The sequence below is a fragment of the Acinetobacter lwoffii genome (assembly GCF_024129435.1).
Taxonomy (GTDB): Bacteria; Pseudomonadota; Gammaproteobacteria; order Pseudomonadales; family Moraxellaceae; genus Acinetobacter; species Acinetobacter lwoffii_F.
In genome coordinates this window covers 1-57,671 of record NZ_JAMXXN010000007.1, presented here as the reverse complement: position 1 = coordinate 57,671, position 57,671 = coordinate 1, and the positions used below count along the sequence as shown (strand labels likewise).

The 57,671-nt window shown below is 43.5% G+C and carries 44 protein-coding genes (1 of these 44 running past the window's edge); 21 read left to right on the top strand and 23 right to left on the bottom strand.

Annotation, left to right across the window (positions count from 1 at the left end; all coding sequences use genetic code 11):
* The 5 genes from metX to NI455_RS06500 all read right to left on the bottom strand — a co-directional run.
* Positions 1–674, bottom strand: the 5' portion of a protein-coding gene (metX, locus tag NI455_RS06520; RefSeq protein ID WP_253113165.1) for a homoserine O-succinyltransferase MetX. It extends 487 nt beyond the left edge of the window; 674 of the gene's 1,161 nt are visible here — the first part of the coding sequence; its start codon is at positions 672–674; the stop codon falls past the left edge of the window.
* 112 nt (positions 675–786) lie between these two features.
* Positions 787–2,484 carry a 2-isopropylmalate synthase gene (gene leuA, locus NI455_RS06515; RefSeq protein WP_253113163.1) on the bottom strand — a complete coding sequence of 566 codons (1,698 nt, stop codon included), beginning with the start codon at positions 2,482–2,484 and terminating at the stop codon, positions 787–789.
* Between the two features lie 418 nt (positions 2,485–2,902).
* Positions 2,903–3,586 (bottom strand): Fe2+-dependent dioxygenase, encoded by a 684-nt coding sequence (locus tag NI455_RS06510; protein ID WP_243474255.1) that lies wholly within the window; start codon positions 3,584–3,586, stop codon positions 2,903–2,905.
* Between the two features lie 71 nt (positions 3,587–3,657).
* Positions 3,658–5,943 carry a TonB-dependent receptor gene (locus tag NI455_RS06505; protein WP_253113161.1) on the bottom strand — a complete coding sequence of 762 codons (2,286 nt, stop codon included), beginning with the start codon at positions 5,941–5,943 and terminating at the stop codon, positions 3,658–3,660.
* Between the two features lie 314 nt (positions 5,944–6,257).
* Positions 6,258–8,513, bottom strand: coding sequence for a TonB-dependent receptor domain-containing protein (locus tag NI455_RS06500; RefSeq protein ID WP_253113160.1), 2,256 nt, complete (start codon positions 8,511–8,513; stop codon positions 6,258–6,260).
* Positions 8,514–8,782: 269 nt separating this feature from the next.
* On the opposite strand from NI455_RS06500, the gene tig reads away from it, so the two are divergent.
* From tig to NI455_RS06480, 4 genes are all read left to right on the top strand, one after another.
* A complete protein-coding gene (gene tig / locus NI455_RS06495) occupies positions 8,783–10,114 on the top strand; it encodes a trigger factor (protein ID WP_253113157.1) in 1,332 nt (443 codons plus the stop codon).
* Positions 10,115–10,308: 194 nt separating this feature from the next.
* Entirely contained in the window at positions 10,309–10,914 is a 606-nt protein-coding gene (gene clpP, locus NI455_RS06490; RefSeq protein WP_004647427.1) for an ATP-dependent Clp endopeptidase proteolytic subunit ClpP, read from the top strand.
* 29 nt (positions 10,915–10,943) lie between these two features.
* Positions 10,944–12,254, top strand: coding sequence for an ATP-dependent protease ATP-binding subunit ClpX (gene clpX, locus NI455_RS06485; protein ID WP_004278407.1), 1,311 nt, complete (start codon positions 10,944–10,946; stop codon positions 12,252–12,254).
* Between the two features lie 170 nt (positions 12,255–12,424).
* On the top strand, positions 12,425–13,141 hold the full coding sequence (locus NI455_RS06480; protein ID WP_004278406.1) for a DUF2846 domain-containing protein: 717 nt from the start codon (positions 12,425–12,427) through the stop codon (positions 13,139–13,141).
* Positions 13,142–13,208: 67 nt separating this feature from the next.
* Here NI455_RS06480 and NI455_RS06475 read toward each other — a convergent pair whose 3' ends face one another.
* On the bottom strand, positions 13,209–14,735 hold the full coding sequence (locus tag NI455_RS06475) for a fumarate hydratase (protein ID WP_253113154.1): 1,527 nt from the start codon (positions 14,733–14,735) through the stop codon (positions 13,209–13,211).
* Positions 14,736–15,462: 727 nt separating this feature from the next.
* Between NI455_RS06475 and NI455_RS06470 the strand changes: the two genes are divergently transcribed.
* Positions 15,463–15,702: a DUF2171 domain-containing protein gene (locus NI455_RS06470; RefSeq protein WP_004729548.1), complete on the top strand. Its 240-nt coding sequence runs from the start codon at positions 15,463–15,465 to the stop codon at positions 15,700–15,702.
* A 231-nt stretch (positions 15,703–15,933) separates the two neighbouring features.
* Here NI455_RS06470 and pta read toward each other — a convergent pair whose 3' ends face one another.
* The 3 genes from pta to NI455_RS06455 form a co-directional block, all read right to left on the bottom strand.
* A complete protein-coding gene (pta, locus tag NI455_RS06465) occupies positions 15,934–18,072 on the bottom strand; it encodes a phosphate acetyltransferase (protein ID WP_253113151.1) in 2,139 nt (712 codons plus the stop codon).
* A 54-nt stretch (positions 18,073–18,126) separates the two neighbouring features.
* A complete protein-coding gene (locus NI455_RS06460; RefSeq protein WP_114542258.1) occupies positions 18,127–19,347 on the bottom strand; it encodes an acetate/propionate family kinase in 1,221 nt (406 codons plus the stop codon).
* Between the two features lie 450 nt (positions 19,348–19,797).
* Positions 19,798–21,063 (bottom strand): glutamate-5-semialdehyde dehydrogenase, encoded by a 1,266-nt coding sequence (locus NI455_RS06455; RefSeq protein ID WP_253113283.1) that lies wholly within the window; start codon positions 21,061–21,063, stop codon positions 19,798–19,800.
* A 322-nt stretch (positions 21,064–21,385) separates the two neighbouring features.
* On the opposite strand from NI455_RS06455, the gene NI455_RS06450 reads away from it, so the two are divergent.
* Positions 21,386–22,723: an alpha/beta fold hydrolase gene (locus tag NI455_RS06450; RefSeq protein WP_005103184.1), complete on the top strand. Its 1,338-nt coding sequence runs from the start codon at positions 21,386–21,388 to the stop codon at positions 22,721–22,723.
* Between the two features lie 28 nt (positions 22,724–22,751).
* Here the strand turns inward: NI455_RS06450 and NI455_RS06445 are convergent, their stop codons facing one another.
* Together NI455_RS06445 and nagZ are read right to left on the bottom strand one after the other, a co-directional pair.
* Positions 22,752–23,615, bottom strand: a complete 864-nt coding sequence (locus tag NI455_RS06445; protein ID WP_005103190.1) for a class I SAM-dependent methyltransferase — start codon at positions 23,613–23,615, stop codon at positions 22,752–22,754.
* A gap of 123 nt (positions 23,616–23,738) precedes the next feature.
* Positions 23,739–24,761 carry a beta-N-acetylhexosaminidase gene (nagZ, locus tag NI455_RS06440; protein ID WP_005245961.1) on the bottom strand — a complete coding sequence of 341 codons (1,023 nt, stop codon included), beginning with the start codon at positions 24,759–24,761 and terminating at the stop codon, positions 23,739–23,741.
* 199 nt (positions 24,762–24,960) lie between these two features.
* On the opposite strand from nagZ, the gene NI455_RS06435 reads away from it, so the two are divergent.
* The 7 genes from NI455_RS06435 (at position 24,961) to NI455_RS06405 (ending at position 34,867) form a co-directional block, all read left to right on the top strand.
* Positions 24,961–27,147: a carboxy terminal-processing peptidase gene (locus NI455_RS06435; RefSeq protein WP_253113148.1), complete on the top strand. Its 2,187-nt coding sequence runs from the start codon at positions 24,961–24,963 to the stop codon at positions 27,145–27,147.
* Positions 27,148–27,582: 435 nt separating this feature from the next.
* Positions 27,583–29,436 (top strand): putative bifunctional diguanylate cyclase/phosphodiesterase, encoded by a 1,854-nt coding sequence (locus NI455_RS06430; protein WP_253113144.1) that lies wholly within the window; start codon positions 27,583–27,585, stop codon positions 29,434–29,436.
* Positions 29,437–29,579: 143 nt separating this feature from the next.
* The gene (locus tag NI455_RS06425; RefSeq protein WP_004647433.1) at positions 29,580–31,172 is read left to right on the top strand and encodes a peptide chain release factor 3; all 1,593 of its coding nucleotides are present in this window, start codon (positions 29,580–29,582) and stop codon (positions 31,170–31,172) included.
* Between the two features lie 111 nt (positions 31,173–31,283).
* Positions 31,284–32,108 carry a hypothetical protein gene (locus NI455_RS06420; RefSeq protein WP_005103197.1) on the top strand — a complete coding sequence of 275 codons (825 nt, stop codon included), beginning with the start codon at positions 31,284–31,286 and terminating at the stop codon, positions 32,106–32,108.
* 44 nt (positions 32,109–32,152) lie between these two features.
* Positions 32,153–33,115 carry an RsiV family protein gene (locus NI455_RS06415; protein WP_253113141.1) on the top strand — a complete coding sequence of 321 codons (963 nt, stop codon included), beginning with the start codon at positions 32,153–32,155 and terminating at the stop codon, positions 33,113–33,115.
* Positions 33,112–33,933 (top strand): TatD family hydrolase, encoded by an 822-nt coding sequence (locus NI455_RS06410; protein WP_253113138.1) that lies wholly within the window; start codon positions 33,112–33,114, stop codon positions 33,931–33,933. Before NI455_RS06415 ends, NI455_RS06410 begins: the two co-directional genes overlap by 4 nt.
* A 127-nt stretch (positions 33,934–34,060) precedes the next feature.
* A complete protein-coding gene (locus NI455_RS06405; RefSeq protein ID WP_253113135.1) occupies positions 34,061–34,867 on the top strand; it encodes an enoyl-ACP reductase FabI in 807 nt (268 codons plus the stop codon).
* A gap of 175 nt (positions 34,868–35,042) precedes the next feature.
* Here the strand turns inward: NI455_RS06405 and secB are convergent, their stop codons facing one another.
* The 4 genes from secB to rsgA all read right to left on the bottom strand — a co-directional run bounded on the left by secB (position 35,043) and on the right by rsgA (position 37,375).
* Positions 35,043–35,501, bottom strand: a complete 459-nt coding sequence (secB, locus tag NI455_RS06400) for a protein-export chaperone SecB (RefSeq protein ID WP_004647439.1) — start codon at positions 35,499–35,501, stop codon at positions 35,043–35,045.
* 38 nt (positions 35,502–35,539) lie between these two features.
* Positions 35,540–35,794, bottom strand: coding sequence for a glutaredoxin 3 (grxC, locus tag NI455_RS06395; RefSeq protein ID WP_004278388.1), 255 nt, complete (start codon positions 35,792–35,794; stop codon positions 35,540–35,542).
* Positions 35,795–35,815: 21 nt separating this feature from the next.
* Complete coding sequence (locus NI455_RS06390) at positions 35,816–36,223, bottom strand: rhodanese-like domain-containing protein (protein ID WP_004278386.1); 408 nt, start codon at positions 36,221–36,223, stop codon at positions 35,816–35,818.
* Positions 36,224–36,316: 93 nt separating this feature from the next.
* Positions 36,317–37,375, bottom strand: a complete 1,059-nt coding sequence (gene rsgA, locus NI455_RS06385; RefSeq protein WP_005103207.1) for a ribosome small subunit-dependent GTPase A — start codon at positions 37,373–37,375, stop codon at positions 36,317–36,319.
* A gap of 125 nt (positions 37,376–37,500) precedes the next feature.
* Between rsgA and orn the strand changes: the two genes are divergently transcribed.
* On the top strand, positions 37,501–38,058 hold the full coding sequence (orn, locus tag NI455_RS06380; RefSeq protein ID WP_004278381.1) for an oligoribonuclease: 558 nt from the start codon (positions 37,501–37,503) through the stop codon (positions 38,056–38,058).
* A 41-nt stretch (positions 38,059–38,099) separates the two neighbouring features.
* Here the strand turns inward: orn and NI455_RS06375 are convergent, their stop codons facing one another.
* Positions 38,100–38,345, bottom strand: a complete 246-nt coding sequence (locus NI455_RS06375) for a hypothetical protein (RefSeq protein WP_253113132.1) — start codon at positions 38,343–38,345, stop codon at positions 38,100–38,102.
* A gap of 182 nt (positions 38,346–38,527) precedes the next feature.
* On the opposite strand from NI455_RS06375, the gene NI455_RS06370 reads away from it, so the two are divergent.
* Both NI455_RS06370 and NI455_RS06365 read left to right on the top strand, forming a co-directional pair.
* On the top strand, positions 38,528–39,298 hold the full coding sequence (locus NI455_RS06370) for a tRNA threonylcarbamoyladenosine dehydratase (protein WP_114542006.1): 771 nt from the start codon (positions 38,528–38,530) through the stop codon (positions 39,296–39,298).
* A gap of 98 nt (positions 39,299–39,396) precedes the next feature.
* Positions 39,397–41,232, top strand: a complete 1,836-nt coding sequence (locus tag NI455_RS06365) for a tetratricopeptide repeat protein (protein WP_253113130.1) — start codon at positions 39,397–39,399, stop codon at positions 41,230–41,232.
* Between the two features lie 68 nt (positions 41,233–41,300).
* Here NI455_RS06365 and NI455_RS06360 read toward each other — a convergent pair whose 3' ends face one another.
* The 7 genes from NI455_RS06360 to NI455_RS06330 form a co-directional block, all read right to left on the bottom strand.
* Positions 41,301–42,716 (bottom strand): efflux transporter outer membrane subunit, encoded by a 1,416-nt coding sequence (locus tag NI455_RS06360; protein WP_253113128.1) that lies wholly within the window; start codon positions 42,714–42,716, stop codon positions 41,301–41,303.
* Positions 42,717–42,726: 10 nt separating this feature from the next.
* Complete coding sequence (locus NI455_RS06355) at positions 42,727–44,703, bottom strand: MacB family efflux pump subunit (RefSeq protein ID WP_005250738.1); 1,977 nt, start codon at positions 44,701–44,703, stop codon at positions 42,727–42,729.
* A 2-nt stretch (positions 44,704–44,705) separates the two neighbouring features.
* A complete protein-coding gene (locus tag NI455_RS06350; RefSeq protein ID WP_253113126.1) occupies positions 44,706–46,067 on the bottom strand; it encodes a MacA family efflux pump subunit in 1,362 nt (453 codons plus the stop codon).
* A gap of 124 nt (positions 46,068–46,191) precedes the next feature.
* Entirely contained in the window at positions 46,192–47,178 is a 987-nt protein-coding gene (holA, locus tag NI455_RS06345) for a DNA polymerase III subunit delta (protein WP_253113122.1), read from the bottom strand.
* Between the two features lie 9 nt (positions 47,179–47,187).
* Positions 47,188–47,721 (bottom strand): LPS-assembly lipoprotein LptE, encoded by a 534-nt coding sequence (locus NI455_RS06340; protein ID WP_243474240.1) that lies wholly within the window; start codon positions 47,719–47,721, stop codon positions 47,188–47,190.
* 207 nt (positions 47,722–47,928) lie between these two features.
* Positions 47,929–50,550, bottom strand: coding sequence for a leucine--tRNA ligase (gene leuS / locus NI455_RS06335; RefSeq protein ID WP_253113119.1), 2,622 nt, complete (start codon positions 50,548–50,550; stop codon positions 47,929–47,931).
* A 123-nt stretch (positions 50,551–50,673) separates the two neighbouring features.
* Positions 50,674–51,027, bottom strand: coding sequence for a DUF4124 domain-containing protein (locus NI455_RS06330; RefSeq protein WP_253113118.1), 354 nt, complete (start codon positions 51,025–51,027; stop codon positions 50,674–50,676).
* A gap of 686 nt (positions 51,028–51,713) precedes the next feature.
* Here NI455_RS06330 and NI455_RS06325 point away from each other — a divergent pair.
* The 5 genes from NI455_RS06325 to NI455_RS06305 all read left to right on the top strand — a co-directional run bounded on the left by NI455_RS06325 (position 51,714) and on the right by NI455_RS06305 (position 57,533).
* Positions 51,714–53,441 (top strand): acetolactate synthase 3 large subunit, encoded by a 1,728-nt coding sequence (locus NI455_RS06325; protein WP_253113115.1) that lies wholly within the window; start codon positions 51,714–51,716, stop codon positions 53,439–53,441.
* The gene (gene ilvN, locus NI455_RS06320; protein WP_004278369.1) at positions 53,438–53,929 is read left to right on the top strand and encodes an acetolactate synthase small subunit; all 492 of its coding nucleotides are present in this window, start codon (positions 53,438–53,440) and stop codon (positions 53,927–53,929) included. Before NI455_RS06325 ends, ilvN begins: the two co-directional genes overlap by 4 nt.
* 106 nt (positions 53,930–54,035) lie before the next feature.
* A complete protein-coding gene (ilvC, locus tag NI455_RS06315; RefSeq protein WP_004278368.1) occupies positions 54,036–55,052 on the top strand; it encodes a ketol-acid reductoisomerase in 1,017 nt (338 codons plus the stop codon).
* Between the two features lie 229 nt (positions 55,053–55,281).
* A complete protein-coding gene (locus NI455_RS06310) occupies positions 55,282–56,112 on the top strand; it encodes a DUF2971 domain-containing protein (protein WP_253113113.1) in 831 nt (276 codons plus the stop codon).
* An 899-nt stretch (positions 56,113–57,011) separates the two neighbouring features.
* A complete protein-coding gene (locus NI455_RS06305; RefSeq protein ID WP_005107882.1) occupies positions 57,012–57,533 on the top strand; it encodes a hypothetical protein in 522 nt (173 codons plus the stop codon).
* The last annotated feature ends 138 nt before the right edge of the window (positions 57,534–57,671 follow it).

Sequence of the window (57,671 nt, the reverse complement as noted above, 5' to 3'; positions counted from 1 at the left end):
GCCAGAATCAGGCCACGTTTGGGATAGCTGTCATTTTCCAGATAACGGCCATTATGGAAATCTGGGTCTGACAAAATCGACTGACGTGCTACTTCGTTAAAGGCAATATTCTGTGCAGAAAGTTTCGGAGCGCTGGCAATAATCACGCATTTTCTTAAACGGTTTGGATAATCCACTGACCATTGCAATGCCTGCATGCCACCTAGTGAACCGCCAATGATGGCATCCCAGATATCAATCCCTAAACGGTCAGAGAGCAGGGCTTGGGTTTTGACCCAGTCGCGGACCGTAACCAGTGGAAAATCAGGGCCATAAGGACGGTTATCATTTTCAGGGTTTGGCGAGATCGGGCCGGTAGAACCGCTACAGCCACCAATATTATTCAGTGAAACCACAAAGAATTTTGAAGTATCAATGGCTTTGCCGGGGCCAATACATGAATCCCACCAGCCGGCTTTTTTATCATCTGCATGATGATAGCCTGCGGCATGGTGATGACCGGAAAGGGCATGACAAATCAGAATGGCATTGGACTTATCGGCATTGAGTTCGCCATAAGTTTCAACCATCAGTTCAAAACGTGGGAGGATGCGACCGCATTCAAGCTCTAACGGCTCTTCAAATTGGAACTTTTGTGGGACAACAATGCCCACTGAGTCAGCTGGAAAAGACACGGGGAGGATTCGCCTTAAATCTTTAGTATGAATAATAAAAGGATACCATTTGCCGGTATCCTTCTAAAGTCATTTTAGTGCTATGAATTATCGCAAATTCTAATACCGCCGTTTAGACCGCAGCAGCAATCACCTGATCAGTGCTTAAAACACCCTGATCAATCAGACGGTTGGTCGAGGCAATAATTGCTTCGATGGAAGAGGTCACGATGTTGTCATGTACCCCTGCACCAAAGGCAGATTTACCGGTACCTTTCACTTGGAGTTCGATCAAGGCCAATGCTTTGGCATGGGCACCTGAACTGATGCTGCGTTCTTCATAGTTGACGACATCAATCGGTAACTGAAGTGCATCCAGAATTGCAGAAATTGGGCCATTGCCTTCACCGCGGATACGACGGGACTGACCGTCAATTTCAAGGTCAAGCTCAATCACCTGATTGCCGTTATCATCTGACAATTTGTAGTTTTTCGCAGAATAGTGAACGTTTTTAGCATCCACATAGGTTTCCTTGAACAACTTCCAGATTTCGGTCGCGCTGATTTCAGTGCCTTGTTCATCGGTACGTTTTTGTACGATCTGAGAGAATTCAATCTGTAAACGACGCGGCAAGATCACGTTGTAGTTCGATTCTAACAAGTAAGCAATACCACCTTTACCTGACTGTGAATTGACACGGATCACGGCATCATAGTCACGGCCCAAATCTTTCGGGTCGATTGGCAAGTACGGCATATCCCAGATTTCTTCGTTTTTCTGGAACTCGAAACCTTTTTTGATCGCATCCTGATGCGAACCCGAGAATGCTGTGAAGACCAAATCACCGGCATATGGATGACGCGGGTGCACAGGTAAACCGGTACATTCTTCCACAGTCGCAATGATTTCATTGATGTTGGAGAAGTCCAAGTTTGGTGCTACACCTTGGGTATACATGTTCAACGCAATCGCAGCTACGTCAACGTTACCGGTACGTTCGCCATTACCAAATACACAACCTTCGACCCGGTCAGCACCAGCCATAATTGCTAATTCAGAAGCGGCAATGCCACAGCCACGGTCGTTATGGCAGTGAACTGAAATGATCACACCGTCACGACGCTGAATGTTACGGTGCATCCATTCGATTTGATCGGCATAGATGTGTGGACCTGAAACTTCTACCGTTGCAGGCAAGTTTAAGATCACTTTATTGGTCGGCGATGCTTCCCAAATTTCAGTGACTGCATCACAGACATCTTTTGCAACTTCTAATTCGGTTGCAGTAAAACATTCCGGGCTGTACTGGAAGATAAATTCAGTTTCCGGCTGTTTTGCGGCGTATTCTTTTACTTTCTGTGCAGCATTAATGGCTAACTGTTTTGCACCTTCTACATCAACATTTAAGACTTTGTTGCGGAATGTCGGCGAGTTGGAATTATAGATATGTACAATGGCACGTTTTGCGCCTTGTAAAGATTCAAAGGTACGTTGAATCAAATGATCACGTGCCTGAACCAATACCTCGATATAAACGTCATCTGGAATATGACCTTCTTCAATCAATTTACGGGTGAAATCGAAGTCAATTTGCGATGCAGACGGGAAGCCGATTTCAATATGCTTGAAACCGATTTTGACCAACATCTGGAACATCTTGAATTTTTGCTCCATGTTCATTGGCTCAAAGATCGCTTGGTTACCGTCACGCAGGTCGGTACTCATCCAGATTGGCGCTTTGTTGATTTCATTGTTCGGCCATTGACGGTCTGGTAAGTCCACACGTTGATACATGCGACGGTATTTTTTACTTGGATCAGCCAACATCATGAGAGAGCTCCTTATGCTGACTTGGGTACCGTAATCTTGGTTAAAGCGGTGCGTGGGTCAGCGGCATAGATTTTGTCTATTCATTGGGTTTTAGTGACAGTCTGGTTCAAACCTAAAATATGGTCTAAATATTGGTGGTTTAGCTTCACCAAATGCCTTACTTATAATTTAAAGTTTAATCCACTTATCCCGAAAAGTTTTTGCTATTTTTATGGATTTTAGTCGTATGGTAATAAAGATTTTCTTATAAAGTTTAATTGGTGAGAAATATTTTCACTTATTTTAAATATCGTATTTTATATTTTCTCGATTTGGACATAATTCGTTATTTATTACGTTCAATAGTGCCATAAAGCAATATATTTTGATAAACAATAGATCCAGTTGTTCTTAAAGATCATTGAAGACAGAGCCTCTTTTAAAGTTCAGCCCATTTACGCATTAAATTATGATACAGGTTGGTCAGTTTCATAACTTCTGCATGCTGATCACCCAGCTGCATTCTCAAGTTTTGAATACTCTGATCCAGATTAAACAGCATATGCCGCTCTGCATCATCACGGATCATGCTTTGTACCCAAAAAAATGAAGCAATTCGACAACCGGCAGTGATTGGCGTGACTTCATGCAAGCTGGTCGATGGATACAAAATCATATCGCCGGCAGGCAATTTTACTTCGTGATAACCGTAAGTGTCTTCGACCACCAGTTCACCACCGACGTATTCTTCAGGTTCACTCAAGAAAACCGTACAGGATAAATCCGTTCTAAGGCGTTCATTGCTGCCGCGAATCCGGCGAATCGAATTGTCGACATGAAAGCCGAAAGCTTCATTATTTTCATAGCGGTTAAAAAGCGGGGGAATGATATCCAGCGGAATCGCTGCCGATAAAAACAGAGCATGCTGTCCCAGCGATTCAAGAATGATCGTACTTAAATGCTGGGTCAGGGGATGATCTTCAGGTAATTGCTGATTCTGTTTCACGCTGGCAGAGAGTGTACCCGCGGTGACTTTGCCATTGACCCACTCAATCTTCTTCATCTCCTCACGGAAATATTGCACCTGTTCTTTGTTCAGTACATTTGGAATATGATGCAGCACGAGAAACCCCTGAATAATCGTCTTTTAAAAATAACATAGCCCCCATCAGGAGGCTATGCGGTTGCATTGAATTAATATTTAAAGTTGACTGCTAACACTGCACTACGACCTTCTGCTTCGGTCGCATAGTGAGATGAATAGGCTTTTGTGAAGTAACGTTCATCAGACAGGTTGTTGACGTTCAATTGTAAATCAACGTTTTTATTCACGTTATAACGTGCCATGGCATCATAGCGAACATAGCCTGGTACAAACTTGGTATTAGTAGCATTACCATAGACTTTATCCATTGCGACGGCACCAGCACCTAGGGTTAAAGCAGGAGTTACTGCATAAGTAGTCCAAAGGGTTGCACTGTTTTTCGCGACGTTTTGAACCTGATTACCATTACTTCTATTGGAAATGTAGATTGGAGCTGCTGTAGTGCCAATATTTTCATAACCACCATCAACTAACTCACTGTCTAAATAAGTATAACCAGCAGAAACTGCCCATTTATCCGTGATATTACCGTTTACGCCTAGCTCAATACCATCGACACGAGTTTCACCAATATTACTTGTGGTGCCATCATCTCCGGTCGCACGAGTATTGGTTTTTTCCGTGCGGAAAATAGCTGCAGTCAGGTTGAGCTTATCATTCAAGACATCCCATTTGGTTCCTAACTCCATGTTCCGGACTTCTTCAGGCTTTAGGTTGTTAATTGCAGCTGTAATCCCTTCAGAACCATCGCCACCATCTACACCGACTGGATTAGACGAAGTCGCATAACTTGCATAGATACTGCCATTTTCAACAGGTTTAAAGGTCAGGCCAGCTTGATAGTTGATAAAGTCTTTATCATTTTCAAGTTTAACAATTGTTCCTGCTGGAGTCGTAGTATTAAAACGACCTGCAAGCATGGTTTGCTCAGTTGAGTAGTCATCCCAACGTACGCCTAAATCTAAAAGCCACTGAGGGGTGAATTCAATACTATCCAGGAAATAAACAGACTTTGATTTGCTTTGAATATTGTACTGGTCGGCACCATTGGTACTTAATGTACCTGTCCATGGCCCACGGTTTGGGTTTTGTACCGAAGTACACCAGCCCGAAGTAATATCACCAGCGTTACAGGCATTGTGTACGTTACCTGTAGCGTTAACCCCATCAATAATGTATTGGGTACGGTCAGTTTCTTGGTCTGAATATTCGGCCCCCAGGTTAAAACTATGTTTAAGCATGCCTGTATTAAATTTACCGGTTAAAGCAAGTTGGTCGGTAAAAGCATCAGTATCTGCTACACGTGAGTTGGCACGTGCCCAGACATTGCCATTCAGTAAGAAATTGCCTCTTGAGTCATCTGGATTGGTCCAAAGGTAATCATTTTTAGACGTGTTATACACTGCCGTATTGCTAATGGTTAAGTTGTCCGTCAGATCATGTTCTAATTTAAGCGTTCCTGACTGATTTTCCTGTTTCTGGAAGTCACGATCTTTCCAGCCATAGTATTGACCTTGTTTAATATCAATTGGCTTGCCGTTGCCATTCAATCCTACATTTGCATTTGTGAGCGCAAATGGATTGTTATAAGGAATACCTGAATCAGGTGTGTCATCGGTTTTTAAATAGTAATAACTTAAAGTCGCGCGAGTAGGGGTGTCCAGACCAAAACTAATACTCGGTGCAATACCGGCACGTTTATATTCTGCACCGTCTTTCTGGCCTGCTTTTTCATTTTGATGCCCCATGACTGCAACACGTGCAGCAATACCATTACCAAAGTCTTTGTTGCCATCTAAAGTAATACGTTGATAATTGTCTGTGCCGCCAGCGACCGAACCTTCTAGAAAATCGCCTGCTTTAGCGACTTTAGAAATCATGTTAATGCTACCGCCAGTGGTGCCTGCACCGCCCATGGCAGAAGCAGAACCTTTGGTCACTTCAACTTGTTCTACCGCAAACATTTCACGGTTTTGTGAGGTGGCATTACGAACGCCGTCTACATACATCGAACTTTCAGAGTTATAACCGCGAATAAATGGGCGGTCACCGTTCGGGTTGCCACCTTCACCTGCACCCAAGGTAATCCCCGGAACTGTACGTAGTGCATCAGCTAAAGTCGTCACTTGTGTATCTGCAATCAGCTGTTTTGAAATCACTGAAACTGACTTGGGGGTGTCGAGTAAAGGCGCAACAAATTTGCTATTCGCAGATTGATCTACTTTTAAGCTGGGTGCTTGTTCAGCTTTGACTTCTTGATGAATCGTCTCTAACTGGATCACCTGTTCTTCCGCCATCGCAGATGCAGCTACCATTGATAAAGATGAAACAATTGCAGAGGAAACGATTTTTTTACGTGTTTTAATGAAGGTCATGTTAAACCTAATAAATGAATGCTAAAAATGTATGCGAATAATAATGATTCTTGTTTTTATTTTTATCTTTTTATCATGGGAATTCATGATCTTTAAGAAAATATTAAATGAGTTTTTAAATGTAATGATATAACAATATCTACTTAAGTTTTTGATTTTAATAAATATTGAAAAATTAATCTGATTATTAAATTTTTATTGAGAATAATGATGTCTATAAAGGGACATAAATTAGGGATTTTTCGTGGAGTACTAATCTAGCGATAATAAAAAACCCTGCCAGGGCAGGGTTTTAAATAACTTTCACTTAAATATTAGAAGTCATATGAAACAGATAGCCAGTAGTTACGGTCTGGAATATAAGTACCCGCTAAACCACTCGTTGTTTTAGTGTATAGGAAAGCATTTTCAACTTCGTTATCACTATTAATAAATGACTTATAGTCGCTAAAGTCTTTGTTCAATAAGTTATTCACACGACCTGAAACAGTAACTTGATTGTTGACTTTATAAGATGCACCTAAATTAAATAGCTCATAGGCTTTTAACTTATTGCCGACAGCATCAATTTCACGACTTACATTGACATCGCTTAAATCAGGATCTATGAAGCGTACACGATCAGATTTATATTCAGCTTCTAACCATGTAGTGAGCTTATCATTCACATACCAAGTTCCTGTGAAGTTCAAAGCATGACGAGGTGTATTTTCAATAGGATTACCTTTATTTTCACCTTCGGTAATTTCAGACTCTAGCCAAGTATAGTTTGCTTTTACATCAACGCTTGGAGAAATGTCATATTTAGCACTAAGTTCAACACCGTAGCTTTCAGCTTCACCTGCATTGCCTTTAAAGCTAAAGTTTTGCTGATTATCAAAACTGCCTACAGTCATGCAGTTGTTTGCAGGTGCTTGTCCTGTTGGACGACCTGCCCATAAACAGTTTTCAACGATGCGTGCATCACTGATAATAATATCTTTAAACTGAGTAAAGAACGCAGTGGTAGTTAAAGAGAAATTAGATAAGTTGTCGTAAACGAAACCAAGTTCATAGTTTGTGGTTTCTTCAGGCTTAAGATCTGGGTTGCCCAAAGTCACGTTTCGGCCTTGTGAGCTAAAACCATTAATTCCATTATGAAGGTCATTCGCTGTTGGAACTTTATAGCCAGTACTTACACCACCTTTTAAAATCCACTGATCATTGGTGTTCCAAACTAAATATGCGCGAGGTGTAAAGTGACCACCAAAAGCACTATGGTCTTCGTAGCGACCACCGAAAGTGAATGCAAGAGAATCCGTTAGATTCCACTCATCCTCAGCGAACACAGACCAAGAATCCTGTTCAAAAGCAACTCCATTACCTGCTGAGTTATCGATGGTTTCACCATCTTTATATTCAACACCAGTCGTAAGTTTATGGTTGCCAAGTGTTGAAATAATACGAGAATCAACGGTTAGGTCTTTATTTTCTAAAATACGATCTTGTGTACCATCTGAATAATAATTGTATTCAGGTACATTTCCTTTTGGAAGACGACGGCCTTCTTGTTCAGAAGAAACATAGCTTGCAAATGTTTTCCATTGACCTAAGTTAAGCTCAGCATCTACACCTGCAGAAATACGATCTCTTAAGAATTTGATCTCGTCTTTATATGAACCAATCCCTGATGGTAAACCTGTCGTACGGTTGAATTCGTAAAGTTCACCTAAACGGGCATCACTATTATCAAAACGTTGTTTAGCATGATCAAAGTCTACCCAAGTAGAGACGTTATCATTTATATTTAGCGTAAGTTTTGTACCCACAGCATAATTATTTGCTTCTACTGTACGTGGGTCACGACCTTGGCTACCTTCATCAATAGTTTTTGCGGGTGTAACAAGTCGATCTGATTGATCGCGGTGGAAAAACTCGCCACGTACTTGTATACCAAGTTTATCTTGAATCACTGGACCATTAACAACTGCACTGGTTTTCCAGTTATTACCAATATCAGAATTTTCTTGAATATTCTGTTCAACAGAAACGTTACCATTCCATTCTGATGCAACTTTCTTGGTAATAATATTAATGATACCGCCCATGGCATCAGAACCATAAAGGGTAGACATAGGACCACGAATGACTTCAATACGTTCAATAGAAGCTAATGGTGGCATAAAGCTTGTACTAAATTCACCAAAACCATTTGGACCAATTGAACCAGAAGTATTCTGACGCTGACCATCGATCAAAATAAGAGTGTAAGATTGATTCAGACCACGCATTTGGATATTTAAACCACCAGTTTTGCCTTGGCCATTTCGTACGTCGACACCTGGTACTTCACTGAGCGCATCTGCAATACTGGTAATACCTTTTTTCTTTAATTCTTCTGCGGTTACTACACTAATTGAAGCAGGCGCATTTTTAATATCTTGTTCAAAACCCGCCGCTGAAACCACAATCGTAGACATTTGATGTGTTGTTGTAGGAGTCGCTGTCTCGTTCACAGTCTCTGCAAAAGTAGATGTTGCTGTAACCCCAAGAATTGCCAATGTAAGTGGACGAAGACTAAAATTATGCATGACCAGATTCCCGAACCGAAGAATAAATTAGTATTGTTGCTCAAATAAGAAACTGGATATTAATGATAGTACTTATCATTTGCAATAAAAAATATACATTTTCTGCATTTAAGTGGGGTTGACTGAATATTTGAAAGGGTAGCAATTCGAATAAAAAAGACTTAAAAACTGGAACTCGCGCGTATTTTTTGTATATCCTTAAATGTTGTCATATAATGTGGCACATTTTTATAAACCTGTTATTACCAAATATATAGATAGAGGAAGCCATGCAAGTAACTTCTGAAGCGGTTTCGGGCGTTGCCCGTCGTTTAAATGTTTCTGTACCGACGAGCCGTATTAATGAGCAATTTGAAGCTCGTTTAAAACGCACTGCTAAAACTGCGAAGATCAACGGCTTCCGTCCAGGTAAAGTGCCTGTAAACGTCGTTCGTCGTGAATACGGCGCTGGTATCTACCAAGAAGTTGTCAACGACATCATTCGTGATACAGTTTTCGAAGCGATCCAGCAAGAAAAAATCAATGCCGTAGGCATGCCGAACATTGAAAAAACTGAAATGAAAGACGACGCTTTAGTTTATGAAGCGACTGTTGAAGTTTATCCAGAAGTTGACGTGAAATTCGAAGGCTTGGAAGTTGAACGCAAAGCTTCAGAAGTGAATGACAAAGACGTTGAGAAGATGATTGAAAATCTTCAAAAACAACGTGCTGCTTGGGCTGAAACAAAAGGCATGGCTAAAAAAGACATGCAAGTAACTTTTGATTTTGAAGGTTCAATCGACGGCGAAAAATTTGAAGGCGGTTCTGCAGAAGACTTCAAACTAGTACTTGGTTCTGGTCGTATGATCCCTGGCTTCGAAGACGGTATCGTTGGTATGAAGAAAGGCGAAGAGAAAGTGATTGATGTAACTTTCCCTGAAGACTACCAAGCTGAAAACCTTGCTGGTAAACAAGCTCAATTCAAAATCACTGTGAAGCTTGTTGAAAAGCAAAAACTTCCAGAAATCGATGCTGAATTCCTGAAAATCTTCGGTGTATCTGAAGAAGAAGGCGTTGAGAAGTTAAAAGCTGACGTTCGTAAAAACATGGAACGTGAAGTGAAGAATGGCCTTCGCAACCAGGTTAAAGGCGCGACTTTCGATGCACTTGTAGCTGCAAACGAAGTTGAACTTCCAGCTGCTATGCTTGCTCAAGAAATTGACCGTCAACGTCAACAAATGATCCAGCAGTTCACACAGCAGTTTGGTGCTCAAGGTGCGAAAGCATTTGATTCAAGCATGCTTCCAGACGAATTGTTCAAAGAACAAGCTGAAAAATCTGTAAAACTTGGCGTACTTGTAAGCCGTGTTTTAGCTGATGCGAAAATTGAAGTAGATGCTGCACGCGTTGAAGCGTACATCGAAGACATGGCTTCTTCTTATGAAGATCCAAACGAAGTAATTGAATACTTCAAAAACGATGCGCAACAACGTGCTCAAATCGAAGCAGTTGTACTAGAAGACCAAGTTGTTGATTACATTTTGGCTTCTGCTAAAGTAACTGATGCGACTGTAAGCTATGAAGACTTATTGAAAGAGCAGCAAGCTCGTCAACAAGGCTAATTTAGCTTTCGATAAAAAAGGCGCTTAATGCGCCTTTTTTTCATATTGATGCCTGAAAAAAGCATTTCTGTTTTTCACAAAACTAATGCAAAAAATATAATGGATTTGTTGGCGAATTTTTTGCAATTTCAGTGATTATCCCTCATATTGTGATTATGGGTTAGGTCACAAAAAATTTAGGAATAAATAAACGTATGTATGTTCCAACGATTGAAAACGCTTTAGTGCCAATGGTGGTAGAACAATCCTCTCGTGGTGAGCGTTCTTTTGATATTTATTCACGCCTTTTGCGTGAACGTGTAATTTTTATGACGGGCGAAGTTGAAGACAACATGGCGAACCTGATCGTTGCGCAAATGTTGTTTTTAGAGGCGGAAAATCCAGATAAAGATATTCATCTATATATCAATTCACCAGGCGGTTCGGTAACTGCGGGTATGGCGATTTATGACACCATGCAGTTTATCAAACCTGATGTCGTAACGTACTGCATGGGTCAGGCAGCATCAATGGGTGCGTTCCTGCTGAATGCTGGCACCAAAGGCAAGCGTTATTGCCTTGAAAATGCCCGTGTCATGATTCACCAGCCATTGGGTGGTTTCCGTGGTCAGGCTTCAGATATTGAAATTCATGCACGTGAAATCCTGTTTATTAAAGAACGTTTAAACCGTTTAATGGCTGAACACAGCGGTCAGGATTACGAGAAAGTTGCACGTGATACAGATCGTGACAACTTTATGACTGCGCAGCAAGCGAAAGAATACGGTCTTGTGGACGAAGTTTTAACTAAACGTCCATAAGTTTTAAAGATTGAGATAGTGGAGTAAATATGTCCGAACATCCTCAAGGACAAAAGCATTGTTCATTTTGCGGTAAAACGCAGTCTGAAGTCGGGAAGCTGATTGCAGGCGAGGACGCATACATTTGTAACGAATGTGTGGACGTATGCTTAGATTTGGTTCAAACCAGTCAGCAGGTGGAAACGAATGACTGGGCCAATCGTCCTTTGCCGAAACCGCATGAAATTCGTGCGGCCTTAGATCAATATGTGATTGGTCAGGACGTCGCGAAAAAAACCTTGTCAGTTGCGGTTTATAACCATTACAAGCGCTTGAAAGTGCAAAATAATGGCAAGAAAGCTGATGATTCAGTCGAGCTTTCAAAAAGTAATATTATGTTGGTTGGTCCGACAGGATCGGGCAAAACCTTGCTTGCACAAACGCTGGCACGTCTTCTTGATGTTCCATTTGCCATGGCAGATGCAACGACACTGACCGAAGCCGGTTATGTGGGTGAAGATGTAGAAAACATCGTACAGAAGCTACTGCAAAAAGCCGATTACGATGTCGAAAAAGCGCAAAAGGGCATTATCTATATCGACGAGATCGACAAGATTACCCGCAAGTCTGAAAACCCATCCATCACGCGTGATGTATCGGGTGAAGGTGTTCAGCAAGCATTATTGAAAATGATTGAAGGTACGGTTGCATCAATTCCGCCACAAGGTGGACGTAAGCATCCGCAGCAAGAATTCATTCAGATTGATACCTCGAACATCCTGTTTATCTGTGGTGGTGCATTCTCAGGACTTGAGAAAATTGTACAGCAACGTCAGGAAAAAGGTGGCATCGGCTTTACTGCAGAAGTGCGTAAAAAAGATGAAACCAAGAAGCTGTCTGACTTGTTCCGTCAAGTTGAAGCAACTGACCTGGTAAAATTTGGTTTGATTCCAGAATTTATTGGTCGTTTGCCAGTAATTGCCACTTTGGACGAGTTGGATGAAGAAGCATTGATGCAGATTCTGACTGAGCCGAAGAATGCGTTAACCCGTCAGTATCAACATCTGTTTGATATGGAAGATGTGGATCTGGTTTTTGAAGAATCGGCATTACGTGCAGTGGCTAAGAAAGCAGTTGAGCGTAATACAGGTGCACGCGGTCTACGTTCGATCCTAGAAAATTCATTGCTGGAAACCATGTATGACTTGCCAAGCCGTAGCGATGTCGGCACTGTCGTCATCAATGAAGCCGTGATTAAAGGTGAAGCAGAGCCGGAATACCGTGCCGAGCGTCAGCCACATGATCAGCAAGAGACAGCAACAAAAATAGATTTAAAGGTGGTAAATAGCAAATCTGCTTAATTGCTATTCGTCCGAAACGTGCGAAAACTCCGTGTTTTCGCACGTTTTTTATTTCCAAAAATAAAGCTCGGTGTTAATCTGATTCACTAGGCGTGGATGCCTAAAACTTATAAAAAACAAATCGCAAAGCACTTGCATACAAAAGAATAAAGACGCAGTGAGGGATAAGCATGCGTGGAGTCGCAATTGTACTCATCAGCAGTTTGGCATTGCTGGGGTGTCATGGTAAGAAAGCCGTCGTTGAGCCTACACAGCCACTCAGCACTTTAAAAAATATCGATCTTGAAAAAAAACCGGGCTTCGTCGAGCAGCATCGTATTGGCATGTTCACCATTGGTGGTTGGGTCAATCAAAAGCAGGGAAACCAGTTTCAGACGGTGAAACCGCAGCATGATGAAGCCGCCATCGTGTATTTATACCGGCCCGATTCTAAATGGAATCGTCAGGAAATTGTCGCTGCCAGCCTGTTTATCAATCAAGAACATATTCCAAGCTTATTGCACAACCATTATTACTGGATTGAAGTGCCTGCAGGGACCTATCGTTTGAGTACCAGTCGACCGCTAGGCGCGCTGCATTTCCAGAAACCTAAATATCTGGATTTTACTGTCGAAGCGGGACAGTCTTATTTTATTAAATATGATGAAGAGAATATCAGTACACGCCGGAGTGTTTCAGGGCCACTCATGCTGATGCCGGAAAAAGTTGGTCTCAATGAAATTGCTTTTACTCAGCTAAAATCAGACAGTTTTAACTTCGTAGCACAAGATCAGGAAACTGGCCAGATTCGTAAAAAAGCCCAAAAAATTGAACCGACTGCTTATGATCCATCATTGGATGTACAGCTAAAAGCACCTTTTAAAATTTGGGATCCACGGACTTGGTAATTGACATTTTTTTGAGCAAACATCATAAAAAAGCACCCTGAATGGGTGCTTTTTTATACAGATTTAATTAGCCCGCAGCAGCGTCAACTACTGGAATCTTACCAATTTTTGCTTGCCAGATTTTAGGTGCAGTCGCGTGAATAGAAGTACCATTCACATCAACCGCTACAGATACCGGCATATCTTTTACCACAAACTTGTAAATTGCTTCCATACCCAGGTCAGCAAAGGCAACCACTTCAGCTTCGCGAATAGCTTTAGACACGAGGTAAGCAGCACCACCGACAGCCATCAGGTAAGTTGCCTGGTTGTCTTTAATGGCTTCAACGGCAGCAGGACCACGGTCTGCTTTACCGATCATGCCGAACATGCCAGTTGCTTCAAGAACTTGACGCGTAAATTTATCCATACGCGTAGCCGTTGTTGGGCCAGCAGGGCCTACAACTTCGTCGCCGACTGGATCAACAGGGCCAACGTAGTAGATAAACTTGCCTTTCAGATCAACAGGAAGTTCTTCACCGTTGTTCAGCATGTCGACCATACGTTTGTGTGCAGCATCACGACCTGTATAGATTGTACCGTTAAGAAGAAGTGTATCGCCTGGTTTCCAGCTATTCATTTCTTCTTGGGTAATCGTGTCAAGGTCAACACGTTTAGAAGTTGAAGAATCCCATGTTACTTCAGGGTAGTCTTCAAGTTTTGGTGCGATGATGTTGGCAACACCCGTACCATCAAGTGTGAAGTGTGCATGACGAGTCGCAGCACAGTTCGGGATCATACCGACTGGCTTACCAGCAGCGTGACAAGGGTAATCCTTGATCTTAATATCTAGAACAGTGGTTAAACCGCCAAGACCTTGTGCACCAATACCCAGAGCATTTACTTTTTCGAAGATTTCGATACGAAGCTCTTCCATTTTGCTTTGTGGACCACGACGAAGCAATTCGTCCATGTTGATCTCTTCCATCAATGCTTCTTTGGCAAGCATCATGGCTTTTTCAGCAGTACCACCGATCCCGATTCCCAGCATACCTGGTGGACACCAGCCTGCACCCATGGTTGGAACAGTTTTCAGTACCCAATCCACGATTGAATCAGATGGGTTTAACATTGCTAGTTTAGATTTGTTTTCTGAACCGCCACCTTTGGCTGCCACAGTGATATCTACTTTATTACCAGGCACAAGCTTGTGGTAAATCACGGCAGGAGTGTTGTCTTTGGTATTTTTACGACCAAATGCAGGATCGGCCAGAACTGATGCGCGAAGCACGTTCGAGTTTTCTAAATAACCCTGACGTACGCCTTCATTGATTGCATCATCCAGGCTCATGGTTAAATCGAATTTAACGTCCATGCCCACTTCAACAAATACGTTGACGATACCGGTATCTTGACAGATTGGGCGGTGGCCTTCTGCACACATGCGTGAGTTAATTAAGATTTGTGCGATCGCATCTTTAGCAGCTTTGTTCTCTTCACGATCATACGCACGGCTCATCGCTTGGATAAAGTCTTGTGGGTGATAGTAAGAAATGAACTGAAGCGCATCTTTAACCGATGTGATCAAGTCATCTTGCTTGATAATAGTTGTCATACAAATATCTCTTGAGCGGGCTGATAGCTAGCGGGCTAAATTATAAGACAAAAGAATCGGGTTGTGGGCATTTTGGGCGAGCATTGGCCGAAAGTTTATAGTTTAAGCAATCTGAGCAAGGACTTTAGCTATTCAATGGGTCAAATATGACAGCAAGTTGTCATATTCAGTGTCATATTTCAGATTAAAAATACGCATAATTTTGCTTATTCCGTTTTAAGTAATTGAATTTTATTAATTATTTTAAATCTAATAAAAAACCAGATTGTCATATAACTGTCATAAAACTTTTACATAATGCAGCTATTGAAACGGGAGATCCTAACAATGGTTACAGGTATTTTGATGGCAGCTGGTTTTTGTGTATATATCGCTGCAACTTGGATGTACGGTCAGAAAGAAGATCAAGCCTAAGCTTTATCTTCTTTTTTATTTTAAGACCTCAAAGAATTAACCTATCTTCAAATCTTCAAATCTTCAAATCTTCAAATCTTCAAATCTTCAAATCTTCAAATCTTCAAATCTTCAAATCTTCAAATCTTCAAATCCAGTTATAAAAATATTTGAAAACTCAAATTTAAAAAGCATCTCTCCTATAGCTTACTCAAGCCATGTTGACCATTTACATTTTTAACCCAGAAAAACTCAAAGCCTGAAAACCCTTACACATGCGGCATTTTTTATTGCTTAGACTGTTTCTCTCAACTTCTAGAAACAGGCAAGTAGAATGAACAATTTTAATGCAAGTGATATTAAAGAACATGCTTCAGTCATTGCTTCATGTGGTACTCAAGTCGGGAAGGTGGACCATTTAGAAGGTCAGGATTCAATTAAATTAACAAGAAGTGATGATGAAAATAATGAGCATCATCTGATTCCCTTGAGTTGGGTAAGTGAAATCAAAGACGATAGCGTCGTGCTCAATAAAACTGCGGAAGAGGTACGTAAAGAGTGGACTACCTTATAAGAAATTAAAGTTAGTGGACTGAAAAGCAGGGCTGCTTCAGCTTAATTTTTTATGTCACAGACTTTATGAGTAACCGTTGAAAATGCCAGTTCGAAAGACTGGCATTTTTATTGTTTATTAAAACGAGATAATGATCGCGTGCTGAATTTATTGAAGCTATGAGTGTTTTTTTATAAAAAAACCACCTGATTTTTCAATCAGATGGTTTGGAAAACTTAAATTCAAGAAGTATTAAGCTTCTTGCTGCTCGGCCTGAATCGCGGTTAAGGCAATGGTAAACACGATGTCATCGACCAAGGCACCACGCGACAGGTCATTGACCGGCTTATTCAAGCCTTGCAGCATTGGTCCAACACTGACTACATTGGCAGCGCGTTGAACCGCTTTATAAGTAGTGTTACCGGTGTTCAGATCCGGGAAAATAAATACATTGGCACGTCCAGCCACTTGTGAATCAGGTGCCTTTTGGCGACCTACACTTTCTACAGATGCTGCATCATATTGTAATGGACCATCAATCAGCAGGTCAGGGCGGCGTTCTTTGGCAATCCGTGTGGCTTCAGCGACTTTTTCCACATCTGCGCCGGTACCGGAAGTTCCCGTCGAATAGGAAATCATCGCAATCCGTGGATCTATACCAAAGGCTTTGGCAGAATCGGCGGACTGGATTGCAATTTCGGCCAGCTGTTCTGCATCAGGGTCCGGATTGATCGCACAGTCACCATACACATAGACTTCATCTGGCAACAGCATAAAGAATACGGAAGATACCAGAGAATAATCTGGAGCAGTCTTGATCAGCTGAAAAGCAGGACGTACCGTATTTGCTGTGGTATGTACTGCACCAGAAACCAGGCCATCGACTTGATCCAGTGCCAGCATCATGGTGCCAAGTACTACCGTATCTTGTAGTTGTTCACGGGCTTGCAGTTCATTGAGCTTGCCTTTACGCAGCTCGACCATCTTGTCGATATAGTTTTCACGCACCAAATCCGGGTCAAGAATTTCCAGATCTTCAGGCAATTCAATGCCGCGCGCTTTGGCTACTTCTAGCACAGCTTCAGGCTTCGCTAGCAAAATACATTGCGCAATGCCACGGGACTGACAAATGGCCGCAGCCTGTACGGTACGCGGTTCATCACCCTCTGGCAGTACAATACGTTTTTTCGCAGCAATCGATTTCTGTACCAGTTCATGACGGAAAGCGGAAGGTGACAGACGTGGCTTATAAGAACCATTCAACATTTGATTCAGCCATTCCGGATTGATATGGCTTGAAACAAAACGTGTCACCTGATCTGCACGTTCGGTATCATCCACTGGAATTTCATTGCTGAGATTTGCCAGTTTTTGTGCGGTTTCAAACGTGCTGAGTGGTGTATGTAAAATCGGTAAACCTTGCTTGATGGCAGCCTGGCAGAATTCCAGTACATGATCATTTGGCTGTTGATGTTCAGTCAGCACCAGACCGGCCAAAGGAATCCCATTACTGCTGGCCAGACTACTTGCCAGTAATACATCAATCCGGTCAGAGGCACTAATAATTAATTCGCCAGCTACAAACTTATGTAGTTCATGTTCAATATTGGCTGAAATCAGACTACTGTGTTGCACACGGCGCTGTTTGGCTTCGCCTTCATTAATCCAGTAAGCAGAAATATGGGGAGCCAGATCAGACATGCGTGGCACACTTAAGGTTTTACTGAAAGGCACCAAGCCAATCACTGGCAATTTTTCAGAACCAATATGCGGATGCGTCTGCTGAATAGCTGTAATAAATTCGGCGGTTTCAGCTTTAAGGCGTAAATCTGGATTCAGCGTGACAGGAATCTGCGCAGATTCTTCAGGCAGGCCTTTGGTGCGCATTAACATGATACCTGCCAGACGGGTAGAGCTAGCGCCACCAAAATTACGCAGCTGATGTTCAACTTTGTCTGCGGTTTGGCTTGGCTGCTGAATATTGGCATTGCTGACCACAATAACTTTGGCATCAAGAGCTTGTGCCAGTGAAGCATTCAAATCATCGGCAAAACTGTCCTGAGTATTTGGCAGCAGACCTTCGACAATAATCAGGTCATGCTGTTTAGCAATTTGACGATGCAGACGTACCGCTTCTTCAAGCAATTCATCCTGTTCACCCAGATTGATCTGCTGCAAGACTTTGCTATAACGGATGGGTTCAACAGTTTCACTTTGAGAAATATGACGATACAAAGCCGTGGTTCGGTCTTCGATTTCATTCAATTCCTGGGCAAAAGGTTTCAGGAAACCAGCTTTTACCCCTTGGCATTCCAGTGCATAAATCAGGCCCAAACATGCAGAAGTTAAGCCTACGCCTTCCCCAGTGGGAACCAATAAAATCGTTTTCATAAGTGATATCAGTCGCAGAATAATAAAAATCAGTTAAAAAGTGGCTAAGCCTGCTTATGCAGGCGTTACCTCAGCTTTAGACTTTTTTGCAGTATTGCGCTCCACCTCAAGTTCAACCACACTTTGAACTTCTTGTGCGATACGGCCTTCTTCATCTGTTGGCACTACCCAGATTTGTGGGCCTGTACCTGAATCGATCCGACCTTCAGTACCGCGTTTCAATTCATTGTTGGCGTTTTTATCCAGATTGAAGCCGAAGTGGGGCAGGTAAGTCATGGTCTTTTCGCGGATATAGGCTGAATTTTCGCCAATACCGCCAGTGAAGAACAGACCATTAAGACGTGGCAGACCACAGCTCAACGCTGCCAGAGATTTAGCTAAACGGTAGCAGAATACTTCAATCGCCAGTGCGGCATCTTCATTGCCTTGTTCTGAAGCTTCAATCAGGGTACGCATGTCATTCGACAGGTCAGACAGACCCAAAAGACCACTTTGGCTATTCAGCATCTTGTCAATTTTATAAATGTCCCAACCCAGGTTTTTCGCCAAGAAACTATGCAGGCTTGGATCGACATCACCACTGCGTGTGCCCATAACAATGCCTTCAAGCGGAGTTAAGCCCATTGAAGTATCTACACTTTGCCCATTCCAAACGGCACAGGTCGAGCTACCATTACCTAAATGCGCAGTTAACCAGCCACCTTGTTTGAAACTACCTGCCAGTTCAGAACCACGTTCTGAAACATAGGCATGACTAGTCCCGTGGAAGCCATAGCGACGCACACCATGAGCAGTATATAAAAATTTCGGCAGGGCATAACGATAAGCATGCGCTGGCATGGTTTGATGGAAGGCAGTATCAAATACTGCAACTTGTGGTAATTCCGGGAATAAGCGTTTGGTTGCTTCAATACCAATTAAGTGTGCCGGATTGTGTAATGGCGCAAGCGGCGTTGCTTCACGAATTTTTTCAATAATCTCGTCATTGATCAGTTCAGCCTTGGTCAGGCTGCCACCATGTACGACACGGTGACCGATCGCGTCCGGACGGTAGTTGGCCAGACGTTCAAGACCCACTTCAAGTGCTTTTTTGTGGTCAGCAAATGGAATATGGATATCGACTGGCTCATTGCCAACCGTTACACCTTTAATGCGAGCATTCTCTGTGCCTAAGTTCTCAGCTAAACCATGAATACGGAAATTCTGCTCCTCAAGAAGTAATGCAAACTTGATTGAAGAAGAGCCACAATTAATAACTAATACTGATTTAGACACGATTGATTACCCAATTTTTAATTAAAATTCTCGTCCATTTGCTTGACCCAATTGCGGACAATGAAGCAGCAATCCAGATCAATGAATATGTTTTAACATTTGTTTTTTTTCTGTCCTAGATAGACTTTAGCAGATTAGACTTAAGCATTATCGACCGATTTAACAATAATAACTAAAATTTATCAGTTCATAGTTTTCATTTATAAATAAAATGATGCTGAAGAGATGATCAATAAGAATACTCAATTCTGCTTAAATTTAATTTTAGAACAAATTGGTTTTTAGTTTAGCGCCTGAAAAGGCAAATATTGTTTCTAAATACAATTCTATAAAGAGATTCATCAATAAAATGACCTGAAGGTTCTGATCCATGTATTTCAGTGTGAATTTATCTGTCCATAAAAAAACAGCCTCACACATGAGGCTGTTTTAAATGAGCGATCTGAATACTTATTGGCGAATCTGACCATCACCAAAGACAATCCATTTCTGCGAAGTCAGGCCTTCAAGACCGACTGGGCCACGAGCATGGATTTTATCGGTCGAAATCCCGATTTCTGCGCCTAAGCCATATTCAAAACCATCTGCAAAACGAGTAGAGGCATTGATCATGACCGAACTTGAATCTACACCCGCCAGAAATTCGCGTGCCAGACTGTAGTTTTCCGTAATAATAGAATCAGTATGATGCGAGCCATATTTGTTAATGTGCTCAATGGCTTCTTCTATACCAGAAACAACTTTGATCGCCAGAATCGGGCCCAGATACTCGGTATACCAGTCTTCTTCGGTTGCTGTAATGACTGCATCTCCAAGAATACGCTGGGTTTCCCGGCAACCACGCAGTTCGACTTTTTTCTCTTGGTATAGCTCTGCGATGCGTGGCAAGAATTCTTCAGCGACTTTTTCATCGACCAGCAGGGTTTCCATGGCATTACATACGCCATAGCGATGGGTTTTGGCATTGAGCGCAATCGGCAAGGCTTTTAACAAGTCTGCTTGAGCTTCCACATAGACATGACAGTTGCCATCTAAATGTTTAATGACCGGCACACGTGCTTCCTCGGTAATCCGTTCGATCAGACTCTTGCCGCCACGAGGCACAATCACATCCACATATTCGGTCATGGTAATCAACTGGCCAACAGCAGCGCGGTCAGTCGTGTTTACCACTTGTACGGCAGCCTCAGGTAAGCCTGCGACTTTCAGGCCATGCTGAATCGCGACAGCAATGGCCTGATTTGATTCCAGAGCTTCTGAGCCACCCCGTAAAATAATGGCATTGCCTGATTTGAGTGCGAGTGATGCAGCTTCCAACGTGACGTTAGGACGTGACTCGTAGATCATGCCGACCACACCCAAAGGCACACGCATCTTGCCCAGTTGAATCCCGGATGGGCGATAAGCCATATCACTAATTTCACCAATCGGATCTTTCAGGCCAATGACATCTTTAAGGCCCTGTAACATACCTTTAAAGCGTGCGGGGTTGAGTTCTAAGCGATCAAGCAGGGCTGAGTCCAGATTGTTGTTATGCGCCTTGGTCATATCTTTCTGGTTAGCAGCCAAAATAGCAGCCTGGCTATTTTCCAAAGCCGTATAAATAGCGGATAACGCATTATTTTTAGTTTGGGTGGACGCGCGAGCCAAAATGCGAGAAGCCTGGCGTGCCTGCTGTCCTACCGTTTGCATGTATTGTTCAATAGACTCTTGCATAGCGGTTTGATCACTTAGAAATTTCATTTCGATATTAACAGCCTGTTGCTGCACAATGAAGCCCATCTGTTAAAAATCATCCGTTTTCGCAGACTTCTAAACATTTTGAAATTGTTTTCTGTTTAAAAGCAGATAAGTGGTCAATCAAGCGGTTGCTTGTGAAAAGCAGCTCTGTATAGAATGAAACACGCGACATTGATGTCATTTATAACTATTAAAGAGCAGGATGCGTGTTCAGGCACACCGGAATGCGCCTGAAATATAAGATCTGTTAAGCATGACTTGTACAATAAAAATAAGGCAAGGACGGAGGAAAAGGAATATGAATTCCATCATTCATATGGATGCCCATGTATTGGAACAACCTAGCCATAAGGGCTTTTTTGATCTTTATGATAAGCACAGTTTTAAGCAGCCGCCACGTACGACTTGGATGGAGGGCTGGAAAATCGAATATATGGCGATCGCCCGTCCGGATACCTTACATTTAAGACCCATGGTGATTATTGGGGGAGCTTTCCAGAATTTTAATTCCTACAAATACTGTGTAGAACAGCTTTTTGATGCAGGTCCCATCATTCTGATTGACCTACCGTCCATGGGGGCCAACCAGCAGATTAGTAATGTCGATACAGGGCTGTCTGCCGGAACACTGGAGCTTGAAGACCTTGCTGCGATGCTGGGGCGCTGGCTGGAACAGATGCAGCTGCCGCAAGTGGCAATTCTAGGCATGTCCTTGGGTTCAGTGGTGGCTTCCTGTTTGGCAGATCAGCGTCCTGAACTGGTCGATCGGATGATCCTGATGGGTGTGATGCAGAAAACCCGTAAAAGCTGGCGGATGCTGCTGGAAGAGTCTTTGCATCTAATGAAAGAACAGCGTATGGATGAATTTGGTCAGGCCGTCATTTTGTACCTGGTGAATCATGCACGTTTAACAGAAACCCGGATGTCACCGACTGCAAAGCGTTTGTTCTTTAAACAGATGGCGGAATTTACGGCCACCGAACAGGATCGTTATGATATCAATTGCAACCGTTTATTGCGTCTGACCAATGTGCCGATTCCACAGTGCAAAGTGCTGGTGGCATGTGGGCAATATGACAGTTTTACCTTGCCACATGAGAATGCCAATTTTGCCCTGCAATGTCCGAATATGCAGTATGTACAAATTGCAGGCGCCGATCATGTACCGCAGTTACAACGTCGTAAAGAAACCATGCATCTGTTTGCAACCTTCTTACGTGATGAACCGGTCGATCAGTTGCCGGGAATTATTCCGTTTAGCCCTGAGCAGATACAGCAGCTTGAACGTCGCGGTGAAGAGCGGATTCAGGTGCAAGATTCACAGCGTTTCCTCAGTCATCGTCATTCTGATCTCATTTTAAAAGCAGAGATCGTGGACATGAATTTCTTTGGGGTATTGCTGGAGTTAGATGTAGAACAGGCAGTATGCGCAACAGCTTATCCACGTGATCTGGCCTTGCATCTGGAAGATGAAGTTGGGGAATTTCAGATTGAGTGCCTGATCTTTGAACAGGATGATACTCAGCTGCGTGCTTTATTCAAACATGGCAGTTTTGAAGTCGCAGAACGCTTATTACGCTTTGTACAAATGCAAAAAGTACTGTCACAAACTGAAGTATTTGATGCAGCAATTTAAAAAACAGCAGCATTAAAAAACAGCGTACTTAAACGCTGTTTTTTTTCACGGCATGAATCATCCAGACCAGATCACCTAAATGTTCATCCTGTTCATGAGTCGGGTTTGGCTGATGAGGCTCGGCAAAATAACGTTGTGGTTGTTGTACCTCAACCTGGTCAAATCCTGCATCTTGAAAAAAGTGCTGTAGTTCTTGAGGGGATTTAAAATGAAAGGTAAACGCACTGCGAGACATGAATTTAAGCAGACGGCTACTGCTCCAGATAAAGTTCGCTAGTTTATTTTTCACCGGTTCGGGGTAAATATCGCTGAGATAGTGAACTGCCGGGAAATACTGCGCATTTTCTGTAATACCCTGCATCAGAATGCGTAACATCTGCTGATCAAAATAATTAATCAGTCCTTCACTAATGACCACTAAGGGCTGGTTGCGGTCAAACATCTGAAAAATACAGTCCAGTTCTTCACTAAAAATATCGGCAGTCAGGACTTCAGGTGCATGCTGATCAATTTGCTGTAAAGCCTGCGTCTTGATCTTGGCCATATCAGGCAAATCCAGTTCACGATAATTAATCTCTGGAAATTTCTGTCTGAAATTCCAGCTTCGTGGAGATAGTCCGCAGGCAATTTCAAGAACCTGAAGTTGTGGATGTTGCTCAATTAGTTGACACAAATGCTCATCAATCATTTGATGACGCTGCTTAAGTGTCGTACGCATGCTACCGCCGACATGGCGTTCTGCCCAGGATTCAAGTGGGTGAAGCAGTTTGGCCAGAATTTTACCTTTAGTGGTCGCAAAGGCTGGATGCGAGATCCCCATTTGATACCAGATATAGCCGGTATAGTGCGCAGTAAATGAAATATGGCGATGTTGTGAAAGTGTTTCTGTCATATCGTTCTTACCTTATTGTTATTTTTAAATTGATTAAATAATTGTGTAACCTTTTCATTACTATAATTAAAAAGGAACACTTTGTCGTGTTCCTTTTTTTTGTGTTGACTGGATTAAAAAGCTTTAGCTCATCTGCTGTTTGAACGCCACTATTTCATCACGGATATTGCGCCATGCTTCTCCCAGATCAAGCTCTGACCCAATCTGGATGTTCGGGATGTTGCCGCGCATACGTTCCAGACGTTGCTGGTTCGGAAGGGGCAGATCAACAATCCCTTCCAGTGCAATACATTGTGCTGCACGATCATTGCAGACTAGCCCCATATCACAACCCGCTTTGAGTGCGGCCTGAATTCGGGCATCGGCACCGCCTGCGACACAGGCGGCCTGCATGCTTAAATCATCTGAGAACAGGACACCGTCAAAACCAAGCTCCTGACGTAAAACTTTCTGAATCCAGAATTCAGAGAATCCGGCTGGATTTAGATCAACTTGGCTATAGATGACATGAGCCGGCATCAGCGCATCCAGTTGTGATTGCAGTTGGATAAATGTTTGCATATCTTTTTGCTGAATCTCTGTATAAGAGCGCGTATCAATTGCTGCAGCAACATGCGAGTCCGCTTTGACCGAGCCATGACCGGGGAAATGTTTACCAGTTGAAGCCATACCGGCACGTTTCATACCTTTTAGAAATGCGCTGGCGAGTGGAATAATGTCCTGGATATTTTGGGCAAAGCTACGATCACCGATCACATCACTGATGTCATTCAAGTCCAGTACTGGGGCAAAGCTGAAATCAATTCCGACAGCCAGCACTTCAGTCGCCATCAGCCAGCCGCATTTTTCAGCCAGCTCTAGGGCGCTTTGTGGATCGCTCGTATAAAGTTCGCCAAATTTTCCTATGGCAGGCAGCAGGGTAAAGCCCTGTCTTAAACGCTGGACACGACCACCTTCCTGATCGACCGCAATTAAAATATCAGGACGCACCTGACGCATATGATCGGTCAAAGCACGGACTTGCGCTGGAGATTCGATATTGCGACCAAATAAAATCACTCCACCGACTTGCGGCGCACTTAATAGTTCAATATCTTCTTGAGTGAGGGTTGTGCCTGCGATGTCGAGCATCAATGCGCCAATCATATGCGGAATCCGTTTTAGAGTTTTCGGAGAAAACAATACCTGAATTCTGCAATGATTTGCTACACTTTGTCAGCACAGAATATGATAAAACTACACGACATAAACATATTAAGTTGTTTAAGATGCTGAATACGTTAAATTCTGGTCGAAAAGCAACACGGTCACATTGGTCTCTAGGCCAAGGAAGTACGAATTATTTATGAAATTTCAAACTATAGCTTGCGCAGTTGCGATTGCGACAGGTGGATTCTTTTTTACCCATGTAGTGAATGATGCGATTGCGGCCAATAGTAATGAAGTGGTCAGTAAAGCAATTCAGCCATCTCAAGAGCAGGCGCTGGTGTCACGTCAGCTGGCAACCCTGGTTGACCGTCAGCATTATTTAAATATGCGTCTGGATGCCCAGACTTCGCAGCGTATTTTTGATTTCTATATTGATAGTCTTGATCCGGAACACAGTCTGTTTCTGGCCCCAGAAGTTGAAAACTATAAGAAACGCTACGGTGCCAATTTTGGTGCCAATCTGAAAGCCGGCAATTTGTCTGGTCCTTATGAAATGCATGCGCAATATCAACAGCGCTTGCACCAGTTCTACACCTATATGTTGAATGAGCTGAAAAAACCGCAAAATCTGAATCAGCCGAATGTTTATATCGAAACGGATCGTGAAAAAGCACCGTTCTTTAAAACTGAAGCTGAACAGCGCGCGCATTGGTCAAAAATGCTGGTGTCTCAGTTGATCAATCTGACCATTAGTAAAGAAGAGGAATTGGCCAAGCAGAAAGCCCTGAAAGCCAATCCGGAACTGGCCAATGGACAAGACCTCACGGGTCCTGAAGATCTAACGCCTGCGCAAACCTTGACCAAGCGTTATACCCGTCAGCTGGAACGTCTCAGCCGCGTCAAAAGTGATGATGTGCTCGACAAGACACTGAACGCGATGATGCTGACTTATGATCCGCACAGCAATTATTTCCCGCCTGTGGATGCGATGGAGCTGAATCGTCAGACGACTTTACAGCTGGAAGGCGTCGGCGTATCGATTCGCCCGGAACGTGGCAATGAAGATTACACCAAGATTGAAACCATCGTTGAAGGTGGTCCAGCCAGCAAATCCGGTCAGGTGAAATCAGGTGATCGTATCATTGGTGTGGCCCAAGACGGCGAGCAAATGGTCGATGTCATTGGCTGGCCAAGTAATGAAATTGTCGGTCTGATTCGCGGTAAACGTGGCACTAAAGTCACTTTACGCTTACTCGGTGCGGGTGCTGCCATGGGGCAGGCACGTAATGTGACCATTACCCGTGACGTGATTCAGGAAGAAGATGCCGGTGTACGTACACGTGTAGTCGACATTCAACGCGATGGCAAGAAATATCAATATGGTGTGATCGAAATTCCGTCGTTCTACCTGAACTATCGCGCACGCCGTGCCGGTACCGATTATCGTTCGGTGTCTGAAGATACTAACAAAGCCTTGAAAGAGCTGGCAGCGAAGAATGTTGCCGGAATTATTGTCGATTTGCGGAATAACCCGGGTGGCTCACTAGAAGAAGTGGCACGTATGTTGGGGCAGGTGATTAAATCTGGCCCAGTGGTGCAGATTCGTGATGGTAATGGCAATGTTAGCGTCTTTGAAGATGATGATGGCGGTGCACAAACCTATGCGGGTCCTTTGGCAGTAATGATCAATCTGGCCTCTGCCTCGGCCAGCGAAATTTACTCCGCAGCGATTCAGGATTATGAACGTGGGATTGTGATTGGCAGTACCACCACTGGTAAGGGTACGGCGCAGGTGCAACTGGATAGCTTGGCCCATGGTCAGGCGACACTGACACAGCGTAAATTCTACCGGGTGACTGGTGGTAGTACCCAGAATAAAGGGGTTGTGCCAGACATTAAACTGGTCGATATTTATAATGAAGAGTTTGGTGAGCGTAAGGCTAAAAATGCCTTGCAGTGGGATACCATTCCAACCGCACCGTTTAAACGTGAAGGTGCAGTACAGAAATATGTACCTGAATTGGCTAAACTTTCTCAGCAACGGGTCGTGCTGGATTCTCAGTTCAAGTATCTGGAACAGCGTAAGGCGGTGATGAAAAAAGCCGAGGAAGAAAAGCGTCAGGTACTGGACTTGCAACAGCGTAAAGCAGAGTTGATTGCCATGGAGCAAAAAACGCTGGAGGCAGAAAATACCCGCCGTATGGCTACAGGTCTTAAACCTTATCCGAACTGGGAAACTTATCAGGCTTCAATGGATGCACTGATTGAAACCCGTGCCAAAATGAAAGCCAAAGAGCGTCCGGCGCTTCCTGAAGAAGAAGCCTTTGTGATCGAAGCTGCACATGTGTTGCTGGATTATGCCAAATTACAGAAAAAATCCTAAGATTTAACATTATTTATCATTCATTAAAATAGCCTGTTTCGACAGGCTATTTTTTTCTTTTGCAAATCTGCACAAAAGACCAAATAAAATTTTGCTATGAAGTGCCATCTGTCTAAATAAAAAGAAAAAAATTGTGATGGTGATCGAATAAATGAGCTAAAAAAATGAAGCTAAATATTTGCTTAAATTTGAAACACTTCTAATATATAAGTTGTATTTTATTTTTCTGTTGAGTTTTATTTTTGGGGCAATTCTCAACTTCAAAAGAAAGAAATATAAATTCTAAATTTTAGTTAAGACTGATGTTGTTGCAGACCAATTGGCTTGCATGGATAGTCAGTCTTGAGATTTTACTGAGTTCAAATTTGATCGGATGAAAATGGAAATATCAGTGCAGAGAATAATAAAAATGATCACCGATGGGGAACATTTTTTATGATTGATATTCAGCATGATATTGGTCTGTTCATCGGGTCCGTTCTTTCTGCATTGGTTGCTTGCTATCTCATCGCACGGATTAAAAAATTTGCTTCAGGCGCTTTACAGCTAAACTTTAAAACCTTCAATTTAATGCTAACCGCCATGCTATTGGGCCTATTCATATGGTTGATCCATTTTATTGGGCTGACAGCAAGTTTTGTGCTGAATAAATATGAGATGGATTTGGGCCTGATGCTCCTGTCTGTTCTGGTGATATGCATTGCATCTATGTTTATCCTCTGGTTAAGTACCAGAAGTACCTGGTCATTTTTCCGGTCAGTTCTCGTATTAGGTGTGATCGCACTCAGCATCTTTGGCATGCACTCTATTAGCATGATGTCATTCAATTTTACTGCCGCCCATATGCAACAGTCACCGGAATTAGTTCAGGCACATGATCAGCTATTTCTGGCCATGATACTGATGAGTGGATTGCTGCTGGTAACGCTGATTTGTATCATCGTGTCCGAACTGCGTGTGGGATTACGCAACCGTCAGCTTGCATGGGCGAATCAACAAATTGAAAATCAGACCATTCAGGACAATCTGACCAAATTACCTAACCGTTTGTATCTGGCTGAATATGCAAATCTGCTGTTTTCAGGTCAGTCCGAACAGCAGCATGAAATTGCTTTTTTATATATCGATCTGGATCGTTTTAAGGCAGTCAATGATGTGTTTGGCCATCTGGTCGGCGATCAGTTGCTGATTCAATTGACCACGCGGATTCATCTGTTATTAGGCCATCATTCCAAGCTGCTCAGAATCGGTGGGGATGAATTTCTGCTGGTACTGGAAAATACTTCAGTCGCCAAAGCTGCAAAAATGTCAGAACAGATTCTTGAACTGATTCAGGAAAGTTTCCTGATTGAAGGCAAGAGTATTCATATCTCGAGCAGTATTGGTATTGCCATGTATCCGGAACACGGCAAGAATTTACAGGATCTGCTGGTCAATGCTGATGCCGCCATGCTGAGTTCCAAGTATCAGGGGCGCAATACCTATTCAGTCTTTAATTATTCTACCGACCAGGATGAAAGCAAGAGCCAGAGTACCCTGATTAATGACCTATATATAGCCGTGGAAGAGCAGCAGTTTGTGCTGTTTTATCAGCCCAAGTTTCGGACCAAAGACCGTAGCTTGTGTGGGGTAGAGGCATTAATTCGCTGGAACCATCCCCAGTTTGGTTTGCTCGGCCCGAATCTGTTTATCAATGCGGCTGAAAAAACCGGACTGATTATTCAAATGGGCTATTGTGCATTGGAGCTGGCCTGTCAGCAGATTCAAAAATGGCAACAGACACATACTGAATTTTTCCCTATCGCGGTCAATTTGTCTGCAGTACAATTTGAGCATAAGCATTTGTTTAGTACTTTAGAAAAGTTATTTGCACAATATAAAATCAGTCCTCAGCATTTAATGATCGAGATTACTGAATCGACTGCCATGCATCATATTGATGTGAGTATGCGCAGCTTTAAGCGCTTAAGACAAATGGGCATCCGTCTAGCCATTGATGATTTTGGTACAGGGCATTCCAGTTTTCTCTATTTAAAGAATTTCGCCGTAGATGAGTTAAAAATTGACCGGGAATTTATCAAAAATCTGGCAGTCGGCTCCAAAGAGGAAATGATTCTGGAAAGCATTATTCAGCTGGCCATAAAACTGGGCTTGGTGGTGACCGCCGAAGGTGTTGAAACAGAAGCGCAAGCAGAAATTTTAACCCGGCTCGGTTGTGAACAGTTACAAGGCTTTTTGCTGGGCTTGCCGGTAGATGAACAACGACTAGAAAACTTACAATTCCGTTAATAGCGCTCTAATTCATTGAGCGTCAGGATAGACAACATGGCTAACGGAACTCCACCCTGAAACTCTGCTACAATATCGCCAATTTTTTTCATATTGATCGAATTTGATCTCGAATGCTGTGCATTGAGCAGTAGGTGTATTTCATGAGCTTTAAGCAAGAACTGGCGGCACAAGTCGCCCAGCGACGTACGTTCGCTATTATTTCCCACCCCGATGCCGGTAAAACCACCATGACAGAAAAATTGCTGTTATGGGGTCAGGCTATTCAGGTGGCCGGGATGGTAAAAAGCCGTAAATCTGACCGGGCCGCAACATCGGACTGGATGGAAATGGAAAAAGAGCGTGGTATCTCGATTACCACCTCGGTGATGCAATTTCCTTTTAAAGACAAGATGATCAATCTTCTGGACACCCCGGGACATGAAGACTTCTCGGAAGATACCTACCGTACCCTAACCGCGGTAGACTCGGCGCTGATGGTGATTGATGGTGCAAAAGGTGTCGAAGACCGAACCATTAAATTGATGGAAGTGTGTCGTATGCGCGATACCCCGATCATCTCATTCGTCAACAAAATGGACCGTGAAATCCGTGAACCGCTTGAGCTTCTGGATGAAATCGAAAACGTTCTGAAAATTAAATGTGTTCCGATCACCTGGCCGCTCGGTACTGGCCGTGATTTTGCCGGTGTATTCAATTTAATCGAAGAAAAATTCTACGTGTATAAAGCCGGTTTCGGTTCAGTCATTACCGAGATCGAAGTGCGAGATGGTTATGACTATCCTGATCTTCGTGAGAAAGTGGGTGAACTGGCTTGGGCGGCATTTGAAGAATCGCTGGAACTGGTACAAATGGCCAATGAGCCTTTAGATCGTGAAGAATTCCTGGCCGGTCGTCAAACGCCTGTGTTGTTCGGTACAGCCTTGGGTAACTTTGGTGTCGACCATGTTCTGGATGCCTTCAGTCAATATGCACCATCTCCTAAAGCCCATCCGACCCAAGATCGTGTTGTAGAAGCGGATGAAGAAGGCTTTACCGGTTTTGTCTTCAAGATTCAGGCCAATATGGATCCGAAACACCGTGACCGTATTGCCTTCATGCGGATCTGTTCAGGCAAGTATGAAAAAGGCTTGAAGATGAAGCATGTACGTTTGGATAAAGATGTGCGCATCAGCGATGCCTTAACTTTCCTGGCTGGCGATCGTCAGCATCTGGAAGAAGCTTGGCCGGGTGATATTATTGGTCTGCATAACCATGGCACCATTCAGATCGGTGATACATTTACCTCGGGTGAGAAACTTCAGTTTACCGGTATTCCGCACTTTGCGCCTGAAATGTTCCGCCGTGTCCGCTTGAAGGATCCATTAAAATCCAAGCAGCTGCAAAAAGGTCTGAAAGAGCTTTCTGAAGAAGGGGCAACCCAGGTATTCATGCCACAGAATAACAACGACCTGATCGTGGGTGCGGTGGGTGTGCTACAGTTTGAAGTGGTGGCTTACCGTCTGAAAGAAGAATACAAAGTTGATTGTGTTTACGAACCGGTCAGCATCAACACAGTACGTTGGGTGTCTTGCGATGACGAGAAGAAATTCAACGAATTCAAGAAAAAAGCTCATGACCAGTTGTCTGTCGATGGTGGTGGTCATTTGACATATCTCGCACCAAGCCGCGTGAATTTGCAGCTGATGCAAGAACGTTATCCGGACATCGTGTTCCACAATACGCGTGAACACTAAACTTTAACGTTCCGCAGCTAAAGTTTAAAAATATAAAACAGCTTCTCCGGAAGCTGTTTTATTTTATGCTACATTTAAGCAATTAATAACTCGATAGATATAGCAAAGAGAATGAAGCTCAGCAAGGAAGTCGTCCTCGGTTCTGTGATTGGTTTAAGTCTTGTCCTGAGTGGCTGTGATCAAAGCGAAAAAGAGCCTGTTAATACTCCGGAAAATGAGAAAATCACCGCAGCTCAGCAGACCGCAGATGTTTTGCCTTATCTGAATATTCAAGAGCAGCCGGCCAAGATTGCCTTGCCATTTTGTGAAAATAAAAACTGTATCAATCTGGATATTCAGACCTTGCATACGGTTGATCCATGGATGAACCAATGGATTGAAAAGCAGCAGGCCAAAGTGATCCAGGATCAAATCGGCTTGAAACAGGACATGAATTTACAGCAGGCGATCAATGCCTATGTAAAAAAATCGGATGCCTGGCAGGCGCAGCTCAATTTGAACAAGGCTTATGAACTGTCGCTATATACCCGTATTCCTTACCAGCGCAATCAATATGTATTGATGCAGATCGGGGTCGATACTAAACAGGAAAATGTCAGCGTGCATGAGCGCTATTATTTTTTTGTGGCTGATCGCCACCAGCAGAAAATGCTGACCCCACTGGATATTATCGATCCTAAGCAACAGTTATTAATGGATCAGATTATTCAGCAAGCCTATGAGACATGGCTCAAAGAAAATGATCAGCAAGTGCAGCAGAAAGCGCCGAAAAAACTGTATTGGGGACAAGCTGACTGGTTTTTTGATCAGGAGGGTATTGGTCTGCATTTTCGCAGCCATGAAATTAGCAAAGACGCCAAACAACTGGATATTTATTTAACAAAACAACAAACACAACAGGTCTTGAAAGCTGATATCTATCAGCATATGTTTTAAAGCTCATGATCCTGCAAGATTACAGGTTCCAAAAAGGTGAATGAATGCCAAAATACAAGAATATCTTTTATTTATCCATCCTGGCATCAGCGATCTTGCTGAGTGCCTGCCAGCCGAAGAGTAATGAGCCGGAAGACTCAAGTGCTTCCGAGGTGCTACAAGCCGAAGCTGAAGCACTTAAACTCAGCGGCGATACCGAAAAGCTCAAGCTGGCGATTCCAGAATGTGAAGACAAAAGCTGTCCAGAAATCTCGATCGAACGCCTGAATAGTAATCAGAGCTTTATTGATGAATGGATCGACCAGCAGATTCTGCAACAGTTGAAAAGTATCCTGTCTGTGGATGCAATTGAACCGGCAAAAGTGAGCGCTGCCAGCGAAGCAGACGTTGCCGCCTCTGAACCTAAAGCGGCTTTGGCCACAGTGACCACACCGAAACAGCAGCTTGAGCAGCAAACCCAGCCCTATATGCAGACTTTCTTGAATCTGGATAAGGAGCTCAAGGCCCTGAGTGCCAGTCATAGTATTAGCCTGATGATTAAGCCCAAGATTCTGAATTCAGGAGATCCATTGGCGACCGTGGTTCTGAACAGTAGTTACTATTTGGGAGGCGCACACGGCGCATCTGCACAGACTTATTATAATTTTGATCTGGAGCAGAAAAAATTGGTTAAGCTGGATGACATTATTGCGGCCAAACAGAAAGCCCAACTGGAAGCGCGTGCTTATGATGCGTTTAAAAACTGGGTGGTAGAATCCAAGCTGGCCAAAGATGTGGCGGAATATGAGCAGGCCTGGAAGTTCAAACTCACCGATAATTTCTATCTGGCTCAACAAGGTCTGGTCTTGCAATATGCCGAATATGAAATTGGGCCATATGTGGTTGGCTTGCCACGTTTAATGATTCCTTATGAGCAGCTACAAGGTGTACTGAAACCTGAATCTCTGCCTCAAACTGAAAAAGCTGCCTCTGAGGCACAGCCAGCATCTGCTGCAAAAGCCAAATGACCTTAAAACTGTTTGATACGCATACCCATTTTGATGTTCCCGATTTTGATCCTGATCGGGAACAGTTGGCGTATGCGGCCAAAGCGGCAGGTGTCGAGCATCTGGTTCTAATTGGTTTTTTACAAAACCGTTTTCAAGATTTGTTAAGGACCCATCACTTCATCAATGATCTGGAAAATGCCCCGCAAAGCCATTTGGCACCCGGCTTGCATCCGTTTTATATTGAACAGCATCAGGCTGAACATCTATACGATTTGGAACGGCTGCTCAAAACTGAACCATGCATTGCCATTGGCGAAATCGGTCTGGATACCTTTTTAAAACAGCACAAACAGGCGGAAATTTTTCAGAAGCAAAAAGATTTTTTTGCTGCACAGCTTGAACTGGCACAGCAATTTGATAAGCCGGTTTTGCTGCATATCCGCAAATCGCATGCGGAGGTTTTGCAGATTTTAAAACAGCAGCAGTTTAAACAGGGCGGCATTGCGCATGCCTTTGGTGGTGGGATTGAGGAAGCCAAGGCTTTTATCAAGCTGGGATTCAAACTGGGCATCACCGGGCAAATCACCAATCTAAATGCCAAAAAACTTCATCAAGTGGTGCAGTATGTCGGACCAGAACATTTGGTATTGGAAACTGACTGTCCGGATATGACGCCACTCTGTTGTCAAAGCTCGACCGAGCAACGTACCCGAAATACACCTGCAAATTTACCTTATGTGCTGCAAGGACTGGCAAAGAGCCTGCATATGCACAAAGAGGAACTGGCTGAACAGCTCTGGCAAAATACTCATCAGGCCCTGCATCTGACCATTTAAGTTAATACTCTTAACTCAGTCTTAAATTCCCAGTTCATCATAAATCGAAAAAAAGGTGCATTATGCAATTTCTAAAATGCTTCAGACTTGGCATCATGCCATATACATTCTTTTAGGTGAGATTCACATGGCACAAGGACTTTTGGCGGGTAAGCGCTTCTTGATCGCGGGCATTGCGAGTAAATTATCGATTGCTTTTGGTATTGCTCAAGCATTGCATCGTGAAGGTGCTGAATTGGCTTTTACTTATCCAAATGAAAAGCTGAAAAAGCGGGTAGATGACTTTGCTGAACAGTTTGGTTCGAAACTGGTTTTTCCTTGTGATGTGGCAGTAGATGCTGAAATTGATCAGGCATTTGCTGAATTGGCGAAACACTGGGATGGTCTGGACGGCGTGGTGCATTCTATCGGTTTTGCACCGGCACATACGCTGGATGGTGACTTCACTGATATTACCGACCGTGAAGGTTTTAATATCGCACATGACATCAGTGCCTATAGCTTTATTGCCATGGCACGTGCGGCAAAACCTTTGCTGCAAATCCGTCAAGGCTGTTTGCTGACATTGACCTATCAAGGTTCTGAGCGTGTAATGCCAAACTATAACGTGATGGGTATGGCCAAAGCATCCCTGGAAGCAGGCGTACGTTATTTGGCGTCTAGCTTGGGTCAGGAAGGTATTCGTGTGAACGCGATCTCTGCGGGTCCAATCCGTACCTTGGCAGCTTCAGGTATTAAATCATTCCGTAAAATGCTTGACCTGAATGAGAAAGTTGCGCCACTGAAACGTAATGTGACAATTGAAGATGTTGGTAATGCCGCATTATTCCTGTGCTCGCCATGGGCTAACGGAATTACTGGTGAAATCCTGTATGTTGATGCCGGCTTTAACACTGTTGGGATGAGCGCTGATTTGATGGCGGATGCGGAATAAATCCTATAAGTTCTCTCTCCCTCAGGGAGAGAGTGAGAGAGAGGGGAATGACTTTTTCCTCTGAGTGAGGAAATGATTAAAATCCCCCTCATTCCCCCTTTGATAAAGGGGGAGGCCACTCAAGGCAATAAAAAAGACCGCATAAGCGGTCTTTTTTAGATTTGAAGGACAGCGATTAAGCTTGACCATCCACAGCAGCGGCTTGCGCACGTTGCATATTGGCTTCAAATTCAGCATCGAAGTTGATTGGAGTCAGTAGCAATTGTGGGAAGCTACCTTTAGTCACCATATCATTCACTGCTTCACGTAGGAACGGGAACAGGATGTTCGGACAGTATGCACCCAGGATATATGGAAGACGCTCTTCTTCAACGCCATCTACTAGGAAAATACCGGCTTGAGTCACATCAACGATAAACGCGGTATCACCTTCGTTGGTTGCTTGAACCACGACTTTCAAAGCTACTTCAAAATGAGTTTCATCAATTTTTTCTGCAGAAGAAGAAAGGTTGATGTTTAACTCAGGTTGCCATTGCTTGGTAAAAACTTGCGCCCCAGGAACTTCAAAAGAAATATCTTTGGTGTAAATACGCTCTAATGCCAATTGTGGTTGAGCTTGTTGTTCTTCACTCATTTTTTGATCCTTAATATGAAGTGATAATTTTAGTAAGGTTAAGCCAGCAATTCATCAAGTTTGCCTTCACGCTCTAAAGCATAAAGTTGGTCAAAACCACCGATGAACTGATCATTAATAAAAATTTGTGGCACGGTACGGTGATTGGTACGCTGCATCAATTCAAGACGTACTTCAGGCGCTTCTTGAGACAAGTTAATCTCTTTATATGCCACACCCTTACGTTCCAGTAGCTGTTTTGCACGCACGCAATAAGGACATACAGTCGTCGAGTAAATAGTAACTTCAGCCATGATCAATCTCCTGTTCGTGGATTATTTGCTTTTCACCAAAGGTAAACCTTGAGCTTTCCAGTTGCTGACGCCGCCATCAAGACGGTAGGCATCGGCATGACCGACCTGCTGTAGCGCAGTACCAGCCACCTGTCCAAGGTTACAAATGAACACCAAAGGGCGATCAGATGCTTTCAGCTCTTCAACATGTTTTGTAATCTGGCTATATGGAATATTACGGCTGCCGCTGATATGACCTTCACGGAAGTCTTTTGCATCGCGTAAATCAATCAGCATGGCATTTTTTGCTTTGACTAAAATTCCCAGCGATTGCGGAGAAATTTTGCGACCGTTACGTTGACCTTCGATAATGAAGAACAAAACCACTAATACCGCGAGTGTTCCAAATAAGAAGGGGTGATTCCCCATAAACTCGAACCAACGTTCCACAATTCACCTAATTACAATTTTAAAATTGCCAAGAGTATAGCTCATAAATATGGTGATCAAAATCACCGCTTCAAGGGCCAAGGGTTAAGAAAATTAATTTTTTTGCTGTGCTTCAGTGATTTCGTCGATTAAACGTAAATAGCTGTCCAGTCGGCGCGGTAAAATTTCACCTGCGGCCGCAGCCTGACGCAAAGCACATTGTTTTTCATGCTTATGGGTACAGTTACGGAACTGACAATGGCCGAGCAGGTTTTCAATTTCAGGAAAGCCGCTTTGTACCTTATCTAAAGTCAGGTGCCACAGGCCAAATTCACGAATTCCCGGAGAATCAATCAGGGCCGCACCTTCACCAAAACCGATCAAGCGCGTTGACGTCGTGGTGTGCTGACCGAGTGCCGAGTTCTCGGAAATGATATTGGTTTTCTGTGCGGCATCCGGCACGATGGCATTAATCAGCGTGCTTTTACCCACACCCGATTGACCGACGAAAGCCACCGTTTCATTTTCCAGACGATTAGACAGTGCAGTCAGGTCGCCATCGGACTGGGTCTGCATCACCTCATAGCCGAGGTCTTGATATTCTTGCAGCAGAGTCAGAATCGGATCGTTTTCTTTCAATAAATCGGCTTTATTCATCACCAGCAATGCAGGAATGTCGGCATCGGCACAGGCCACCAGATAACGGTCGATCAGACCCGGCGCTGGTTCAGGCAATGGTGCAAACACAATTACAATCAGTGAAATATTGGCCGCTACCGGCTTAACCTTGTGATAGCGATCCGGGCGGGTCAATAACGATTTGCGCGGATGAATCGCGGTAATAATTCCTAAACCGGTATTCGGATCGGCTTGCCATTTGACCCGGTCACCTGTTACCAATAAATCCAGATTGGTCCGGGTATGACAGCGCCAGACGCTGTCCAGTTCAATCTCTTTCCAGAAAGGTTCAGGCTCACCATCGGCGACCACAGGTTTTTCAGGGTGAATGTCAGGGCGAGACAAAGCTTGCACTTCAAGTTGGCGGCCATAATGTTGCACCACTAAACCTTCAAGATCACTGGAGGTATCGAGATCTTCTTGACGTGTTTTCTGTTGTTTCTGAATGCGGCGCTGTTGTTGCTCTGTCAGACGACGCTTACGTATTAAGGCCATTCATATCCTAAAAAAACCGGGTAAATCAGATGGCAAAAATAGCATGAAGCAGCCCCTGAATGACACCCAAGATGTAATTAATTTGCTACTATAGTTGTTTTTAAACCCAATAAGATTGCACATTTATGAGCAGCACCGCTGATACCCGCCTGATTTGGATTGACCTTGAAATGACAGGTCTAGACACAGACAATGATCAAATTATTGAAATTGCAACAATTGTAACCGATGACAATTTGAATATTTTGGCAGAAGGTCCTGTGCTTGCGGTACATCAGCCTGCACGTCTGTTAAATGCCATGGATGAGTGGAACACTCGCCAGCATGGCCAGTCTGGTCTGATTGAACGTGTACGTCGCAGTAAACTGACCGCTCAGGATGCCGAACAGCAAACTATTGAATTCCTGAAAAAATGGGTCAATCCAAAATCTTCACCGATGTGTGGTAACTCGATCTGTCAGGATCGCCGTTTCTTGCACCGCCTGATGCCTGAACTGGAGCAGTATTTCCATTACCGTAATCTGGATGTCTCTTCAGTGAAAGAGCTGGCCAAACGCTGGCGCCCGGAAATCATGAGTGGCCTCAAGAAAAATGCCTCGCATCTGGCCATGGATGACATTCGTGATTCGATTGCGGAACTGAAATACTATCGTCAATATTTCTTTATTATGAATAAAGACTAATTCCGATAGATGAAAAAGAGGCGAAAGCCTCTTTTTTTATTTTACTGAACTGGATTTTTTCTAGTGTAAAACTGCTCCATGCTTTCAAAGCCTACCCACAAGAGTAATAACACGATCAGATGATTCTGTGTTTCATAACGATCAAAAATAACCAAGCCAAATAATCCTAAAGTCATTAAGCGAATGAGAATGCTGAGATAATAATTTTTGTTCTTTTGGCTGATCAGAACATAAAAATAAAGCCCGACACAAAGTATGTTCAAACTCAAAAGGGTGTTAAATAGCATGACATTTCACTCCTTTTAGCCAAATGACATAGAATTAATTTGTTGATATTTTAATCAATCGCGAGTCGGTTGTCGCTCTCATCCAATCTGAATGTCATTTAAATCGATCAAAAATTTAGTGGCGGTAAAGAAAAGCGGATTTTGCTAAAATGATCGGGTATTTTTATTGCTATAGATGACCTATGACCGACCTGCTTCAAGATGATGAATATGACCGCCGTTTTGCTGGTGTTGCCAAAATTTATGGAGAAGACAGCTTTAACCATTATGAAAAAAGTCATGTGATGGTGATTGGTATCGGGGGCGTAGGTTCATGGGCGGTAGAAGCACTGGCACGTAGTGGTGTGGGCGAGCTGACCTTGGTTGATATGGATGTGGTGGCGGCTTCTAATATTAACCGTCAGTTACCTGCCATGAGTACCACCTTGGGTCATGAAAAAATTGAAGTCATGGCCGAGCGTTGCCGCGCAATTAATCCACGAATTAAAATTAATCTGATTGATGATTACCTGACGCCTGAAAATATCAAAGAAACTTTAGCAGGTGATCCAGATTTAATCCTCGACTGTATTGACGATGTCAAAGCCAAATTTGCTCTGATGCTACATTGTCGCTTTAACAAGATTCCTTTAATTGTATCGGGCGGGGCAGGGGGTAAACTGGACCCGCTGAAAATTCGGGTCGCCGATTTATCTAAAACCGAACAGGATCCGATGCTGGCCAAATTACGTGCCCAGTTACGCAGCAAAGGCATCTGCAAAAAGCCCAAAGAAAAATTCGGCATTACTTGTGTCTATTCCATCGATAATCCATTCTCCAGTGCCGATGTCTGCGCCAGTGCCGGCTTGCGCTGTGGTGGTTATGGCTCTGCCGTGGTGGTGACTTCGAGCTTTGCCATGGTCGCTGTAGCAGAAGGCTTGAAAAAACTCGATAATAAAAGAGCAAAAGCCTGATTTAAAAAATAAAAAGCACAATCTATGTGCTTTTTTTAAACTGACGTTTAGAATGAAAGGATTCATTCGCAGAACAAAAATAATGTTTTGGAGCAGCTATGTGGTTCTTGCTGGTACTGATTTTAGGGATAGGGGCGTTGGCGATCTGGATGTGGAAACGTCCGGATCCGGTGAAACGTGATCAGGCGAAGGCTGTACAACATGATTTATGGATTGAGCAGATCGATGCTCAACTGAAACATGCAGCACGTTTGAGTTCAGATCCGGAACATCCGAATTATGAACGTGCCTATCAGATTTATCAGGGACTGGCTGAGCAACAGGAAATTCCACAAGCCTATGTAGGTATGGGCCTGATGCATCTGCAAGGTCTGGGACATGCGCAAAATACGGAAACAGCCATCAGTTATCTCGATAAAGCCTTTCATCTGGGCAGTGATGACGCGGCTTATTATCTGGGGCAGATTCATGAGGAGCAACGCTATCAAATGGCTGACCCGGAAAAGGCGCTGTACTGGTACCGACATGCCGTAGCCCGTGGCAATCTGGATGCCCAGTACCGCATCACTGAACTTTCTTCCACTACAGAAACAAATCCAGAAGAGAAGAACGCTGAACAGCAGCGCTTGGCCTTACTCATTCAAAATGCCGGGCAGGGACATAGCAATTCGCAGTATCAACTGGCGCAGTATTATTTAACAGATTCAGCGGCTCAAGATTTGGTTCAGGGAATTCATTATCTGTTTTTAGCTGCGCAGCAAGATCATCTGGCTGCCAATCAGCAGATCGCCGATGATTATGCGCGTGGACAGAGGCTGCCCCAAGACCAGACTCAAGCCCTGCAATTTATTAAACGCTGTATCAGTCTTGGTGATCAAAAAGGTCTCTATGATTATTATGCTGGCGTACTGCAAGGCCGTATCGATACCGACCAGCGTCAGCGCGTGTTCCAGCATTTGATGCAGCAGTCCAAAGAACATGCCGATGCGCATTCCAAGACTTTAATTGGACTGGCTTATTTTCATGGCTGGTATGTTGATAAAAATGAAACCATGGCATTTCGTTACTGGGCGGAAGCGGCCAACAGTCAGCATGCGCCTGCCTTATGTATGATTGCTGCGCTGTATTTTGAACAGCACCTGGTGGCCAACGAACCGCAAAAAGCATTTGAGTTATATCAGGCTGCCTATCAGCTTAGTCCTGACGATGTGTCTGCACGGATGGGGCTGGCACTGTGTTATTTAAATGGTGTCGGTACAGTAAAAGACATTGCCAAAGCCACACAAATGATTCAGAACGCGGCACAGCAGTATTGGCAGATTGAAGCTCAATCTGAAGCGGATTTAATTTATAGCGTTGGCCGGTTTTATAGTCTGGTTGAATACCCTTTACCGACACGCGACAAAGCTATCCAGTACCTGAATCAGGCGGTTGCAAAAGGTTCGAAAGAGGCGGCATGGTTCCTGTACCAAGCTCTGTCAGGCATTTATCCTGTGTTTATCAATAATGCAGAGCTGGCCAATCGCTATCTGCATCAGGCTGCGCAATTGGGTCATGCCCAGGCACAAGCAGAATTGGGCTTGAAGTATCTTCAAGGGCAACAGATTGCGCAGGATATTGCCTTAGGCTTGAGCTATCTGCAAAAAGCAGCCGCTCAGCAGAATGGTGTGGCGCTAAATGCTCTGGGTGAATCCTATGAGCAAGGTCAAGGTGTTGAGAGTAATATTGAGCAAGCCGTACAGTATTATCAGCAGGCGGCAGCGCAGGTGAATGCAGATGCCTATAGTCATCTTGGACGTTTATATACCAAAGGCATTGGCGTGGCGCGTGATATCGGGATTGCACGGGACTGGCTGGAAAAAGGCAGTTTGCTCGGACATGAGCGATCAAGTGAATTATTGAAAAATGTGAATGCGTATTTGCAAATGAAATAAACTGACTCAAATCATATGAACTAAAAAAACCGCTGTTTGGCAGCGGTTTTTTTATGGATTAAGCTTTGTTAAGGCAACTGTTTAATCGGGCTACCACCCAATGCCTGCATCAAGGTGACATAGGCATTGTATTGGTTCTGTCGAGTTTGCACCAAGGACAGCCGTGCATTGCGCGTGGTTTCCTGTGCATCCAGCAGGTTTTTCAAGGCTACTGCACCATTACGATAACGCACTTCAGTCAAGCGTTCAGTTCTTTCTGCCAGCTCAACATTCCGTTGCTGCAAAGTCACCTGCTTAGTGAGCTCAGTACGATTCGACAAGGCATTTTCCACATCAGCAAAGGCTTCATACATGGTCTGGCGATACTGGATAATGGCTTTTTCATATTCCAGCTCATTGACTTGCAGATCACGTTTCATGTCATTCCATTGCAGGAAAGGCAAAGTCAGACCAGCACCTAAAGTTACAACCGGATTTTTCAGGGCATTCGAGAGGGAAGTACTGCTGCCAATACCGGTGGTCAGATTACCGGTCAAACTAATGGATGGATAGTAGCTGGCTTTGTTGGCATCTTTATTGGCTAGTGCCTTACGCAAGCGCAGTTCAGTCGCTCGAAGGTCAGGGCGACGTGACAACAAACTCGCCGGTAAGTCAGCCTGAATACTCGGCAATTGAATATTCGGTAAACGGCTTGGCTCTTGAATCGCGAGCTGTTGAACCGGCATGTGCAGCAATACCGCGAGTCCGGTACGTGTTTCCACACGTTGCTGTTCAATCTGGCTTAAAGTCGCCTGTTGACTTTGAATTGCCTGTTCCGCCTGGGTTAAATCCAGACCGGATACTGCGCCGGCACGATATTGCACCCGCACCAGATCATAGGTTTTTTGCGCGGTCGCCAGATTTTGCTGTACCACACTATAACGTTCATTCAGATAAGCCAGTTGCCAGTACAATTGTGCCGTGGTGCCAATCAGGCTTTGTGCGGTTGCCTGCAAGTCTTCTTCAGAGGCCAGTGCTTCCCAGCGAGCGGCTTCGGTCTGATTGGCCAGCTTGCCAAACAGATCCAGCTCATAGCTTAAACCTGGATAATTAATCCCAAAACCAGATGAACTATCACCATCCTCTAAATCAAAACTTCTACGTGTTGTCAGTCCGGCATCACTAATACGCACCCCTTGCTGGCTTTGCGTTTGTCTGGCTTGAATGCGGGCCTGTTGTAAACTGATGCCGGCCACTGCCAGATCGGTATTCTGCGCCAGCACCTCATTTACCAAACTATTTAATTGTGGATCTTTAAACAAAGTCCACCATTGATCTGCCAGAATATCGGCATGAATCTGCTGACTAAGCACCTTATTGTTTTGAAAGCTGCCCGGCATATTAAGCGCAGGCTGTTCATAGGGCGTTTTTACCACTGCGGCACAACCGACCAGCGAGCTTCCCAGCAACAGGGCACTGGCAAGCTTGGTTAAATTCATTTGCATATCAGGTTCCTTATTCGCGAGAAAGCGCATCGACTGGATTCAGACGAGCAGCATTACGTGCCGGGATAAAGCCAAACACAATCCCGATCAGACTTGAGCAGACAAAGGCAGCTACAATCGAAGTGGTTGAATATGCCATCTGGAACGTACCACCGGCAAAATGGGTAATCAGCTGACCAATTCCGAGGGAAAGCAGTACACCCAAAATACCACCCAAGATACAGACCAGAACGGCTTCAATCAGGAACTGTTGCAAAATATCACTTTGACGTGCACCCACTGCCATACGCACCCCAATTTCCTGAGTACGTTCAGTCACTGAAACCAGCATGATATTCATTACCCCAATCCCGCCGACCACCAGTGAAATCACAGCAATTGCTGAAATCAAAAGGGTCATGGTGGCTGTGGTTTGCTGAATGGTTTCACGGATACTGTCGGCATTCTGGGTAAACACATCCTGCGCACCATGTCGCTGTACCAGCAAATTCAAAATTGCATTTTCAGCCGCCGCACTTGGGTATTCATCCTTAATCCGCACAATGATGCTACGCACATTGGATTGCCCCAGCATACGGCTCATCACGGTGGAATAAGGCAGATAGACATTCAGGCTGTCATTATTGCCCATCATGCCTTTTTGCGCGTCGATCACCCCGATAATCCGGCTCGGTACGCTCCCGAGTAAAATTACCTGACCCACCGGATTGGTGCCATCCTTAAAGAATGTGTTTTTGGTATTGGTGTCAATGACGACATCTTGTGCCTGTTGCATGACACTACTGCGGTCAAAAGGCTGACCGGACTGGAAGGTCATGCCACGCACATAGAAGAAATCCTCACTGACGCCGTTGACCGTGGTTGAAGCTTCGATTTCTTTATAACGGCCGGTGACACTGCTATTCACCGATGGGCTAACGCCATCGACATACGGTTGTTCAGCCAGCGCATCGGCATCGGCCGGAATCAGGGTTTTGGACTGTGAAGATCTGGAATTATCCCCAAAGCCTCGACCCTGAAATACGGTAATGGTATTGGTCCCCAGACTGCTGATATTTTCCAGAATCTGCTTTTGTGAGCCATTACCAAGTGCCACCACCGAGACCACCGAAGCAATACCGATAATGATTCCGAGCATGGTCAAGAAAGTCCGCATGCGATGTGCATTCATGGCCAGCAAGGCCATACGGAAAGCTTCACCGAGACGGTCAACTGCAGAACGCCATGAAGAAATCTTCTTTTGTTCACTGCGGATTAGCGGCTGTTTTTCCAGATGCTCTTCGACTTCAGGAATATTGGGCTGATCGGAAATAATATTGCCGTCCGAGATCTCGATAATCCGCGTCGCATTTTTCGCTACATTATGATCATGCGTGACCAGAATGATGGTATGACCTTTGGCATTCAGTTCACGCAAAATGCGCATCACTTCAATACCGCTGTTCTTGTCCAATGCACCGGTCGGTTCATCCGCCAAAATCACATCACCGCCATTCATTAGCGCACGGGCAATCGAGACACGTTGCTGCTGACCACCAGAGAGCTGGCTGGGACGGTTCTGGGTTTTTTCACCCAGACCCAGATCGGTCAGAATCTTGACGGCTCGCGCATGTCGTTCAGATGAATCTGCACCGGCATAAATCGCAGGAACTTCGACATTGCCTGCTGCGTTTAAATCACCCAATAAATGATAACGCTGGAAAATAAAGCCGAAATATTCACGGCGTAATTGCGCCAGTTCATCCGCTTCCAGTTCGCGGGTTTCACGGCCTTTAACCTTATAGCTACCGGTAGTTGGTTTGTCCAGACAACCCAGAATGTTCATCAGGGTCGATTTACCGGAACCGGACTGGCCGACAATCGCTACCAGTTCACCCGGATAAATCTCCAGATTCACCCCTTTTAAAATCTGGACCGTGCTTTCACCCGCAGGGAATTCACGAACCAGATTTTTCACCTCGAGGAGAGGCTGTTGTTGTGAATTCATGCTTACATTCTCATTGGGCCACGGCTATTGCCACCGCGTTTTGCTGCATCATTGGAGGTATCAGAACCATCGGCAATCACCACCTGATCACCACGTTTTAAACCTTTCAGCACTTGCGCAGTCGCGCGGTTATTCAAACCGATTAATACAGGGGTTGGTTTTGCAGTACCATCGGCTTGCAAGACACGAACCATGCCACGCTGTGCTTTACCTTGCTCAATCAGCGCAAGTTCTGCTTCAGACAGGTTTAGACGCGCTGGACGTTCACCGGCAGGGCGGTTGCCTTGAGCCGATTCAGCTTCAGAACGTGATGCCGGGCCGCCTTCACCGCGAGAACCCTCACCACGCGCTTCACCACGATTGGCACGTGGCGGACGGTTTGAACCTTGAATGGCTGCAGCAGGAATGGTCAGTACATTTTTGGCTTCATCCAGCACGATGTAAACTTGCGCCGTCATATCAATACGCAATTTTCCATCTTCATTCGGGACATCGAACAATGCGTTGTAATAAACCGCAGAACTTGACGATGAGCTTGATGTATTGCTATCGGTATTAATTGAATTGGGTGCAGGCTCAACTTGACGCAGTTTGGCGTAAATCTTTTTCTCGTTATTGCCTAAGGTAGTGAAATAAACCGTTTGACCTTCTTCAACTTTCATGACATCTGCTTCAGAAATTTCAGCTTTAATGGTCATGGTGTCCAGTTTTGCCAGTTTCACAATAGTCGGCGCACTCTGGTTGGCGTTTACAGTCTGACCTTCTTCGGTCACAATCGCCACAATCGTGCCATCCATCGGCGCCACAATCTGGGTGTAACCAAGATCTTCTTTGGCAGTCGCCAGCGTCAAACGCGACTGTTCAATCTGTGCATTGATGGCGGTGATATCCGCTTGCGCCGTTTTATAGTTCGCAAATGCCGATTCCAGCTCTGAGCGAGAAGTGGCATCCTGTGCATACATGGCTTTCTGACGGTTGTATTCAGCTTCAACTTTAGCCAAATTCGCCTGTCTTACTGCAAGTTGTGCCATCTGATTTTTAATGCTGGCTTCAGCGGTTTTTAAATCATTTTCCTGACGAACGGAGTCAATCCGCGCAATCAGCTGACCTTGCTTGACCTGATCGCCCAGTTCTACATACATTTTTCTGACCTGACCCGAAACCTGCGCCCCCACGCTGACCATCTTGGTCGCTTCCAGAATACCAGTTGCCAGTACAGAGCTTTCGATATCGCCCTGGGTGACTTCAGCCGTAATATATTGCGGAGGCTGTTCTTTGGGTTTGAGGAAGTACCACCCCGCAGCGATGAGCGCAATGGCAATCACGGCGGCCATAATCAATTTCGTCGGTTTTATTTTTGGCATGATCAATATCGGTTCAAAATCAGAGAATTGTGAACGATTATAAAAGCGAAATTAGGATAAATCGTGTATTTTTTTAAACTAATAGGAATGATTATTATTTTATTTTTCGAATTTTGACAAAGACTTAGTGAAATAGGGGCTTGCCACAGATACTGGAAATCGCCTGTAGTACCAAATGCTCCGGATTTTCATGTCCGAGTCCTTTAATTGAGGCATCAATTCTTAATAATAACCCCGGCCAGGCCAGAAAAGTCTGTGGGCTGAGACGGCGCAAGGCTTGTTGATATAACCCGACTTTGGTTTTCCATATCCCCATTTGCAAGGCATTTTGCGGTTGTTCAAACAGCTGCATCAACAGACGCATTTCCTTGCTGAGACTCCATAAAATCAGGCTCATCGGTTCGCCTGAAGCGACCAGATACTGAAAAATCTTGATCGACTGGGAAAGATTGCCTTGTAGCAGGGCATCGCTCAAATCATAGTTGCTATAACGTGACTGATCTTGTAAACAGGCATATAAATGATCAACCTGAATGATATCGACTTCAGCAAAAGTATCGCTAACCCGCATCAGGCTGTTCTTTGCCGCAAGCAAGTTATGCTCATGATGTTGTTCCAGCCATTGCCAGGCATCGTTGGCTAAACGAATGCCGAGTTTTTCAGCTTCAATGCCCAGAATCTGCTGCCGGTCTTTCGGATAATTGGCCACCAGCGAAACATTTACGCCATTGGCATCAATCAGCTGAAAGAAACTGGATTTCAGGCTATTACTGTCCTGTTTGGGCATCACCACCAACAGCAGGTTTTGTTCATTATGCTGCAAATAGTTTTTCAGTAATTTGATCGCGCTGGCATCCGGTTTGATATTGCCGTGTACTTCAATCGCCAATTGCGTTGAAAACAGCGACAAACTGTTCAAGGCATTAAAGACAGTTTTCCAGTCGGCGACCGAACTAATGTCATAGCGTTGACGTTCGATGTCCTGCTTTTGCCAGCTGGCACGAAAGGCATCAATTAAATTCTGTTCCAGCAAAGGCTCTTGACCATGCAAGACCCAAGCACCGCGAGCTTCATCGACACGTTTCAGGGCTTGTAGATAATCAAGTTTCATAAAGAGGTCTTATTGAGCAGGTTGCGCTGAGGTATTTTGTTTGGCTAAGGGTAAGCGGTTCGATGAAATCTGACGTGCAATCTGCTGCGCCACATCATCAATAATGACCTGATTCAGATATTTTTGTTCCTGATCATCGGTGTTAACCGTTTCAATATCATATTGATACGTACGTGTTGCCACGACAGTGCGTGGTTCAGTGATCGGATTGCCTTGTGCATCTTCAATCCGGAAAGTCACGTTTAAACGTAATAAGGTTTCAACCAGTTTACCGTTCAGTTCCAGACGGCGAGGAGTGTAATCCAGGACACGTAACACATAAGCTTTAGGTGCATTACTTAGCTGTACGCCTGCAGCACCGAGGTAAACTGCCAGTTTCTCTTGCAGTTCTTCAGTGTTGGGCGGTAAAGACAGGCTCATGACAGAGTAAGCAACAGGTGCGGAGCTCGGATTGGTTCCTTTCAGGTGAAAACCACAGCCGACTAAGCCTGCACTCAGACCACAAGTTAAAACAATTGCTGCTAAATGTTTGCCCAAATGCATGTGTTGCCCTCTATGCTTCCCGAAGGGGAATATTTGAAATCCTGAACTGGATTGTAAAGTCAAAGCCCGTTGGCTGGCAACGGGCTTTGTTTGGGAATTGTGAAATCCTTCAGAAAGTTCCTTCTCCCTCTGGGAGAAGGTTAGGATGAGGGGTTATATATTTACCTCTCCCTAGCCCTCTCCTGAGAGGAGAGGGAACTTAAGGATTTAAACCACCAAATTCACTAATTTATTCGGTACCACAATTTCTTTCTTGGTTGGACCCGTCAAGAATTGCTGAACTTCAGGCAATGCTTTGGCTTGAGCCAAGATGTCATCTTTAGAGGCATCTACAGATACTTCTAACTTGCCACGAAGCTTACCGTTGACTTGAACCACGATGGTTTGCGTATTACGTGTCAGCGCAGATTCATCTACCGCAGGGAATAAAGTTGAATTCAATTCAATCCCAAATTCAGCCAATAAAGTCTGGCTTAAATGCGGTGCAAATGGTGCAAGTAAAGTTAACAGCGTGGTAATCGATTCACGTGCGACAGCAACGTCATTGTCATCTTGAGCTTCAAATTTGTTGTTAGCATTTAAAAGTTCCATCAATGCAGCAATGGCAGTGTTAAATGCATGACGACGTTCAATATCATCACCGACTTTTTGGATGGTTTCGTGTGTCTTACGACGCAAGTCTTGTGCAGCCGTAGACAGTGCCGCTTTGTCGATGTTTGATGCACCGTTACCTTTTTCAAGGAAGCCTGTTGCTAAACGCCATACACGTTTCAGGAAGCGGTTTGCACCCTCAACACCGGCATCAGACCATTCAAGTGATTGATCAGGTGGAGCCGCGAACATCATGAACACACGTGCCGTATCTGCGCCGTACTGGTCAATAATCGATTGTGGGTCGATACCGTTATTTTTCGATTTCGACATTTTTTCCTGACCACCAACCACAACTTCCTGGCCATCTTCTTTATATTTTGCAGAAAGCACACGGCCTTTTTCGTCTTTTTCAAGTTCGATATCTGCCGGGTTAAACCAGGTTTTCTTGCCAGATTCAGCTTCACGATAGAAGGTATCTGCAAGCACCATCCCTTGCGTTAACAAGTTAGTGAATGGTTCATTGCCTTGTACCACGCCTTCATCACGCATCAATTTGTGGAAGAAGCGTGCATAAAGCAAATGCAGAATCGCGTGTTCAACACCACCGATGTATTGGTTCACAGGAAGCCAGGTTTGACCTGCTTCAGGTTTCACCATGCCACCCGTAAAGTCTGGAGATGCATAACGTGCATAGTACCAAGACGATTCTACGAATGTATCAAGCGTATCTGTTTCACGACGTGCGTCGCCACCACAGCTTGGACAAGTCGTTTCATAGAACTCAGGCATTTTGTTCAGTGGGTTACCTGAACCATCTGGAACAACGTCAGTCGGAAGAACCACAGGAAGCTGCTCTTCAGGTACTGGCACTTGACCACATGATGGACAGTTAATCATTGGAATTGGACAACCCCAATAACGCTGACGGGAAACCCCCCAGTCACGTAGACGGAATTGAACTTTAGAACTTGCTAGGCCTGTTGGTTCTAATTTGGCAAGGAATGCATCGTATGCACCTTGGAAATCTAGACCGTCAAATTCGGCTGAATTGACCAGTTTACCTTCTTTCGAGCCATACCATTCTTGCCATTGAGTCGCATCAAAGTCAGCATCATCTGCGCCTTTAGCATCAATCACTTGCTTGATGGTCAAGCCATATTTATTGGCAAATTCGAAGTCACGTTCATCGTGTGATGGAACTGCCATCACTGCACCTGAACCATAAGACATCAATACATAGTTGGCGATCCAAACCGGAACTTCTTCGCCAGTCACAGGATGCTTCACAGAAAGACCGGTTGCCATGCCTTTCTTCTCGGCAGTCGCAAGATCCGCTTCTGCCACAGAACCCATACGGCATTCTTCAATGAATGCAGCCAATTCTGGGTTTGTTTCAGCCGCTTTCAGCGCCATCGGGTGTTCTGCTGCAACTGCAACATAGGTCACGCCCATCAAGGTATCGGCACGGGTAGTAAATACCGTTAAACCATCTGCATACACGTCAGGATTTGCTGAAGGGAAAGTGATGTCCATCCCTTGTGAGCGGCCAATCCAGTTACGCTGCATGGTCAACACTTGTTGTGGCCAGCCATCTTTAAGCGTGTCTAAATCGTCAAGTAACTCTTGCGCATAATCAGTGATGCGGAAGTAGTACATTGGAATATCACGCTTTTCTACCAATGCACCTGAACGCCAGCCACGACCATTTTCAACCTGTTCGTTGGCAAGAACAGTCTGATCGACCGGATCCCAGTTCACGGTTGAAAGCTTACGGTAGATCAAGCCTTTTTTATAAAGCTGAACAAATAGCCATTGTTCCCAACGATAGTATTCAGGGGTACAGGTCGCAAATTCACGATCCCAATCTACGGCTAGACCGAGTTTTTTCAACTGGTCACGCATGTAAGCAATATTTTCAAATGTCCATTTTGCCGGTGCAACCTGGTGTGCAATCGCTGCGTTTTCAGCAGGCAGACCGAAAGCATCCCAACCCATCGGTTGCAGGACAGTTTCACCTTTTAAGCGATGGAAACGGCTGATCACGTCACCAATCGTATAGTTACGCACATGACCCATATGTAGCTTGCCACTTGGGTAAGGGAACATCGAGAGAATATAACGACGTGGACCTTCTACTTTGTCGGCAACTTTAAAGGCTTTGCGATATTCCCAATCCTGTTGGACTTGAGGCTCAATCGCACTGGCTTGATATTCGGAATCAATGTGAGTAGTCATAAACGTATCAGTGAATTACGGTGAAAAAAGTCTGTTGCACAGCATAGCGCAAAATGCACCTAAAAGTGAATTTTGCGCCGGCATTTCCCGAAGAAAAAACACGCTGTTCTATATAGAGGTGTCTTATAAAGCAACTGCACGATTTTTAGATTGCTGCAAGGCTTCGTTGGCTTCACGTTGTTGCTGGTCCTGATTCGCAGGAACTTGAGGGGCTTGTTGCTGTTGTTCTTGAGGTGTGTTCTCGGTTTGAACTTCAGTTTCAGCTGTTCTTGGAGATGCCGGTGCTGAATTTTTCCAGCCATAAGTATCCACTGTGGTGGCTTTTTTCGCAGATTTTGGTGGTGGCGTCTTGGTATAATGCGTGACACCTTTCGCATCGACCCATTTATGATACTGGATCGCGGAAGCGCTGGTGCTACAGATGCTCAAAACAACTACGCAACTCAAACTGAAGGCGGTTAAAAAAGATATTTTCATTGTTCTTGGACCTCGGCTTGCTAGGCATGGAATACTGCAATGATTGTAGTGATATTTTCAGTAAAAATGATGGATTTTTATCTGCTTTATTCAAAGCGAGCTGCTTAAATAAGCTCAATCTAGCGTAGAAGAAATCAGAGACAAATCTTCATATACAAAATTTATTGATAAACAATTTCCTTTCATTTGATAAAAATTCATTCATTTTTTTTATATAAGACATATTAAAAATTTATAAAATTAAGCCATTAACTCTATGAATTTTATTGGATTAGATGAATAGGAAAGACAGTAAATGCATGGCTATAAGCTGATATTGCTGTTAAAAACAGCAGATCTAGGCGCTATAAGCGTAGATTGTCTGTTTTTTAAACTTGACTTTAAAGCCTGAAAACACAAGAATGCTGCAATAGTTTTATATGCCTTAGATCGATCACCCTTCGACTAAGTGTCATTTCATGCAATGGGCGATTTCTCTAGCCGAGAAATTGAACAAAGCTAAGCAAAATATGTTTATCCCAACATGTTTTAGATCCCGTATTGCTCGAACAGCGAAGAGATCAGATTTTTTTCCTATTGCTTTGAAAACTATGAAATTTGTGTGCTATAACAGTGCAGACAGTTAACAAATGAAACACTGCAAATGCCTCCCATTTGTGCAGTGAATAATATTAGGGTGAATCACGTTGGAACTTCTATCTGGTGGTGAAATGCTTGTTCGCGCATTAGCGGACGAAGGCGTTGAACATGTTTTTGGATACCCAGGCGGCGCAGTTCTTCATATTTATGATGCGCTATTTCAACAAGACAGAATCAATCATTATCTCGTACGTCACGAACAGGCTGCCGGTCACATGGCCGATGCTTACTCACGCGTGACAGGCAAGACCGGTGTTGTGCTAGTGACTTCAGGTCCGGGTGCAACCAACACGGTAACGCCAATTGCAACGGCCTATATGGACTCAATCCCGATGGTGATTTTGTCAGGTCAGGTTGCGAGTCATCTGATTGGTGAAGATGCATTCCAGGAAACCGATATGGTCGGTATTTCACGTCCAATCGTGAAACATAGTTTCCAGGTGCGTCATGCCAGCGAAATTCCTGCAATTATCAAAAAAGCCTTTTATATTGCGTCTTCAGGTCGTCCAGGTCCTGTAGTGATTGATATTCCAAAGGATGCGACCAATCCTGCAGAGAAATTTGCTTACGAATACCCAGAAAAAGTGAAGATGCGTTCGTATCAGCCACCGTTCCGTGGTCACTCAGGTCAAATTCGTAAAGCGATTGAAGAACTGATCCATGCTAAACGCCCAGTTATTTACTCAGGCGGTGGTGTGGTTCAAGGCAATGCTTCAGCACAATTGACAGAGCTTGCGCATCTATTGGGTTATCCAGTGACCAATACCTTGATGGGTCTTGGCGCATTCCCGGGTGATGATGAACAGTTCATCGGTATGTTGGGTATGCACGGTACTTATGAAGCTAACATGACCATGCACAATGCAGATGTAATTCTGTGTGTGGGTGCGCGTTTCGATGACCGTGTGACCAACAATCCTGCAAAATTCTGTCCAAATGCTAAAGTCATTCATATAGATATCGACCCAGCGACAATCTCAAAAACCATTATGGCGCACATTCCAATTGTCGGTGCTGTAGAGCCTGTACTGAATGAGATGTTGAACCAGTTGAAACAGCTTAAGGTTTCTAAGCCAAATCCTGAAGCGATTGCGGCATGGTGGAAACAGATCAATGAATGGCGCAAGGTTCATGGCGGTCGTTTTGAAGCGGGTGTTGATGGCGTGATGAAGCCACAACAAGTGGTTCAGGCATTGGATAAAGTGACCAATGGCGAAGCGATCATTACTTCTGATGTCGGTCAGCATCAGATGTTTGGTGCGATGTATTACAAATACAAACGTCCACGTCAATGGATCAACTCAGGTGGTCTAGGCACCATGGGTGTAGGCTTGCCGTATGCAATGGCTGCGAAGCTTGCATACCCGGAACAGCAAGTGGTGTGTATCACCGGTGAAGCATCGATTCAGATGTGTATCCAGGAACTGTCGACCTGTAAGCAATATGGCCTGAATGTAAAAATCCTGTGCCTGAATAACCAGTCTTTAGGGATGGTGAAGCAGTGGCAAGATATGAACTATGAAGGACGTCATTCAAGTTCTTATGTAGATTCATTGCCTGATTTTGCCAAACTGATGGAAGCCTATGGTCATGTCGGTATTCAGATTAATCATGCCGATGAGCTAGAGTCGAAGCTTGCAGAAGCGATGGCGATTAACGACAAGTGCGTATTTATTAACGTTATGGTAGATCGTACCGAGCACGTTTATCCGATGTTGATTGCGGGTCAGTCGATGCAGGATATGTGGTTGGCTAAAGGGGAGCGCACGAAATGAGACATATTATCTCTGTACTCGTAGAAAACGAATCAGGCGCGCTTTCCCGTTTAGTGGGTTTGTTCTCACAGCGTGGCTACAATATCGAAACATTGAATGTTGCTCCGACTGAAGATCCAACGCTTTCACGTTTGACATTGACCACTTATGGTGATGATCACAAGATTGAGCAAATTACCAAACAGCTTAACAAGTTGGTTGAAGTGGTGAAAGTGGTTGACCTGTCTGAAGGTGCACATATTGAGCGTGAATTGATGCTGATTAAAGTCAAAGCATTGGGTTCATCGCGTGACGAAATCAAACGTACGGCAGATATTTTCCGTGGTCAGATTGTCGATGTAACACCAACGACCTATACCATTCAAATCGCGGGTACCACTGAAAAAGTGGATGCATTTATTGATGCACTTGCTGAACACACGATTTTAGAAGTCGTACGTTCAGGTGTATCAGGTATCGCACGCGGCGAAAAAGTACTCACCATCTAAATTTTAAGTATTTTCTCATCTGAACAAGAAGAGGGTATCAGGCAATGTAAATTTAAGGGTCATTGCCTGATTTAACGGACAAACAAGCATTTAAGCGGAGACAGCAATGCAAATTTTTTACGATAAAGACTGTGACTTATCTATCATCCAATCTAAGAAAGTAGCGATCATTGGTTACGGTTCACAAGGCCACGCGCATGCGCTTAACCTGAAAGATTCTGGCGTTGACGTAACTGTAGGTTTACGTGCGAACTCTGCTTCTTGGAAGAAAGCTGAAAATTCAGGTCTTAAAGTTGCTGAAGTTCCTGCTGCTGTAGCACAAGCTGACGTAGTGATGATTTTGACTCCAGATGAGTTCCAATCTCAACTTTACCGTGACGTAATTGAGCCAAACATCAAGCAAGGCGCGACTTTAGCATTTGCTCATGGTTTCTCGATTCTTTATAACCAAGTTGTTCCACGTGCTGACTTAGACGTAATCATGGTTGCGCCTAAAGCTCCTGGTCACACAGTACGTTCTGAATACCAACGTGGTTCAGGTGTTCCTGATCTTATCGCGATTCACCAAGACGCTTCTGGTAATGCGCGTAACGTTGCTCTTTCTTACGCTTCAGGCGTAGGTGGCGGCCGTACAGGTATCATCGAAACTTCATTCCGTGAAGAAACTGAAACTGACCTTTTCGGTGAGCAAGCAGTTCTTTGTGGTGGTGCTGTAGAATTGGTTAAAATGGGCTTCGAAACTCTGGTTGAAGCTGGTTATGCTCCAGAAATGGCGTATTTCGAATGTCTACACGAACTTAAATTGATCGTTGACTTAATGTTCGAAGGCGGTATCGCGGACATGAACTACTCAGTGTCAAACAACGCTGAATACGGCGAATATGTAACGGGTACTGAAGTAATCAACGAACAGTCTCGTGAAGCAATGCGTAATGCGCTTAAACGTATTCAATCTGGCGAATACGCGAAGATGTTTATTCAAGAAGGTGCGTTGAACTACCCATCTATGACTGCTCGTCGTCGTCAAAATGCGGCTCACGGTATCGAAGTTACTGGTAACAAGTTACGTGCGATGATGCCTTGGATCCAAGCGAACAAAATTGTAGATAAAGAGAAAAACTAATTTCTCGAATCAATTGATTTGAATGCGAAAACCCACTTAATTTGAGTGGGTTTTTTATTTCTATGTTTACGTGCCTGAAAAAATGGGAAAGCAGTGCTTTCCCATTTTTTTCATATCTTGGAGCCAAGCAAACAAAATCGTTGATAAATAGAAAAACTAATCTCTTGATTGGCTGATTTTTATGCTATAAAAGCCCTGCGAAAGCGGGGTTTTTTATTGGATAAGAATAATGATTTTATATAAATATATGAGCTTTGATGATGCTCTTTTAACCTTAAATAATCGGACATTAGCTTTTTCGCATTTAGAGGATTTTAATGATCCGTTCGAATGTACAACATTAGGCTTGTATGATCATGTAATTTCAAAGCGAAATTCTAATGAGGTTTTGCAGCAGAAGTTTTCCAGAAAGTATTTAATTACATGTTTAACTAAACAGCCATTAAATCCATTGATGTGGGCACATTATGCAGATAGCCATAATGGTGTAGTAATTGGAATTGACGTAAATAAAGCTGGATTGAATGATGCTGATAAATTCATTATTACAGCAGACTGTGGTTCAGTCACATATTTAAGTGAAGAGCCGAAAAACTTAAATCGATGTACTGTTGAATTTTTGAATAATGTTGAAAATTTAACTTGGGGAAAAGATAAAGAAATATTGAAACAAGCGCTACTTAATAAAATGCATTTTTGGAAGTATGAAGAAGAGGTAAGAATTGTGAAAAAAATTTCACCTTATATTTCTACCTATCATATACCACGTCAACGAAAGTATAATTTTGATGGTCAAGTATGGCAGAAAATTACACCAGGATTTAAACCAATTTATATATTGGAAATAAATCCTGATGCCTTTGTTGATGTAACATTTGGATTAGGTTCATACCGGAAATTAAGACGTTCACAAGAAAAAGAAACTAATACTTGGAATCTTGATAATATAGAAAAATTAGATCGGTTATATAACCTTTGTAGAAGTTTGAGTTTACCTGTATTTAAAGTAGATAAAGATTATGATAGGTGGGATCTTACACGTAAAAATATTGATATTTAAAAATATTAAGTAATAATATTGGTTTTAAAGCATAGTATGTGTTCTAAATTTCCACTTCATTTTTCTTTTCAAAAAATGAAGTATAGCCAGCGTAAAAACTCATTCTTATTGATCATGTCCACACTCAATTTTTTATTATTTGATTTGTATAAATCAGTTATTGAACTGTAATTGTACGACCTCTAAAAAAAATCAATTAAAAAATATTGAAATAAACATCACTAAACTTATTTTTACCTTGAGGTCAATCAAAAAAATATTTATTAGAATATAAATTTTGAAATTAAATTTTTAAATATTAAAATTATTGATAAATTAAATTAATAGTAATTAAAATTTAATAATATTATAAAATTAATTATTTACTTTGTTACATTTTTATACTCTAGGTTCAATATATGCTTTGTGTTGTTTGATTGTAATTGTTTGTTTAGCTAAAAAATATTAAACTTTTATGATGCTGTAAAAATAACTATAAAAAATAAAAAAAATAATTTTTTTAAAGGGTAGTATCTGGAAATTGTAAGCATTTGTAAGATTTATTTCCAATTTAAATTGAGTAATTTGAAAAAATAATTATATCAATGTCTTGTGGGTACTTTTATCTATTAAATGAAGTGTAGTGAAAGTATGGAATGCTTATAATTTTAAATGGATTGTATTTGTAATAATTTATATATAAGTCTAAGTGCTTATAAAATAAATAAATATATAGATAGATAATTTTATAAAAATATAGGCGGCTATATTGTGAATATTAAAGCTTTGTACGCTAATGAAAATAATCGCACTAATATGAGTCTGCGCTTAGAAAAATAGCTCTGAATTCTAAGAGTTGGGATATAAGCGTTAAAAATAAAAGAAAAATATATTCTTTTAAAAAAGAAATGGAGAAAAACATGAAAAAAATGACTCAAGCCACATTGGCAGCACTCGTACTGGGTTTTGGTTTTAGTTCAACAGCTCTATACGCAGCAGAAACAAACCGAGGTGGTCCTCCACAACAGGGTCCAAATAAACCTCATAAACCAGGCAAACATGGATGTGGAGACAAATGTGACGGAAAAATTGACATTGTTTTGGAAGTTCCAAGACATTGTGATTTAGATGTTGAGACACCTCGATTAACACTTGCACAAACCACGGGAGGTAATTGGAGCGATGCGGGCTTCTTTAATGTCAGCACAAATGCCCCTTATCGATTAAATATTAATCCACTAAATACTTTGCGCAATGGTGAGAACTCTGTACCTGTAGTTGTGACTACTACACGTGGTGGAAAAGCTTATTATGGCACTCAGTCAAGTACCAAAGGACAAGCTCATCGTTGGGATGTCGCAGCTACAGTAGCTGGTAGTGCGGTTGAAGCAGCTGATGCTGGTACTTATCGTGGTGTATATAACGTAGAAGTGCGATTCTAATAATAAGAAATTTTTTATATAACATTTTGAATAAGTAGGAGATGTACGGCTTTGTTGCATAAAGGTTTGAAAGGCTGAGTTCCCTTAAGCTACTCAAATTTAAGAGACAACTTGGGTATGAGGGCGACCTAATTCTGT

What these genes read in the sequence shown, in the direction of transcription:
- NI455_RS06305 (WP_005107882.1), top strand. Translation starts at nt 57,012, where the DNA reads ATGAAAAAAATGACTCAAGCCACATTGGCAGCACTCGTACTGGGTTTT.
- ilvC (WP_004278368.1), top strand. Translation starts at nt 54,036, where the DNA reads ATGCAAATTTTTTACGATAAAGACTGTGACTTATCTATCATCCAATCT.
- holA (WP_253113122.1), bottom strand. Translation starts at nt 47,178, where the DNA reads ATGAAACTTGATTATCTACAAGCCCTGAAACGTGTCGATGAAGCTCGC.
- nagZ (WP_005245961.1), bottom strand. Translation starts at nt 24,761, where the DNA reads ATGATTGGCGCATTGATGCTCGACATCGCAGGCACAACCCTCACTCAA.
- NI455_RS06470 (WP_004729548.1), top strand. Translation starts at nt 15,463, where the DNA reads ATGAACAATTTTAATGCAAGTGATATTAAAGAACATGCTTCAGTCATT.
- NI455_RS06420 (WP_005103197.1), top strand. Translation starts at nt 31,284, where the DNA reads ATGAAGCTCAGCAAGGAAGTCGTCCTCGGTTCTGTGATTGGTTTAAGT.
- orn (WP_004278381.1), top strand. Translation starts at nt 37,501, where the DNA reads ATGAGCAGCACCGCTGATACCCGCCTGATTTGGATTGACCTTGAAATG.
- NI455_RS06350 (WP_253113126.1), bottom strand. Translation starts at nt 46,067, where the DNA reads ATGCCAAAAATAAAACCGACGAAATTGATTATGGCCGCCGTGATTGCC.
- tig (WP_253113157.1), top strand. Translation starts at nt 8,783, where the DNA reads ATGCAAGTAACTTCTGAAGCGGTTTCGGGCGTTGCCCGTCGTTTAAAT.
- NI455_RS06310 (WP_253113113.1), top strand. Translation starts at nt 55,282, where the DNA reads ATGATTTTATATAAATATATGAGCTTTGATGATGCTCTTTTAACCTTA.
- secB (WP_004647439.1), bottom strand. Translation starts at nt 35,501, where the DNA reads ATGAGTGAAGAACAACAAGCTCAACCACAATTGGCATTAGAGCGTATT.
- NI455_RS06355 (WP_005250738.1), bottom strand. Translation starts at nt 44,703, where the DNA reads ATGAATTCACAACAACAGCCTCTCCTCGAGGTGAAAAATCTGGTTCGT.
- NI455_RS06370 (WP_114542006.1), top strand. Translation starts at nt 38,528, where the DNA reads ATGACCGACCTGCTTCAAGATGATGAATATGACCGCCGTTTTGCTGGT.
- NI455_RS06505 (WP_253113161.1), bottom strand. Translation starts at nt 5,943, where the DNA reads ATGACCTTCATTAAAACACGTAAAAAAATCGTTTCCTCTGCAATTGTT.
- clpX (WP_004278407.1), top strand. Translation starts at nt 10,944, where the DNA reads ATGTCCGAACATCCTCAAGGACAAAAGCATTGTTCATTTTGCGGTAAA.
- pta (WP_253113151.1), bottom strand. Translation starts at nt 18,072, where the DNA reads ATGAAAACGATTTTATTGGTTCCCACTGGGGAAGGCGTAGGCTTAACT.
- NI455_RS06430 (WP_253113144.1), top strand. Translation starts at nt 27,583, where the DNA reads ATGATTGATATTCAGCATGATATTGGTCTGTTCATCGGGTCCGTTCTT.
- NI455_RS06410 (WP_253113138.1), top strand. Translation starts at nt 33,112, where the DNA reads ATGACCTTAAAACTGTTTGATACGCATACCCATTTTGATGTTCCCGAT.
- clpP (WP_004647427.1), top strand. Translation starts at nt 10,309, where the DNA reads ATGTATGTTCCAACGATTGAAAACGCTTTAGTGCCAATGGTGGTAGAA.
- NI455_RS06435 (WP_253113148.1), top strand. Translation starts at nt 24,961, where the DNA reads ATGAAATTTCAAACTATAGCTTGCGCAGTTGCGATTGCGACAGGTGGA.
- NI455_RS06340 (WP_243474240.1), bottom strand. Translation starts at nt 47,721, where the DNA reads ATGCATTTGGGCAAACATTTAGCAGCAATTGTTTTAACTTGTGGTCTG.
- NI455_RS06445 (WP_005103190.1), bottom strand. Translation starts at nt 23,615, where the DNA reads ATGACAGAAACACTTTCACAACATCGCCATATTTCATTTACTGCGCAC.
- NI455_RS06455 (WP_253113283.1), bottom strand. Translation starts at nt 21,063, where the DNA reads ATGCAAGAGTCTATTGAACAATACATGCAAACGGTAGGACAGCAGGCA.
- grxC (WP_004278388.1), bottom strand. Translation starts at nt 35,794, where the DNA reads ATGGCTGAAGTTACTATTTACTCGACGACTGTATGTCCTTATTGCGTG.
- NI455_RS06405 (WP_253113135.1), top strand. Translation starts at nt 34,061, where the DNA reads ATGGCACAAGGACTTTTGGCGGGTAAGCGCTTCTTGATCGCGGGCATT.
- NI455_RS06425 (WP_004647433.1), top strand. Translation starts at nt 29,580, where the DNA reads ATGAGCTTTAAGCAAGAACTGGCGGCACAAGTCGCCCAGCGACGTACG.
- rsgA (WP_005103207.1), bottom strand. Translation starts at nt 37,375, where the DNA reads ATGGCCTTAATACGTAAGCGTCGTCTGACAGAGCAACAACAGCGCCGC.
- NI455_RS06375 (WP_253113132.1), bottom strand. Translation starts at nt 38,345, where the DNA reads ATGCTATTTAACACCCTTTTGAGTTTGAACATACTTTGTGTCGGGCTT.
- NI455_RS06475 (WP_253113154.1), bottom strand. Translation starts at nt 14,735, where the DNA reads ATGACAACTATTATCAAGCAAGATGACTTGATCACATCGGTTAAAGAT.
- NI455_RS06480 (WP_004278406.1), top strand. Translation starts at nt 12,425, where the DNA reads ATGCGTGGAGTCGCAATTGTACTCATCAGCAGTTTGGCATTGCTGGGG.
- NI455_RS06500 (WP_253113160.1), bottom strand. Translation starts at nt 8,513, where the DNA reads ATGCATAATTTTAGTCTTCGTCCACTTACATTGGCAATTCTTGGGGTT.
- NI455_RS06450 (WP_005103184.1), top strand. Translation starts at nt 21,386, where the DNA reads ATGAATTCCATCATTCATATGGATGCCCATGTATTGGAACAACCTAGC.
- leuS (WP_253113119.1), bottom strand. Translation starts at nt 50,550, where the DNA reads ATGACTACTCACATTGATTCCGAATATCAAGCCAGTGCGATTGAGCCT.
- leuA (WP_253113163.1), bottom strand. Translation starts at nt 2,484, where the DNA reads ATGATGTTGGCTGATCCAAGTAAAAAATACCGTCGCATGTATCAACGT.
- NI455_RS06415 (WP_253113141.1), top strand. Translation starts at nt 32,153, where the DNA reads ATGCCAAAATACAAGAATATCTTTTATTTATCCATCCTGGCATCAGCG.
- NI455_RS06330 (WP_253113118.1), bottom strand. Translation starts at nt 51,027, where the DNA reads ATGAAAATATCTTTTTTAACCGCCTTCAGTTTGAGTTGCGTAGTTGTT.
- ilvN (WP_004278369.1), top strand. Translation starts at nt 53,438, where the DNA reads ATGAGACATATTATCTCTGTACTCGTAGAAAACGAATCAGGCGCGCTT.
- NI455_RS06360 (WP_253113128.1), bottom strand. Translation starts at nt 42,716, where the DNA reads ATGCAAATGAATTTAACCAAGCTTGCCAGTGCCCTGTTGCTGGGAAGC.
- NI455_RS06365 (WP_253113130.1), top strand. Translation starts at nt 39,397, where the DNA reads ATGTGGTTCTTGCTGGTACTGATTTTAGGGATAGGGGCGTTGGCGATC.